This window comes from Rahnella bonaserana (assembly GCF_019049675.1).
Classification (GTDB): domain Bacteria; phylum Pseudomonadota; class Gammaproteobacteria; order Enterobacterales; family Enterobacteriaceae; genus Rahnella; species Rahnella bonaserana.
In genome coordinates, this window is sequence record NZ_JAFMOW010000054.1 from 57,672 (window position 1) to 115,342 (window position 57,671).

Consider the following 57,671-nt stretch of genomic DNA (forward strand, 5'->3'; position numbering starts at 1 on the left):
TTCGCGTTTGAAATCACAGCGTTGCTGCCGGGTTTCAGAGCCAAACCAGTTTTTGCGCCAGCGGCGAATGGCCACCGGGATAACGCGATCGACGGCCGGATGCCAGCCGGGGATTTGAGTGAAACCTTCTTCCACAACCCAGTCAAAGCGGATCCCGGGAATAGCCTGCATGGCATCCGTTAATGCAGGAAGCGTATGCAGAACGTCGCCCATGGACGAGGTTTTGACGATGAGAACCCGCATTAAAGCTCCTTCCTTGCGCTCAGTAACTGGTTTAATTCCTGATAAACCTGCTCTGGTTGAATATCAATCAGACTCTGGTGATAGCCTTCTTCGGCATCGCCTTTGCGGACTTTATGGTAGCCGGTGATCAGGCGGATAACTTTCGCCTGATGACTCAGTGGCGGGGTGAAGTCAGGACTGCTCGGTCCGTAGAGCGCCACAAGCGGTTTATCCAGCGCAGCAGCGACATGCATCAGACCAGAGTCATTGCTGACCACTGCCTGACAGGCCGCGATCATCACAACAGCCTGATCCAGCGAGGTTTTACCTGCAAGATTCAGGCAGAAAGGTTGAGAGTCTTCGGTCAGTGCCAGGCGGATTTGCTCTCCGGCGGCATTGTCTTTCGCTGAGCCAAACAACACGACCTGATAACCCTCGCAGATCAGTTTTTCAGCCAGTACGGCGTAATGATAATGCGGCCAGCGCTTGGCCGGACCGAATTCAGCGCCCGGACAAAAGCCAATCACCGGACGCGAATTATCGACAGCGAAGGATGTTTTGACGGCCGCGATTTCGGCTTCAGTGACCTGCAGTTTAGGCCACAGAATGGGTTGTGGAAGGTCGGCAGCTGTTTTGATTCTCCCGGCTTCGTAGCCCAGCGCTGCATAGCGCTGAACCATCAGCGGAAATGCTGCTTTATCGAGGACCCGTAAATCATTGAGCAAGCCATAGCGCATTTCGCCACGCCAGCCAGTACGCTGAGGAATGCGCGCAAAGAACGGAACCAGCGCTGATTTAAAGGAGTTAGGCAAGACAAAGGCGCGGTCATAATGCGTATCACGCAACGACACGCCCAGACGACGACGTTCGCCAAGTTCCAGTGCGCCATGCCCCAAAGGCATCGCCAGCGCCTGATTCACTTCCGGCATCCGGTCGAGCAAAGGACGGCACCATGCAGGTGCCATCACGTCAATTTGTGCTTGCGGATGAGCAGCTTTCAGGGTGCGGTAGAGACTTTGAGACATCATCATGTCACCGACCCATGACGGCCCAATTACCAGTATCTTCATACCGTTAATCCATTCCTCAATGTGCAGGGCTTAAACTGTGCGGTTAAGCCAGCTCATGTATTCCGTCACGCCTTCAGCAACCGTTTTGAAAGGTTTGTCATAACCGGCATTACGCAGCGCGGTCATATCGGCCTGAGTGAAGGACTGATAACGGCCTTTCAGTTTTTCCGGGAAAGGAATGTATTCGATATCGCCAGATTTGTGGTACGCCACTACCGCGTCTGCCACAGCCTGGAAGGATTCTGAGCGGCCGGTACCGCAGTTGAAAATACCGGAAACGCCGTTCTGCCAGAACCACAGGTTCACTGCAGCCACATCGCCCACGTAGATGAAATCGCGTTTGAAGCCTTCGCTGCCGGAGAACAATTTCGGGTTCTCACCGGCATTGATCTGGTTGTTGAGGTGGAATGCGACGCTGGCCATGCTGCCTTTATGACCTTCGCGTGGTCCGTAGACGTTGAAGTAACGGAAACCGCAAATCTGAGATTCCGCATGTGGCAGAATTTCGCGGACATACTGGTCAAACAGGAACTTAGAATAGCCGTAGACGTTCAGCGGTTGCTCATATTTACGATCTTCAACAAAGCTGGTGCTCTGGCTGCCGTAAGTGGCGGCGGAAGAGGCGTAAAGGAAAGGAATGCTGCGATCCAGGCAATAATGCAGGATATCTTTAGAGTACTGATAGTTGTTATCCATCATGTATTTGCCGTCCCACTCGGTAGTGGACGAACAGGCGCCTTCGTGGAAAATGGCGTCAATATCACCTAAATCGTCGCCTGCAACGATACTGGCAATGAAATCTTCTTTATCACAATAATCCGCAATATCCAGATCAACCAGATTGACGAATTTGGTGCCGTCTTTCAGGTTATCAACCACCAGAATATCGCGGTATCCCATATCATTGAGCGATTTAATAATATTGCTGCCGATAAAACCAGCGCCGCCAGTGACGATTATCATGGGATCCACCTTTAATCATTTTAAGTACCGCGCACCATGCGCAGCCTGTAATTGGGTAATATCATAACACTTCATTATGAAGCTCACATTGGGAAGGTGTCCGATAACACGCATTCTTGTGTTTCAGACCGTAAGGCGTGAACTATGCTGCAAAACAAAGATATTGTGAGCGGTTCCATCGTTATTTCGTATTCAGATTAGTAAGGTATTCCGTGAATGAGTCATTTCAGGAGAATACTGTATGTCTGTTTCGTTTTATCGGCAGTTGGAAGACCAGCTCGATCAGGCGCGGGTTGAAGGACTGTTTAAAGAAGAACGTATATTAACCACGCCTCAGCAGGCCGAAGTTTCTGTCGCGGGTGGGAAGCCGGTCATCAATTTTTGCGCGAACAACTATCTTGGATTGGCTAACCATCCGGAGTTGATCAGTGCCGCGAAAGAGGGGCTCGACAGTCACGGTTTTGGTATGGCGTCGGTGCGTTTTATCTGCGGTACACAAGATGCCCATAAAGAACTCGAACACCGTCTGGCCGATTTTCTCGGTATGGACGACGCGATCCTCTATTCCTCCTGTTTTGATGCCAACGGCGGATTATTCGAAACGCTGCTGGGCGAAGAAGACGCCATCATTTCGGATGCGCTGAATCACGCATCAATTATTGATGGGGTACGGTTGTGCAAAGCGAAACGTTACCGCTATGCCAACAATAATATGGATGAACTCGAAGCACGCTTACAGCAGGCGAAAGACGACGGTGCCCGGCATATTCTGGTCGCTACCGACGGCGTATTTTCCATGGATGGTGTGATTGCTAACCTGAAAGGTGTGTGCGATCTGGCGGAACGATTTGATGCACTGGTGATGGTCGATGATTCCCATGCTGTCGGTTTTGTCGGTGCCGAAGGGCGTGGTACTCACGAATATTGTGACGTGATGGGACGGGTAGACATTATCACGGGCACGCTTGGCAAAGCGCTGGGCGGGGCTTCCGGTGGGTATACCGCAGCACGTCAGGAAGTTATTGACTGGTTACGTCAGCGTTCACGTCCTTATCTTTTCTCCAATTCACTGGCACCGTCGATTGTTTCCGCCTCGCTGAAAGTGCTCTCCATGCTGGAAGAAGGCAGCGAACTGCGTGAGCGGTTGCATAGCAATTCAAAAATGTTCCGTGAAAAAATGACCGCTGCAGGTTTCACGCTGGCGGGGGCCGATCACGCCATCATTCCTGTGATGCTGGGCGAAGCCCGTTTAGCGCAAGAGTTTGCCGCGCTTTTGCAGCAGGAAGGCATTTATGTCACCGGTTTCTTTTATCCGGTAGTGCCGCAAGGCCAGGCGCGTATCCGTACCCAGATGTCTGCCGCACACAGCTGCGAACAAATCGAAAAGGCGGTTGAAGCCTTTACCCGTATTGGCAAAAAACTTGGCGTGATCGCCTGAGGAGTTTCCATGAAAGCCTTAGCAAAACTCAAACGTGAGGAAGGCATCTGGATGACGGATGCGCCGGTGCCGGAAATGGGCCATAACGATTTGCTGATCAAAATCCGCAAAACAGCCATCTGCGGCACCGATGTGCATATTTATAACTGGGATGCATGGTCGCAAAAAACCATTCCGGTGCCGATGGTGGTTGGCCACGAATACGTCGGCGAAGTCGTCGGGATAGGGCAGGAAGTAAAAGGCTTCAGCATCGGCGACCGTGTTTCCGGTGAAGGTCATATCACCTGCGGGCATTGCCGCAACTGCCGTGGCGGGCGCACGCACTTATGCCGCAATGCGCAGGGCGTCGGGGTAAACCGTCCGGGCGCTTTTGCTGAATATCTTGTTTTACCGGCGTTCAATGCGTTCAAAATCCCGGACAATATTTCTGATGATCTGGCGGCCATTTTTGATCCGCTGGGCAACGCAGTTCATACCGCGCTGTCTTTTGATTTAGTCGGGGAAGATGTATTGATAAGCGGCGCCGGTCCGATTGGTATCATGGCTGCCGCTATCTGCAAACATGTTGGCGCGCGTCATGTGGTGATCACTGACATGAACGAATACCGGCTCGAACTTGCGCGCAAAATGGGTGTGACGCGGGCGGTTAACGTCAGTCAGCAAAGCCTGCCGGAGGTCATGGAAGAACTGGGGATGACGGAAGGGTTTGATGTCGGGCTGGAAATGTCCGGCGCACCTGCCGCATTTCGCAGCATGCTCAGTGCGATGAATCACGGCGGGCGGATTGCCATGCTCGGCATCCCTTCCACAGAAATGGCCATCGACTGGAATCAGGTGATTTTCAAGGGGCTGTTTATTAAAGGGATCTATGGCCGGGAAATGTTTGAAACCTGGTACAAAATGGCGGCGCTCATTCAGTCCGGGTTAGACCTCACGCCGTTGATTACTCATCACTTCCCGATTGATGAATTCCAGAAAGGCTTTGATGCGATGCGTTCCGGTCATTCCGGAAAAGTCATTCTTAACTGGTGAATCTGATTTGTCGCACAGATGAAAAAGCCCGCTGAAACAGCGGGCTTTTTTCTGACCGGAGGGCTATTTTTAGGCGTCTGGCTCTGCCTTTTGTTTCTCAACATCCGTCAGATATCTCACCTTACGGGTGTAATCCTGACCTTTAAACAGCAGCTCATTGTCTGGCGAGGCCAGATATTTTTGCCATTCGCTCAGCGGGAAACCGCCATGTGCGCCAATGACTTCTTTAGGAATAACCGACGGCGTGCCGCCAATCTTTTTCGAGACCGGCCAGTTCATCCAGTCGCCGAGATTGACGGTTTTAATGTCCAAAGTGTCGAGCATGGCCGCCAGCGGTAACTGATCGGTCGGTGGCTGATTATCTGGCAGGATATTCCAGGTATCTCTGAAAAACATAATCCACAACGGGCACAGACGTTCCCAGGTTTTACGTGTTGCAGCCAGGAAAGCGCCGTTGACGTGGTCAACGATATAAGGGCGCACGCTGTCTTTGTAATACGCCGGGATGATCTGCGGATCACAACCGTCGAGTTTGGCAATCATTTTGCCCTGACGGAAACTTGAATAGATGTGATTTTCATGCAGCTGGATTTCCGGCATTTTCAGCAGATTCAGATCAGAATCGATCATCAAAATACCGTCAGTTTTGGCCTGTAAAGGCGCCAGCAGTTTAATCAGGCGGCTGAGGTAAATTTGTTTGTAACGATAATCGCCGGATTTAGTGTCGGGATTGAGTGTCACGATGCGGACTTTTTCAGGCAGAGACCGGAACAGGCTGGCATCCTGATCGGTCACAATGACAATTTCCTGCAATGGTGTCGCGAATTTGTCAGCAAATTCCGCGCATAAACAGGCTTCTTCAATATAATCAGCACCCGCGGAAGGAATGACGACAGAGGTGATATTATTCTTTGGCGCACTTGCTACGACGGTTCCGGCATAAGGCAGATTGTGGCGTGAAAGAATATGACGATATTTAGAATTTAGAAATTTGAACATGTTCAGCCTTGTTTCTTTTTAACGCTGCCTAAAACGGTTTCTACACCAGAGACATATTTTTCAATCGCAAATTTTTCGCGGACAGTGAGATTTGCCTGCGTAGCGATTTCACTTCGCAAATGCGCATTGAGATACAGCGTTTTCATATGATTGAAGAGCATCTCAATATCGCCATACTCAAACAGCATTCCGGTTTCTGCATTTTTAATCAGTTCGGCAGTGCCCGTGACATTGGATCCAATCACCGGTGTTTTCAATAACATGGATTCCAGAACGACACGCGGCAACCCCTCACTTTTTGACCCTAAGATAAAGGCATCAAAAGCCGCCAGATATTCCAGAGGATTGCTTTGAAAACCGGTGAAGATGACTTTATCCATTATATTCAGTGCTGCAGCCTGCTGGATCAGACGTCGTAAATTTGGGCCTTCACCGACAAAGACCATTTTCCATTTTGCTTCCGGGAAAGCACGATTAAATTTATCGAGTGCCAGCAGGGTGAAGTGGTGAGCTTTACGATTAATCAGAGAACCGATACTGCCGAAGATGAAGGTATCTTCCGTTGCACCGAGTTCTTCACGGATCCTGATGCCATCCGGTAATGGCTGATTGATATCAATGCCGTTAAAGACAGTAAAACACAGCTCTTTGCGCACGCCGCGTTTAAGCAATTGTTCCTGAACGCCCAGAGAAACAGAAATAATGCTATGGCAAAAACGGTTAACAATACCCACGACGTCTTTGTTCAGAACGGGTTCGATGCGGCAGTGTTGCACGATTTCTGTCGGTAAGCCTGCGGTCGAATAATAGCCTTCCACGTTAGAGCTTGGCTGATTATTCATATATAAAATATCAAACTGACCGAGCTCAAGCAGGGAATGGATTTTGCGGATGTTGGGATTTATACGCCAGATTTTATCGACGGAATAAATCGCTTTCTGGCGTAAATTACCACTGAAGAAAAACAGCGTTCGCAGGACTTCTTTGGTGATTTTTGCCCAGGTGGGTTGTCTGACCTGAGGAATGAAAAATACCGGCACATTAAGCGCGTTCAATATCTGACTGATTGTTTCCCCGTTATCACGGGCATAATCATTGTAAAAGCAGCAACTGATTTCAAACTTTTCACGATCGATTCTTTTCAGCAGCTCCAACATACTGTTGGTGCCACCTCCCCATTCCTTGCCGCTGTCGAGCAGCAGAATTTTAGATCGATCTAGTCCCATCGGTTAGCGCCCTTGCTCAGCCCGGTTAAAAAAATATGCTACTCATTATAAGAGGCAAATTCTATAAGCTCTACTTATTTGATTCTGACGCTAAAATCATTCATATCAATATGTTGTATGAATATTTCAAATCCATTTTTTCGAAAGTGGCAACCTGGCGCCAGTCAATGTCCGTGAATCCTATTTTTTAGAAAATGGGGTCCACGTTAAATACTGGCGTTCAACAAATTGTATTGCCGGCAGTGCAGACAGGCTTTCGCCCAGCACTTTAAACATGCTGTCGGCATACACTTGCGGAACCGGTTGTTTCACACGGCAGATGCTGATGCCTTTACGTGATGGTTTCGACGGCGTGATACCGTTCGCTTTCCCTGCCGGGGCGCTGCGCTGCGGTTCGTTAAGCAGGTCACTTGGCCGTACCAGAACAATATCGGAAGGCAAATTCGGTAGCATCTGTTGCAACACTTTTACCGTGGTCGGGTGGGGATGACCGATGGCGATGGCATAACCGTTCTTGCGGGCGAGCTGAATAGCCCGTTCAAACTGATGGCGGATTTCCGCTTCGTTCTGCACATCATCTAAAAAGACGTTGCGCTTAATGACTTTCACCCGGGTTCCCTGAGCCGCTTTAACCGACTGAGTGTTGCCGATTGTCATGCTGTCGAGGAAGAATAAGTTGTGGGCATTCATGGCTTGCATGACATTTTCCATGCCGGTCAGGCTGGAGGTCATGGCGCTGCCCATATGATTGTTGATACCAATCGCGAACGGGATATTGCTGATAGCCTGATCGACAATACGTTTCACTTCTGCGGCACTCATAGAAGGTGTCAGCGTATCTTTTTCCAGCGGTTGTTTGCTGAGCGGTGCCATCGGCAGGTGGATTAATATTTCACGGCCCTGCTGATGTGCCTTGTTCATCATCATCTGCGAATCTGGCGCATTAGGGAAAATCGCAACGGATACCGCTTTTGGCATCTGAAGTACCTGGTTTTCCTCATGCTGGCGATAACCAAAGTCATCAATCAGGATGGATAATTTCGCTGCCTGAACCTGGCAAACGAAAAACGCAGTACCACAAAGGGCAGCTAAAACGGACTTTTTATATCGCAATGCTATCTTCCCAACCACGGTTGTGGATTTACTGCCTGGCCCTGACGACGAATTTCAAAATACAGCGATGGCTGGCCCTGTCCGCCGCTGTTCCCAACTTTAGCAATGGCCTGACCGGTTCTGACCTGATCGCCAACGCTAACCAGTGCATCCTGGTTGTAACCGTACAGACTCATATCGCCCTTGCCGTGATCGATAACCACAACCAGCCCGTAGCCCTGCAACCAGTCCGCCAGAATGACACGTCCGTCAGCGATGGCCCTGACATCACTGCCTGCACGTGCTGAAATGACCATGCCTTTCCAGCGTAGTTCACCCTGTAGCTGTTCGCCGAAACGATGTATCAACGAACCGTTAACCGGCCACATATTTTGCCCCGAAGGCCGTCCCAGACCGCCGGTACGGGCCATCAGTGACTGTTCACTTTGGGTCGGTTTGTAGGTTGAACCGGATTTTTTCGCTTGCTGTTCTTTCGCTCTGACGGCGGCGGCTTCACGTGCTTCTTTTTCCGCACGGGCTTTGGCTGCACGTTCAGCGGCGGCAATTTTGTTTTGCAGACTGGATTCGTTGGCGCGCAGTTCCGTCAGGCTCTGCTCATCTTTTTGCAATGAGGATTCAAGTGCCGTGAGCGTTTGCTTGCGGGCGGCACGCGCCTGTTCGAGTTTTTGTTGCTGAGATTGCTGTTCACTCAGCAGGCTCTTTTGTTGTGTTTGCTTTGATTGCAAAGAAACACGCTGTTCAGCCAGCGTGGTGCGGGTCTGTTTCAGCTCTTCGATGGTTTTTTGCCGTTCGGTATTCAGATAGCCGAAATACGCCAGGATCCGCTCATTACGTTCGCTCTCTTCGCCGCTGAGCAGCAACTGCAAGCCTTTATGCTGGCCTATACGGAATGCCGCATCCAGCTGTTTTGCAAGGATATCTTCCTGATTTTTTTGCTGTTTTTGTAACTTATCAATAGAGGCATTCAGCCCGGCAATGTCTTTGCTGAGTGTGGCGAGCGTTGACTGAGTTCCGCGCAGCTGGCTGCTGGCGGAGGCAATGGTTTTTTCCTGCGCCTGCAATTGCTGCAATAAAGTGCCGCGCTGTTGTTTCTGCTGTTTTACGCTTTTTTCTTTTTCCGCGATGTTTTGCTGAATGGTTTTTAGCTGATCTTTATTGTCGTCAGCATGCACACTCACGGAAAGAGAGAGTAAAGAAGCACAAAGCAATAAGGCTGAAGATGGGAAGGCAGATACGGCCTTGTCCTGAGCGGAAAGGCGGGTTCTCATCAGGCTGAAATGAATGAATTTGCTCAAACTTTTTTCCGCTTGTCGACCGTGGATGATAGACAATATGGCTGTCCCTTTTCGTATCGTAACACTAATCAACCGGCTGATGCACAAACAAAAAAGGCGTACCAACGGGTGTCGGTACGCCTTTTTAACAGAGCTTTAAGGGAAATTAGCGCGCGATAAACAGCGGTTTGCCACTCATTTCTGCCGGGATCTCCATGCCCATCAGTGAAAGCATCGTTGGTGCGATATCAGACAATTTACCGCCTTCAACGGCTTCTGCGTTTCCGCCAATATAAATTAAGGGCACCGGCAGACTGGTGTGCGCGGTGTGTGCCTGACCGGTCGCCGGATCGCGCATTTGTTCTGCGTTACCGTGGTCGGCGGTGATCAGCAACTGACCACCAACGGCTTTCACGGCATCCACAACCTGAGCCACGCAATTATCGAGTGCTTCAACGGCGCTCACCGCCGCATCGTAAACGCCGGTATGACCGACCATATCGCCATTCGGATAGTTACAAATGATGGTGTCATATTTACCGCTGGCAATTGCGCTGAGCAGTTTTTCCGTCAGTTCAGCAGAACTCATTTCCGGTTGCAGGTCATACGTCGCCACGTTCGGGGATTTCACCAGAATGCGATCTTCGCCTTCAAACGAATCTTCCATGCCACCGTTAAAGAAGAAGGTGACGTGTGCATATTTCTCAGTTTCGGAAATACGCAGCTGCGTTTTGCCGTGCGCCATCAGCCATTCGCCGAGGGTGTTTTTCAGTGATGCCGGCGGATAGGCGCAGGCAGCTTTGATGTCCGCGGCGTATTCGGTAAGCATGATGAAATCGCCGAAGTTAATGACTTTTTCGCGGATAAAACCGTCAAAGTCCGGACTGATAAAGGCGCGGGTGATTTCGCGGGCACGGTCAGCGCGGAAGTTCATGAAGATCAGTGCATCGCCGTCATTGATGGCCGCTGCTTCTTCGCCTGCTGCCTGCAATACGGTTGGCTTCACGAATTCATCGTTTTCATCGCGGCCATAAGCGGCCTGCAAGCCAGCCACAGCGTTTTCGGCCGTGAACGCGCCTTTTGCCTGTGACATCAAATCGTATGCGAGCTGTACGCGATCCCAGCGGTTATCGCGATCCATAGCGTAATAACGGCCAACAATAGAGGCAATGCGGCCGGTGCCAATTTGTGCGAATTTCTCAGAGAAGCGTTTCAGTGCAGCTTCTGCGCTGCGCGGCGGGGTATCACGCCCATCAAGGAAGGCGTGCAGATAAATCGCTTTCGCGCCACGACGGTGCGCCAGTTCCACCATCGCCATAATGTGGTCTTCGTGGCTGTGAACGCCGCCCGCTGACAGCAGGCCCATAATATGGACCGCTTTGCCTGCGGCGATGGCGCGATCAACCGCACCGGTCAGTACGCTATTATTAAAGAAGTCGCCTTCTTTGATTTCTTTGTCCAGACGGGTGAGGTCCTGATACACGATGCGGCCCGCACCTAAATTGACATGGCCGACTTCGGAGTTGCCCATCTGACCGTCGGGCAGACCGACGTCCAGTCCTGAGGCAGCGATAAGCGTGTGAGGATGGGTGGCCCACAGATTATCCATCACCGGCGTTTTGGCGTTCAGAATCGCGTTATCTTGTTGCTCTTCGCGATGTCCGTAGCCGTCCAGAATCACCAGAACCATCGGTTTTTTGTTGCTCGACATGTCAATTGACCTCAGTTTAAAAGATGAAATGCTCAATAGGCTCGCCCGCTGAAACGGGGGGAAACAGGCGCGGCTAAAGGCATTTAAGCCGGTTGATTTTACCCCAGTGCGGGAAGTGAATAGCCGGAGGAGATCAAAGTTGAGGTGAGGTGAGGGTTAACTTTCAGCATAAAGGCGTGTTAATTTTCCGAGACGTGCCGCAGATTGTGGCATTCGCCCGCGCTTACTGGCTGTATTTGCTCCGGCGCGCAGGTATACTCTGAAGCCTTGAATTTTCCCCCAACTGACGGGAGTTGCTACACCCCATGCAAGATATTATGCCGTTCATCAGTGCGCATCCGGTTCTCAGCCTGGCGTGGGTTGCGTTACTGATTGCAGTAATTGTGACCACCTTTAAAACACGTTTCTCTAAAGTGAAAGAGATCACCCGTGGCGAAGCAACACGCCTGATTAATAAAGAAGATGCCATCGTTGTCGATGTTCGCGCGCGTGAAGAATTCCGCAAAGGCCACATCGCTGAATCACAGAATGTGTTGTCTGCTGACATCAAAAACAACAATCTGGGTGAACTGACCAAACATAAAGCACAGCCAGTGATCGTGGTATGTGCCACCGGACAAACGTCCCGTACTGCGGCTGAAGGCCTGATTGCTGCTGGTTTTGAGCGCGTGTTCACACTCAAAGAAGGCATCAGCGGCTGGAGCGGTGAAAACCTGCCTTTAGTTCGCGGTAAATGATTTGCGGTAAATAAGACATTCAGATAACCGCTACGGCATTAAATTCTACGACTCTGAGGTGGAACCCATGGCTAAAATTGAAATCTATACCAAGGCAACCTGCCCTTACTGCCATCGCGCGAAAGCCCTGCTCAACAGCAAAGGCGTTTCATTCGATGAAATCGCTATCGATGGTGACGCAGATAAGCGTGAAAAAATGATCGCCCGCAGCGGTCGTTCAACCGTTCCTCAGATTTTTATCGACGGACAGCACGTTGGCGGTTGTGATGATTTACATGCGCTTGATGCACGCGGTGGCCTTGACCCAATGCTGGGTTAATCAAGGCGGCGGTGGTTTTTCATTAAGTGTTTAAAAGGACTATTAACTTAAGGGTACTACTCACATGTCAGAACAAAATAACACCGAGATGGCTTTCCAGATCCAACGTATTTATACCAAAGACATCTCTTTTGAAGCGCCAAATGCGCCTCAGGTTTTCCAGCAAGACTGGCAGCCAGAAGTTAAACTGGATCTTGATACCGCTTCCAGCCAGCTGGCCGAAGGCGTATATGAAGTTGTCTTGCGTGTGACCGTAACGTCTTCCCTGGGCGACGAAACTGCGTTCCTGTGTGAAGTTCAGCAAGGTGGTATCTTCACTATCTCCGGTATCGATGGCAACCAGATGGCGCATTGCCTGGGTGCATATTGCCCGAACATTCTGTTCCCGTATGCCCGTGAGTGCATTACCAGCCTGGTTTCCCGCGGTACTTTCCCGCAACTGAATCTGGCACCTGTTAACTTTGACGCTCTGTTCATGAACTATCTGCAACAGCAAGCTGAAGGCGAAGGTGCTGAACCGCATCAGGATGCCTGATGAAAACCGTCAATGCGTCAATGACAGTGATCGGTGCCGGCTCGTACGGCACCGCTTTAGCGATTACTCTCGCCAGAAATGGCCATCCCGTTGTGCTGTGGGGACATAACCCCGAGCACATCAACGCCTTACAACGTGCCCGTTGTAATCAGGAATTTCTTCCTGATGTTCCGTTCCCTGATAATCTCTTGCTCGAAACCAATCTGTCTGTCGCGTTAGCGGCCAGCCGTAATGTGCTGGTTGTGGTACCCAGCCATGTATTTGGTGACGTTTTGCGTCAGCTTAAACCTCATTTGCGCGCTGATGCACGTGTGGTATGGGCGACGAAAGGGCTGGAAGCGGAGACCGGACGTCTTCTGCAAGATGTCGCGCGCGAAGAACTCGGCGATGCCATTCCATTAGCTGTGGTTTCCGGGCCGACGTTCGCCAAAGAACTCGCGGCAGGCATGCCGACGGCAATCTCTCTGGCAGCAACCGATGCGACTTTTGCCGATGATTTGCAGCAATTACTGCACTGTGGCAAAAGCTTCCGTGTTTACAGCAACCCCGATTTCATCGGCGTTCAGCTGGGCGGTGCGATTAAAAACGTCATCGCCATTGGTGCCGGAATGTCGGATGGAATCGGCTTTGGGGCTAATGCCCGAACCGCGCTGATTACCCGCGGACTGGCTGAAATGACACGTCTGGGAGCCGCTTTAGGGGCTGACCCTGCGACATTTATGGGCATGGCAGGGCTGGGTGATTTGGTGTTAACCTGCACAGACAACCAGTCCCGCAACCGCCGCTTCGGCATTATGCTGGGACAAGGCAAGGATGTTCAGACCGCTCAGGACACCATCGGCCAGGTTGTAGAAGGCTATCGCAATACGAAAGAAGTACGGGCTCTGGCGCAGCGTAATAACGTTGAAATGCCAATCACAGAACAGATTTACCAGGTGTTGTACTGCGGTAAAGATGCGCGTGAAGCAGCGATCAGTTTGCTTGCCCGTGCGAGCAAGGACGAAAAACACAGCCACTGAAAGGCGTATAAAGTATAGCCACCTTGTTGGTGTTCCCGACAGGGCGGCTTTTTATTACCCGAACTTGCAAAGTCGTAAGGAAAAGTGATGTCGCTAGAAGAATTAGAGCTGGTCTGGAATAACATTAAATCAGAAGCGAGAGCACTGGCTGAGTGTGAACCGATGCTGGCAAGTTTTTTCCATGCGACGTTGCTTAAACATGAAACGCTGGGCGGTGCGCTAAGCTACATTCTGGCCAACAAGCTGGGTAATCCGATTATGCCAGCGATGGCTATTCGTGAAGTGGTCGAAGAAGCCTATCGTAACGACGAACAAATGATCTTGTCTGCTGCCCGCGACATTCTTGCTGTACATCAGCGCGATGCGGCGGTCGATAAATATTCGACTCCGCTGCTTTATCTTAAAGGTTTCCACGCGCTTCAGGCTTACCGCATCGGTAACTGGCTGTGGAAGCAGGATCGTAAAGCGCTGGCGATATATTTTCAGAATCAGATTTCAGTTTCATTCGGCGTAGATATTCATCCGGCAGCGCGCATTGGTTGCGGCATCATGTTTGACCATGCGACCGGTATTGTCATCGGTGAAACAGCTGTCGTTGAGAATGACGTTTCGATTTTGCAATCAGTCACGCTGGGCGGTACCGGCAAAACCTGCGGCGACCGCCACCCTAAAATCCGTGAAGGCGTCATGATTGGGGCGGGTGCGAAAATCCTCGGCAATATCGAGGTGGGCGCGGGTGCGAAAATCGGGGCGGGCTCGGTCGTGTTGCAATCCGTTCCTCCGCACACTACGGCGGCGGGGGTTCCGGCACGTATTGTCGGGCGTCCGGAAAGCGAACGTCCTTCCATGGATATGGATCAGCATTTCAACGGTATTGCGCAGGGTTTTGAATTCGGCGACGGTATCTGACAGACGTTTCAGATGGCATGAATCTGCATGCCATCTTTCAGTTTCATCAAATAGTTACAGCAAACCTATTCTTTCAGCAGTGCGCCCGGATATCCCAACTGGCGCCAGGCTTCGTACACCACCACCGAAACGGCATTCGACAAGTTCATGCTGCGGCTTTCTGCGAGCATCGGAATACGGATTTTGTGCTGCGCGGACAGATTATCCAGAATAGAAGCTGGCAGACCGCGGGTTTCAGGACCAAACAACAGAAAATCATTATCCTGATAACTGACGGCGCTGTGCGCTGGCGTGCCTTTGGTCGTCAGTGCAAAAAGACGTTGCGGATTTTCGCTACTGAGGAACGCGTCATAGTTGGCGTGATGCTTAATATGGGCGAATTCATGGTAATCGAGTCCGGCGCGGCGCAGACGTTTGTCGTCCCAGCCGAAACCTAAAGGTTCGATGAGGTGAAGCTGACATCCGGTGTTGGCACACAGGCGGATAATATTGCCGGTATTTGGCGGGATTTCTGGTTCAAATAAAACGATGTTAAGCATGCGTCCCCCTGATAGAGGGACGCAGAATAGCAGAAACTTAACGCTGGTGCAGCGGCAGCCAGATAATCAAACGAAGGCCGCCCAGCGGGCTGTCCTCGGCTTTGACTTTGCCTCTGTGTTGCTGAACCGCAGTATCCACGATAGCCAGCCCAAGGCCGGTACCGCCGGATTCGCGGTCACGCGCTTCATCAGTCCGGTAGAACGGACGGAAAATCTGTTCACGATCTTCTTCACTCACGCCAGGACCATCATCGTCCACGGTGATGGTGATCCCTTCGCTGTCATGGGCGAAGTTCAGCGCAATATGATGATGTGAATAACGCAGGGCGTTACGCACGATATTTTCCAGCGCGCTGTCGAGGGCCGCGGCATTCCCGATCAGTTTCCATGGGCCCGGAGGCGATGTGACCTCAAGGGTTTTGCCCATCTGTTCGGCTTCAAACTGCGCATCGTCAATGACACCTTCCCACAATTCATTGGCTTTCAGGGTTTCGCGCGACAGCTCATTTTTGTGCTGGCTGCGTGATAACACCAGTAAGTCATTGATCATGCCATCAAGACGTTGCGCTTCATTTTCAATGCGTTGCAGCTCTTTGCCTTCGCCATGACGACGGCGCATCAGCGCGGTAGCCAGTTGCAGGCGCGTCAGCGGGGTTCGCAGTTCATGTGAGATATCAGATATGAGTCGTTGTTGCGCCGTCACCATTCGTTCCAGTGCGCTGACCATCTGGTTGAAACTGGCACCGGTCGCGAGGAACTCCTGCGGGCCGGCTTCGAGTTCCGGATGTTGCTTGAGATTGCCGCGTGCAACGTCATCTGCGGCGTTTTTCAACTTACGCGCAGGTTTCGCCAGGCTCCACGCCAGCCAGAGCAACAGCGGGGCGCTGATGAGCATGGTGACGATAAGCAGAAGCAGAGGGCGGTCAAACATCAGGTTGATAAAATCAGACTGAGAACTGCTGGCAGGGCGCATCAGGTAAAGCTGATAATTGTCTTCGCCGTCACGAACAGAGAAGGGCCCGACCATTTCCACACGGCCATATTTTTTCTTTTTCGGACGATCTGAGTTATCAGACTGGCCGATAAAGTTACGCACAATCTGCATTTCATTGCGCTGAGCGCCAATTACGCGCCCTTCGCTGGTGACCAGCAATAAACGCTGACCCGGCGGTGCCCATTTGTCGATAGCGCGGAACAGCCTGCGCCACCACATCAGATCATTGGCAGGATCGGTCGCCAGCTCAGCTTCGACGTGCTGTTCAATCATCAGGCCCTGCCGTTGTTCGTTATCGAGCAACGGCGTAATTTGGCGTGAATCGAGTTTCGGCACCATCAATACCAGCATTAGCACCAGGGCTAACGTAAACCAGAAAATGGCAAAAATACGTGCCGTAAGGCTGTTTATCATGAAGCAGAAACCATCAGATAGCCGCGTCCGCGCAGGGTTTTAAACCACGGATGTCCATCCTGACGATCGGGCAATTTACGGCGTAAATTAGAGATATGCATATCTATCGCACGGTCAAACGGCGTCAGGCGTTTACCCAAGACTTCCTGGCTCAGATGTTCGCGGGAAACGACCTGTCCGAGGTGTTTTGCCAGTAGATACAGCAGGGTAAATTCTGTACCGGTCAAATCCAGCGCTTCGCCATCAAAGCTGGCTTCCTGGCGGCCCGGATTCAGCTGTAAGCCATCGACTTCAAGCGTCGGTGAACCATTGTTTTCATTGGTTTGCTGCTGCTCGCTCCAGTTGGAACGGCGCAACATGGCCCGGATGCGGGCAACCAGTTCGCGGTCATTAAACGGTTTTGGCAGATAGTCATCGGCACCCAGTTCAAGGCCAAGAACACGGTCCAATTCACTGCCGCGGGCAGTTAACATAATCACTGGCGTCTGGTGGCGCTGGCGTAATTCTTTAAGGGTTTCAATGCCGTTTTTCTTCGGCATCATCACGTCAAGTAACAGAAGATCGATGGTATTATCGATTTTCTCTAATGCCTGCTCACCGTCGTAAGCCACCACAACATTAAAGCCTTCCATTTCGAGCAATTCTTTCAAAAGTGAAGTCAGTTCACGGTCGTCATCAACTAACAAAATTTTATTCATTGTATTTACCTCTAGACGCAAAATACGTCATCAATTGCCGCTATTCCATGACTTTACGTACTTTTACAAGCACTGACGCTTGTTTGCAGCAGCAGGTTTAGACTGCTTTTCAATGATTCGCGATTAAGCGATAAAGACTTTAGGAGTATGTGATGTTTAAGGCAGCTTCATTCGGTTTGGCCACGCTTCTGACGCTGAGTTCAGGTGTCGTTTTAGCAGATGGCGCAAAACCAGTGTCGGCGATGCCAGCAGAACATGATAGCACGATGTTGGATAAGCCTCAGGAACGCAACACCATGTTTGATGGTGTAAATCTCACTGAGCAGCAGCGCCAGCAAATGCGTGACCTGATGCACCAGGCCCGTAAAGATCTGCCTCATGTAAATGTAGAACAGATAGAAACGATGCACAGGTTGGTTACCGCCGAAAAGTTTGATCAGGCCGCAGTCCGGTCACAAGCCGAATTAATGGCTCAGGAACAGGTGGATCGCCAGGTCGAAATGGCCCGCATCCGCAACCAGATGTTTAATCTGCTGACCCCTGAGCAAAAAGACGTATTGAACCAGAAACACGAGCAACGTATGCAACAGATGCGTATGCAGTTATCTGGATTACAGCCCTCTTCTGCCCAGAAGACGAGTAGTACCAGCACGACCGAGTAAGATCCCTGTTTTTCCTTGCCATAGACACCATCCCTGTCTTCCCCCGCCGAAAGGTGGGGTTTTTTTTGCCTGAAATCTGCGATGGGTTCACAGAAGCGGAAATTAACAAGGTGGAAATCTGCGCGTAACGAACTGGAAATATCTTGTAAAAGCCGTATGAATCAGTAAATTGCGAAGTACAGAGCAGTGTATGCGTATTCTTGCTGACTTGAATCAATTCAGCACCGGTGTTTTGTTATACTATAGGCTCAAACGCTAGTAAGCCCTTTTGGCTGCACAAGAAAAATTCGCCCAACAGGCTGGCTCAAGATTCTTAAGAAATTGCATCTACAAGTTCAGAGGTAGTCATGATCAAAAAAATTGGTGTACTGACAAGTGGTGGCGATGCCCCAGGCATGAATGCTGCGATCCGTGGCGTTGTCCGCTCCGCTTTATCTGCAGATTTGGAAGTCTACGGTATTGAAGATGGCTACCTCGGCATGTACGAAAACCGCATGCGTAAACTGGATCGCTACAGCGTTTCAGACATGATTAACCGCGGCGGTACTTTCCTGGGTTCAGCTCGTTTCCCGGAATTCCGTGACCCGGAAATGCGTAAAGTGGCGCTGCAGAATATGAAAGACCGCGGTATTGATGGCCTGGTGGTTATCGGTGGTGACGGTTCTTATGCAGGCGCAGACTTGCTGACCAAAGAAGGTGGCATCCGTTGTATCGGCCTGCCAGGCACAATCGATAACGACGTTGCCGGTACTGACTACACCATCGGTTTCTTCACTGCGCTGGGCACGGTGGTAGAAGCGATTGACCGTCTGCGTGATACCTCCTCTTCACACCAGCGTATTTCAATCGTTGAAGTGATGGGCCGTTATTGCGGTGATCTGACTCTGGCAGCTGCAATTGCCGGTGGTTGCGAATTTATCGCCATCCCGGAAGTTGAATTCAAACGTGATGATCTGGTTGCTGAAATTAAAGCAGGCATCGCGAAAGGTAAAAAGCACGCGATCGTTGCCATCACTGAGAAGTTAGATAACATCGAAGAGCTGGCCAAATACATTGAGAAAGAAACCTGCCGCGAAACGCGTGGCACCGTATTAGGTCACATTCAGCGCGGTGGTGCGCCCGTCGCTTACGACCGCATCTTAGCCTCCCGCATGGGCGCTTATGCTGTAGACCTGCTGCTGGAAGAAGGCCGCGACTATTCTCAGGGCGGTTTCTGTGTCGGTGTAGAAAACGAGAAAATGGTTCACGAGTTAATCTCGGTTTGTATCGCACCAGAGAATAAGAAAAGTAAATTCAAAGAAGACTGGTACGACACTGCGAAAAAACTTTTCTGATACAGTGGATTACGCAATTGAAAGAACCTCCTTTACGGGAGGTTTTTTTTGGCCTGTGTTTTTGTTATTCCAGAAAGTAATAGAAAAAAACCTTTTATTCTTTATGCGTTTCATTTTTATCTGGCACGCTCTCCTTAATGAACAAATAAATGAAATCCATAGAAACTATCTCGGGAGAGTGCGATGCGTAAATGGGCTGTAGGTTTGGGATTACTGTTGGTGGCAACCGGAGCAATTGCCAAAGATATTCAGATTCTGAACGTGTCATACGATCCAACCCGTGAGTTCTATGAACAATACAACAAAGCGTTCAGCAAGTACTGGCAGGCTAAAACTGGCGATACCGTGACTGTGCGACAGTCGCATGGCGGTTCGGGCAAGCAGGCCACATCAGTTATTAACGGCATTGAAGCTGATGTAGTCACACTGGCGCTGGCTTATGACGTTGATGCCATTGCCGAGCGCGGCCGTATTGATAAAAACTGGATCACCCGTCTGCCGGACAACTCTGCACCTTACACGTCCACCATTGTTTTCCTGGTGCGCAAAGGCAATCCGAAACAAATTCACGACTGGAATGATTTGATCAAGCCGGGCGTGTCGGTTATCACGCCGAACCCTAAAACGTCTGGCGGTGCCCGCTGGAACTATCTGGCAGCCTGGGGTTATGCCCTGCATCACAATAACAATGATAAAGCGAAGGCTCAGGATTTCGTGAAAGCATTGTATAAAAACGTGGAAGTGCTGGATTCCGGCGCACGTGGCGCAACCAATACCTTCGTTGAGCGCGGCATCGGTGATGTGCTGATCGCATGGGAAAACGAAGCGTTGCTGGCAACTAAAGAAGTCGGCAAAGACAAGTTTGAAATCGTGACGCCAAGCGAATCGATTCTGGCGGAGCCAACAGTTTCTGTGGTCGATAAAGTCGTGGATAAGCGTGATACCCGTACTGTGGCAGATGCCTACCTGAAGTACCTGTATTCACTGGAAGGACAGACTATCGCGGCAGAAAACTATTACCGCCCGCGTGATCCGCAAGTCGAAAAGAAATTCGCTTCTGAATTCCCGAAACTGAAACTGTTCACCATTGATCAGGTTGCAGGTACCTGGGCACAGGCGCAAAAAGATCATTTCGCGACAGACGGTATTTTTGACCAAATCTCTAAGCGTTAACGACGTTTTACAGACAGGTCTTCCGCAAACAGCTCTCTTTGCGACCAAAAAGAAAACCCCGGCATCCCGGGGTTTTTTATGCGCAGAAGAAACAGACTTACGCTTGTTTGGCTTCTGCAGCCGCTTTCACGATCACAGCGAAAGCATCAGCTTTCAGTGATGCGCCGCCAACCAGTGCGCCATCGATGTCTGGCTGGGTGAACAGCTCAGCAGCGTTAGCCGCGTTAACGGAACCGCCGTACTGGATGATCACTTGTTCAGCAACCGCAGCATCTTGTTTCGCGATATGGTCACGGATGAATTTATGAACTGCCTGAGCTTGTGCAGGAGTTGCAGATTTGCCGGTACCGATCGCCCAAACTGGTTCGTAAGCGATGACAGCGCCTTCGAATGCTTTCGCACCCAGAGTGTTCAGAACCGCGTCCAGTTGCTTAGCGCAAACGGCTTCAGTTTTGCCTGCTTCGTTTTCTGCTTCGGTTTCACCGATGCACAGAACAGGGATCAGACCTGCTTCTTTCAGCACGCCGAATTTCTTCGCGATGAACTCATCGCTTTCTTTGTGGTAAGTGCGGCGTTCAGAGTGACCGATGATGATGTATTTTGCACCGATGTCTTTCAGCATGTCGGCAGAGATTTCACCGGTGAATGCGCCGGACAGGTTAGCATCAACGTTCTGAGCACCCAGCGCGATACGGCTGCCAGCCAGCGCGTGTTTAGCCTGTGACAGGTAAACTTCTGGTGGAGCAATCGCAACGTCACAACCTACAACTGTGCTCAGTTCAGTACGCAGAGCAGCAATCAGTTCGTTAACCATGTGGGTACTGCCGTTAAGCTTCCAGTTACCCATCACTAATGGATGTCGCATGTTTTTTCCTCCAAAAGGGGACGCGAGTGTCGATTAAAATTTCTGCCAAATAAGCAGATTACCTGTGCAACAGTATAGAGATCATTGGACGTAAAGGCTTTGCTTTTTGTCATTAAAAGCCGTCATCTCACGGCTCGGCCAGCGCAAGCTTGACCGGTTCCACGGCGAATGTCAGACCTTTTTCGCCATTGTCTGAAATCACAAAACGCACCGCGCCCACTTCCTGCTTATAAAACTGCTGACCTTTGCCTTTCTCAATCATAGATGTCACTTTCGCCACGCTTTGTGGCACAGAAAGTGTGGCATCAAACTGACGCATGAGGTTCGCCATGTAGCTTATCGCCAGCGTGCGGGCCGCTTTCTCTTCGGCTCCCTGAATCGGCAGATAGGTGATTTGCAGCGTTTTGATTTTGCCCGTGCCTTTTTCCAGCGCCGTCGAGGCATACAGATTTTCGTTAATCTTGCTGGCGGCGCGGGTCAGGGGATTGTTCGGAGATTTATCGCTGATGGAACGGAATTCGCCAATCTGCTGAGTCGGATTGGCTTCATTGTATTTGGCGCGAAAATTAATCAGCGTTGTTTCAAACGTCGGCGCGCCTGCCAGCAGATAAGGTGCCTTTGGCATCTCTTCTGCGCTGGAATGATCGGTTGGCGGATCGGCAAGCGCGATATTCTGACCTGCCAGTATCAGTAATGCGGGCAGCGCCAGGCGTAATAAAGAGTGAGCAACAGTCATAGGGCGTTTCTTATTTTGTTTCAACAGACCGATTAAAGCGGGGAACGGGGGGTAATGTCAAAAGGAGAGCGTAAAGATTCTCGCCGCCGCTGTCCGTGGGTTACACTCCGCCTGATTTAACAATTTACTCCCATTGTACTTTACGGAACGGACTGTCAATGACGTTACAGCATGCACTGTTTTCTTTTAACGGCCGCCTGGGGCGCCGCGATTTCTGGCTCTGGATGGTCAGCTGGCTGATTCTGATGGTGGCTGATTTCTTTTTTGCCGCACAGGAATGGATTACCTATCAGACCGCCGGCTTTGCGCTGGTTGTGTTACTGTGGCCGACCGCGGCGGTGCTGGTCAAAAGATTGCATGATCGCAATAAATCCGCCTGGTGGGCCCTGTTGTTTGTGCTGGCGTGGATGCTGGTTGCCGGTAACTGGGCAGCGGCAATGCCGCAAACATGGAGCTGGGTATTAGGCCGTCTGGCGCCATCAGTGATCTTCATCATGCTGATTATCGACTGCGGTGCGTTTGTCGGTACGCCGGGCACAAATCGTTTTGGCCCGGAACCGGATGACGTTAAATTCCGCTAGTTTTGCAGGAGCAGGCTTACCAGTAATGCTCGCTGGTCATATGGCCCGGCTTGCGTTTGAGATGCTTGCGCATACCCCGCGTGTCTTTCAGGATTTGCTGGGTATCGCGCACCATCTGAGGGTTTCCGCACAGCATAACGTGGCTGTCTTCTGCCAGCATCTTCAGGCCGACAGCCGTTTCAAGTGCGCCGCTTTCAATCAGTGCGGGTACGCGACCGGTCAGTGAACCGGCAATCTCTTCGCGGCTGACCACGGTCAGAATATGTAATTTGCCTTCATAACGGCGCTGAAGCTGTTGCATCAGTGGCAGATAACTCAGGTCAGCTGAGAAGCGTGCGGCGTGAACCAGAACAATATTTTTGAACCGCTCCAGCCCTTGCCCTTCCTGCAAAATCGACAGATACGGCCCGATAGCTGTACCGGTTGCCAGCATCCACAACGTGTCACACTCCGGCACTTCTTCAATGACGAAAAAACCTGCGGCTTCTTTGGTGATATTGATTTCGTCACCCGGCTGCATAACATGCAGGCGCGGGCTGAGCTTTCCTTCCGGCACATTGACCAGATAGAACTCCAGCTCGTTGCTGGAAGGCGGATTAACGTACGAATAGGCCCGCTGGACCCGCTCGCCATCAATATCAAGAGAGAGTTTGGCAAACTGGCCTGCGGTAAAAGAATCGACCGGTGCGTTGACCGTGATGCTGAACAAATTGTCTGTCCAGTGCTCAACTTTTTTGACTTTTCCCGTCACCCAATCAGCCATAAAAACTCCCGTTGTTCCTGATTTACTCATGAATACCGAAATTGAGGTCTGATTTTATTTCAAATTTTTCGGATCCCTTATCGGTTAAATGTTATCAGCCTGATCGGCTCTGGTTAGTCAGTATCGATTTTCGTACACCCAGCGTTACACCGCTGGCTTGTCCTGCTGCCAGTCGGAGGACGGGATAGTTCACCGCAACACTCGCTTATTCATCCTAATTTGTTAACTTATGCGCCGCAGCATGTCCGGCTGTTTTACTGGTTATTTGTTCTGCACTTTTCCAACACTGTCTGATAATGAACTGAAAAATGAAAAAACTGGAAAACATTCACCTGCTTGTAATGCTGATTTTGCTGGTCGCTGTTGGCCAGATGGCACAAACCATTTATGTGCCAAATATCGCGGATATGGCAACCAGTCTGGCGGTAAAACCCGGTGCCGTGCAGCGTGTGATGGCAGCCTATCTGCTGACGTACGGCGGCTCACAGCTGGTTTACGGACCGCTCTCCGATAACATCGGGCGCAGACCGGTGATCCTGACGGGGCTGATGATTTTCCTGATTGGCGCGGCTGGCGCGATGATGTCGACCAGTCTGAATATGCTCATCCTGGCCAGTGCAGTTCAGGGGCTGGGTACCGGCGTGGCGGGCGTGATGGCGCGAACCATGCCCCGTGATTTGTACAGCGGCGGTGCATTGCGTCATGCCAATAGCCTGCTGAATATGGGGATTCTGGTGAGTCCGCTGCTGGCGCCAGTCATCGGCGGAGCATTGTCTGCGTGGCTGGGCTGGCGTGCCAGTTTTGGTTTCCTGCTGATCCTGTGCGCGGGCGTGGCATTTTCTATGTACCGCTGGCTGCCGGAAACCCGTCCGGAGTTCACGGCTGATAATCCACCGCGTAAAATGTTCGGCAGCCTGCGTTTATTGCTGGGCGATGCAAACTTCAGCCGCTATCTGGTGATGCTGGTGGGGGCGCTGGCCGGTGTGGCGGTCTTCGAAGCCAGCTGTGGCGTGCTGATGGGTGGCGTTCTCGGCCTGAGTGGTGTGATGGTCAGCATCCTGTTTATCCTGCCGATTCCGGCCGCTTTCTTTGGTGCCTGGTATGCCGGGCGTACCGAGAAAAGTTTTCAGCAGCTGATGTGGCATTCGGTCATCAGTTGTCTGCTGGCCGGGCTGGCAATGTGGATCCCGGGCTGGCTGGGCATCATGAATATCTGGACGCTCATCGTTCCGGCTTCGCTGTTCTTCTTCGGCGCTGGCATGTTGTTCCCGCTGGCGACTACCGGCGCAATGGAACCTTTCCCTTATCTGGCAGGGGCTGCGGGGGCGCTGGTCGGTGGTCTGCAAAATATGGGCTCAGGGCTGGTGGCGTGGATGTCCGCCATGTTGCCGCAAACCGGTCAGTTCAGTCTGGGTTTGCTGATGTTTGCGATGGCGGTGCTGATCTTGCTGTGCTGGTGGCCGATGTCGAACCATCAGCAGGAGCAGGGCCACACGGTCTGATACTGAGTCTTCCCCATAAAAAAAGCAGAGCCTGAGCTCTGCTTTTTGTCTTTCCGGCGTCCGGTCAGATAATAAATTCGTGCAGCGCGGCGTCTTTACGGTCGAGATAATGCGTCGAGCGGATGCGGCGGATAGTGCGGGATTTACCGCGGATCAGCAGCGTTTCGGTGGTCGCCATATTTCCTTTACGGCTGATACCTTCCAGCAGATCGCCTTTGGTAATGCCGGTTGCGGAGAAAATCACGTTATCGTTACGCGCCATATCATCGAGCAGCAGCACTTTACCCGCCTCAATCCCCATCGCCTGACAACGCGCCAGCTCATCTTCGCCCATGCGGCGGTTTTCCGGCGTATCGCCTTTCACGTCATGCCGCGCCAGCAGGCGGCCTTGCATGTCGCCATCCAGCGCGCGGATCACCGCAGCGGAAATCACACCTTCAGGGGCGCCGCCGATGCCGTATAACACGTCCACTTCGCTTTCCGGCATACAGGTCAGAATGGTTGCCGCCACGTCGCCGTCCGGGAATGCGAACACACGCACGCCCGAGGCCAGCATTTCGCGAATAGCATCGTCGTGGCGGGGTTTCGCCAAAACAGCCACGGTCAGTTCGGTCAGCGGTTTATCCAGCGCTCTGGCGATATTTGCCAGATTCTCTGCCAGCGTCAGGTTCAGATCGATAGCGCCTTTGGCCCCCGGCCCGACGGCGATTTTTTCCATGTACATGTCCGGCGCATTGAGGAAAGACCCTTTGTCGCCCACCGCCAGCACGGCCAGCGCATTGGATTGTCCCATCGCGGTCATACGCGTGCCTTCAATCGGGTCGACCGCGATATCTACCGCATCGCCGTTACCGGTACCGACCTTTTCGCCGATATACAGCATCGGCGCTTCATCGATTTCCCCTTCGCCAATGACGATAGTGCCGTCGATATCGACTTTGTTGAGCATGATGCGCATGGACTGAACGGCAGCATTGTCGGCGAGGTTTTTATCACCCCGGCCCAGCCATTTATAACCGGCGAGCGCGGCAGCTTCTGTCACGCGGGAGAACTCGATTGCTAATTCACGTTTCATTGGAAAGCCTGTAGAAAGAAAAAAAGAGGTCGGTGAGGCAGGGCTCATCTGTGCAGCGATTTTAGCACAACGGGGAATCGGCATAAAAAAACTCCCCATGCGGGGAGTTTCAGAAGGGGTGTTGGCGGTAAATTCTGACGATTATTCGTCGTGATCTTCCCACGAACGAACGCGTGCCACCGCTTTTTGCCAGCCTTTATAGCGGACATTACGTTCCGTCGTTTCAATGCTTGGGCGGAATTCACGTTCGATAGTGGCTTTGCTGCGCACTTCTTCCAGATCGTTCCAGAAGCCGACGGCCAGACCTGCGAGGAAAGCAGAACCCAGCGCGGTGACTTCCAGCACTTCAGGACGCTCAACGCGGGTGCCCAGAATGTCTGACTGGAATTGCATCAGGAAGTTGTTGGCCACCGCACCGCCGTCCACACGCAGGGCTTGCAGACGTGTGCCTGAATCAGCCTGCATCGCATCCAGCACGTCGCGGGTCTGGTAGGCGATAGATTCCAGCGTTGCGCGAATGATGTGATTGCTGTTGGCACCACGGCTCAGACCGAAGATGGCACCACGGGCATATGGGTCCCAGTAAGGCGCACCGAGGCCAGTGAACGCAGGCACGACGTAAACGCCGTTGGTATCTTTCACTTTAGACGCGAAGTATTCGGAGTCTGTTGCGTCGCTGATCAGTTTCAGTTCGTCGCGCAGCCATTGAATCGAAGCCCCGCCAACAAACACCGCACCTTCCAGTGCGTAGTTCACTTCGCCGCGCGGACCGCAGGCGATGGTGGTCAGCAGACCGTTTTTAGAAGCGACCGCTTCAGTACCAGTGTTCATCAGCAGGAAGCAGCCGGTGCCGTAGGTATTTTTCGCCATACCCGGTTGCACGCAAAGCTGGCCGTACAGCGCCGCCTGCTGGTCACCGGCGATACCGGCGATAGGAATACGCGTACCGCCTTTACCACCAATGTTGGTCTGGCCGTAAATCTCAGAAGAAGGACGCACTTCCGGCAACATTTCACGCGGAATATCCAGCGCTTCCAGCATACGGTCGTCCCACTTCAGGTCGTGGATGTTAAACAGCATGGTACGTGAGGCGTTGGTGTAATCCGTCACGTGAACGCGTCCCTGAGTCATTTTCCAGACTAACCAGGTGTCCACGGTACCGAACAGCAATTCGCCAGCTTTTGCACGCTCGCGGGAGCCTTCAACGTTATCGAGGATCCATTTCAGTTTGGTGCCGGAGAAATACGGGTCAACCACCAGGCCGGTGTTGTGACGGATGTATTCTTCCATACCGTCTTTTTTCAGCTTTTCACAGATGTCAGCAGTACGGCGGCATTGCCACACAATCGCGTTATAGATTGGCTTGCCGGTTTCTTTTTCCCACACGATGGTGGTTTCACGCTGGTTGGTAATACCGATACCGGCGATCTGATCAGAGTTGATGTCGGCTTTCGCCAGCACTTCCACCAGCACCGAGCTTTGCGACGACCAGATTTCCATTGGGTCATGCTCAACCCAGCCAGATTTAGGATAGATTTGAGTGAATTCGCGCTGTGAAACGCTGACGATGTTGGCATCGTGATCCAGAACTACGGCGCGTGAACTGGTCGTACCCTGGTCGAGTGCGACAATGTATTTTTTTTCGTGAGTCGTATCTGCTGACATAATGTTCATCCTGCGAATAAGAAAGCTGTGGAACAGTTTAGCCGATCAGGCTTTACGCTGTTTGGCTGGCTGCGGCGCTTTGTCTTCAACCGGCACATTAATCTGATGTGGCAGATGACGACTAATCAACGCTTTATAACCGGCGGCACCCAGGGCAGCACCCACCAGCGGACCGAAAATTGGCACCAGGAAATAAGGAATATCGCGTGCACCGGTGAAGGCGACTTTGCCCCAGCCAGCGAAATAGGCGAAAAGTTTAGGGCCGAAGTCACGCGCCGGGTTCAGGGCGAATCCGGTCAGCGGACCCATTGATGCACCGATAACTGCAATCAGAATACCGATCAGCAGCGGGGCCAGCGGGCCACGGGGCAGGCCGTTACCGTCGTCAGTCAGGCCGAGGATCAGCGCCATCAGAACTGCAGTAATCACGGTTTCAACGAAGAATGCCTGCAATACGCTGATGTGCGGATTTGGATAGGTAGAGAAAATACCGGCCAGATCCAGACTTTCGACGCTGCCGCGCACCATGTTGTGGCTTTGCTCGAAATCGAAGAACAGGTTGTAATAAAGGCCATAGACCAGTGCGGCGGCACAGAAGGCGCCTGCAACCTGTGCGATGATGTAAGGCAGAACTTTGCGTCCTTCAAAGTTCGCGAACAAACATAAGGCGACGGTTACAGCCGGGTTCAGGTGTGCGCCTGAAATCGCGGCAGTCAGGTAGATGGCCATTGCCACACCAAATCCCCAGACGATACTGATTTCCCACTGGCCAAAGGATGCTCCGGCAAGTTTCAGCGCAGCAACACAGCCTGCACCGAAGAAAATGATAAGCCCGGTACCCAGAAACTCAGCGATGCACTGACCTTTTAATGTGGAACTTATGGTTTGGCTCATAGTTTGATCCTGCTAAGGATGATGTTAATGGTTAGTTATAGTTTTTCTGTCATGCGTACGTGAACGTAATCGGATTTTGTCGTTCATCATTAAATGAGAACGTAATGTGAATTTATCGTTAACGAGCATAAACGAGAAATAGCGAAATCAAATTTTGTGTGTCGTGTCATAAAAATGAGCGATTTCGCGTATTGGCTTAACTTGATGTAGAGCAAAAAGCCCAGGATTTAGCATTTTACGCCGGCGTTTGAGCCAAACGAGCTTCCCGGCGTATGGCACTACGGCGGCTAAGGTTATTCGGTCTTAAGGAGGATTTCTGGTGAGTGACACCGCTTTTTAAGCATTTCCTGATACCCCGCCCTGTAAAATTGCAACAGACTGCGTGGATAAAGGGGTTCTTGGTAGACAGGGCAAAGCTGGCTACATACAATCACCCGTTAAGACACCCGCCGGTTTTGCGCAATTCTCTGATGAATTCGTTATAGAAATCGACGGCGTGCAGGAATTTTTGAGCCGTGTCCGGACGATGCGGCAGAACATAAGATGTGCGCCTTGCGAACATAAGGGGACCGAAAAATGTCATTTGAAGTATTTGAGAAATTAGAAGCTAAAGTTCAGCAAGCGATTGATACCATCACTCTGTTGCAGATGGAAATCGAAGAACTGAAAGAGCAGAACAACACCCTGTCTCAGGAAGTTCAGCAGGCCAGCGGCAACCATGAGTCTCTGGTGCGTGAAAATGCGCAGCTGAAAGAAGAACAACACGTCTGGCAGGATCGTCTGCGTGCGCTGTTGGGAAAAATGGAAGAAGTCTGAGTACTTCTGCCGTTAAATGAAAAAGGACGCCCTGGCGTCCTTTTTTGTGGCTGAAAGTAGCGGTTTATTCGATATCGAGCGGATCTTCTGATAACACGATGCCGGTATTATCGGCATACAGATGATCGCCGGAGAAGAAGGTCACGCCGCCAAAATTGACACGAATGTCGCTTTCACCGATCCCTTCACTGCCTGCGCCCGCAGGAATGGCTGCCATCGCCTGAATGCCGATGTCGAGCTCTTCCAGATCGTCTACCTGACGGACAGCACCATAGATCACAATGCCTTCCCATTCGTTTTGAAATGCCTGGCGTGCCAGTCCGGCATCCAGCAATGCGCGACGAACAGATCCGCCGCCATCGACCACTAACACGCGGCCACGGCCATTTTCTTCCAGCAGGTCATAAAGCAAGCCATTATCTTCAAAGCATTTCACTGTTGTGATTTGCCCGCCAAATGAAGTACGGCCGCCAAAGTTGGAGAACAGGGGTTCGACGACATTCACTTCTTCATGGTAGATGTCGCAAAGTTCGGAAGTATCGTATTTCATAGGATTTCATCTGGTTGCTGCATGAGTGTTCAGTATATCCCTTTCCGGCAGATGTTGGCAAAATCATCAATTGTTAAATGTGAAAAGTAGCCCGATAAACGCACATCAGGCCAACTTTACTCAGTTCAGCAACAGACCCAATGCAAACAAGACGTTAGTCAGTAACGCCGCTTTCACCATATGTTCCAGCAGGGGACGTACCTCGGTGGATGTTTTAGCGCGCATGACACGCATAACGTGTTTTGCCAGCATCGGAATAGCCAGAATAAACAACCAGCCAGTCCAGTGATACAAATGCACGGCAGAGAATATTGCCAGACACACGACAGCGGCCGTCAGAATGGTTGCATGATAGCGACGCGCATTTACCGGGCCCAGACGTACCGCCAGCGTGTTCTTGCCATTCGCGCTGTCAGTTTCGATATCGCGCAAATTATTGATATTGAGTACCGCAGTTGAGAGCAAACCGGTGGCCGTCGCCGGTAACATGACAATCCAGTCGAAATATCCCGCCTGTAAATAGAATGTCCCTGCGACGCTTATCCAGCCAAAGAAAATCAGCACGGAGATATCGCCCAGCCCCATATAGCCGTAAGGGCGCGTACCGACGGTATAGGTGATGGCGGCGCCAATCGAAAGCAGACCGAGGATCAGGAAACCTGCCACGTCGCTCGGTTTGTGACAGGCAACGGCGATCAGTGCAATGCCGCAAACGATCGTCAGCGCGATAGTCAGAATGATGGCGCGCTTCATTTGCGCAGCCGTAATCAGGCCTTTTTGCATCCCGCGCAAAGGCCCGACGCGATCGGGCGTATCGCTGCCTTTTTCTGCGTCGCCGTAGTCATTCGCCAAATTCGACAGAATTTGCAGACATCCGGCAGTCAGGAGCGCCAGAAGCGCGATAAGCGGATGAAAAACGCCTTGCAGGCTGGCAATGGCAGAACCCATGACGATAGAGGCAAAAGCCAGGGGCAACGTTTTTGGACGCAGGCTTTCGAGCCACGCGCGGGCAGGCGTTGTCGGGGTGCAGGGAGTCATTGTGCTCATAGGTGATTTCGCTCAGGTGAAGAATCAGTCCGAAATCTAAAAAAAATCAGGGAGGCAAACGCCTCCCTGAAGATCACTTTCGGAACGTATGAGCAAATTATAAGATAAAACGGCTCAGATCTTCATCAGCTACCAGCTGGTCAAGGTGGCTTCTAACATAATCTGCATCAATGTTTATAGAGATACCGTTACTTTCGCTGGCGTCATAAGAGATATCTTCCATCAGACGCTCCAGAACGGTATGCAGACGACGCGCACCAATGTTCTCGGTGGTTTCGTTTACCTGCCATGCCGCTTCAGCAATACGACGGATGCCGTCAGCCGTGAAATCAATCGTCACGCCTTCGGTTGCCATCAATGCTTTGTACTGATGAGTCAGCGAAGCACTCGGTTCGGTCAGGATGCGCTCGAAGTCTTCTGTCGACAGCGCCTGCAGCTCCACGCGAATCGGCAGACGACCCTGCAATTCAGGGATCAGGTCTGACGGGCTGGCAGTCTGGAAAGCACCGGAGGCGATAAACAGGATGTGATCCGTTTTCACCATGCCGTGCTTGGTCGAAACCGTACAACCTTCCACCAGTGGCAGCAGGTCGCGCTGAACACCTTCACGGGAAACGTCAGGACCGGAGCTCTGGCCGCCGCGTTTACAGATTTTGTCGATCTCATCGATAAACACGATACCGTGCTGTTCAACGGCTTCGATTGCCTGTTCTTTCAGCTCTTCCGGGTTCACCAGTTTTGCCGCTTCTTCTTCAACCAACAGCTTATACGCTTCTTTGATTTTCAGTTTACGCGGTTTCTGTTTCTGACCGGCCATGTTCTGGAACATGGACTGCAACTGGTTGGTCATTTCTTCCATGCCCGGAGGGGACATGATTTCAACACCCATTGGCGCAGCAGCCAGATTGATTTCGATTTCTTTATCGTCGAGCTGACCTTCGCGCAGTTTCTTGCGGAAGTTCTGGCGTGCGGCAGAAGGTTCCTGCGCTTCGTCGGCCTGTCCCCAGTTGTTTTTCGCTGGTGGGATCAGAACGTCGAGAATGCGGTCTTCGGCCATTTCTTCGGCGCGGTAACGGTTTTTCTCAATCGATTGCAGGCGTACCATTTTCACGGCGGAATCGGTCAGATCGCGGATAATAGAGTCCACTTCTTTACCGACATAACCCACTTCGGTGAATTTGGTCGCTTCAACTTTGATGAACGGCGCATTAGCCAGTTTAGCCAGACGACGCGCGATTTCGGTTTTACCGACACCGGTCGGGCCGATCATCAGAATATTTTTCGGGGTGACTTCATGGCGCAGCGCTTCATCGAGCTGCATACGGCGCCAGCGGTTACGCAAAGCAATGGCCACAGCGCGTTTCGCTTTATCCTGGCCAATGATGTAGCTGTCTAACTCGCTGACAATCTCGCGCGGGGTCATCTCAGACATAATTTTCGATCCTTACGCTTTAGAAGACAATTCTTCGATAGTTTGGAAATGGTTGGTGTAGATGCAGATATCACCCGCGATGCTCAACGATTTTTCCACGATATCACGTGCGCCAAGCTCTGAGTTTTCCAGCAATGCCCGGGCTGCCGCTTGCGCGTACGGGCCACCGGAACCAATCGCGATCAGATCGTTTTCAGGCTGGATAACGTCACCGTTACCGCTGATGATAAGCGATGCATTTTCATCAGCCACGGCCAGAAGGGCTTCCAGACGGCGTAACATGCGGTCGGTACGCCAGTCTTTTGCCAGTTCAACGGCGGCTTTCACCAGATGACCCTGGTGCATTTCCAGTTTGCGTTCGAACAGCTCAAACAGCGTGAAGGCATCAGCCGTACCGCCAGCAAAACCGGCGATCACTTTGTCGTTATACAGGCGACGTACTTTTTTGACGTTGCCTTTCATGACGGTATTTCCCAATGTGGCCTGGCCATCACCACCAATAACGACCTTGCCGTTGCGGCGTACACTTACAATTGTTGTCACGAGCGGTTCCTCGTTGCAGACGGAAAAGATCCCCGCAGGTTTGTGGGACACATTAGGTGTCTCACAAACTTACGGGGCATATTGAAAGTATAGATTGGGGAAGGATTACGGGTTTTCAACCCCCGGTTGCGACGGGAATGCAACCGGAGATGCCAGCGCCTTTGAGGCGCGATAGTGTGCTGTCAGCACCAGAGCGGCTGTTGTAAGGGCCGATGACGACGCGACTCCAGCCACCGCCGGTGGTGATCCGGCCTTCAAAACCTTCGAATGCCAGCTTGGCCCGCTGGGATTCCGCCTGCTCAGACCCTTTGAACGAACCACACTGAACCACAAAGTGCTGGGTTTTTTCCTGCGCTTTCGGTTTCTCTGGCGCGACCTGCGTAATTGCTGCCGGTTGTTGTGGTTTGGCCACTTCTTTCGGCACCTCTTTCACCGGTTCTTTGACCTGCGGTTTCGGTTTTGGCTGAACGGCCTGTGTTTGCGCCTGAGCCTGCGGCGCACGTACCGGCTGAGTCTGCGGCGTATAGGTCGCTTGTGGCTGAACCTGACGCGGCTGAGTCTGTACCGGTTGCTGCTGCGCATACGTCGGCTGTTGTTGCTGAACCTGACGCTGTGCTGGCGCTGTACGCGTTTGTGTCGCCTGATTCGGGTCGTTATACGGCACTTCCGACAGTTGTGTCGGGGTCTGGCGCATATCGGCCTGCATCTGCTCAAGCAACTGGCGCTGTTCAGGCGTCAGTTGTGTCTTGGATTCAATCTGGCCACCGGCCGTCGGCTCGGTTGGCGTGGTCACGCCCATCTGGCGGTTTTCCAGCTCTTTGATGTAGCGCCAGCGCTCTTCTGGTTTAGGTGGCAATCCATTACCCGGACGGACAGGATGCGTCGGCAATACCACCGCTTCTTCATGTTTATTGTGCGCAATAAAATAGAGGCCACCGACAAACACCACCAGCACCGCAACGGCTAACACCACCATGGTTTTGGAGATCGTTGGGGAACTGCGTTTTTTACTCCGGCTGGTACTTTTCCGCCGCGCTCCTGAGCGCCCACGGCTTACATAGTCTCTTTGTGCCACTATCGTTTCGCTGTGTCGTGATGAATGAAGAAGTGCGTCATGTTACTCAACCCTGAACATTTACTGAAATTAAAATCACTGAACAGCAATCAAAACTGACTTACGCTTTGGGGGCTGCGGTGCTTTCACGCACGATCAGTTCGCTGTCGAGCAGTAATGAACCGCTTTGTACCTGATTTCCCTGTAACTGCTCAAGCAATAATAACATGGCCTGACGACCAAGCTGGAATCTTGGCTGCGCGACGGTGGTCAGCGGAGGGTCGGTATACTGGCTGGCCTTAATGTCATCGAAGCCGACAACCGACAGATCCTCCGGGATGCGCAGACCCATTTTTTTCGCCTGGAACATTGCACCAATCGCCATAATATCGTTATGACAGAAAATCGCCGTAGGCGGCACTGGCAGTGACATCAGTTCGGTAACTGCCTGTGCCCCGGATTCATAGCTAAAATCGCCGTCGACGGTCAGCTGTTTTTCGACGCTGAGCCCGTTACGGCGCAGTGCCTGCACATAGCCTTGTGAACGATACTGGCACAGCGGCATATGTTTCGGCCCGGCGATGCAGGCAATGCGCTGATGTCCCAGCTTGAGAAGATAATGTACGGCTTCAAATGCGGCGGTCAGGTTATCAATGTGTACCGTTGGCAGTTCCAGTTCTGGCGCAAATTCGTTAGCCATCACCATCGGTGGCAAATTGCGCTGTTCTTCCTTGCTGGCGTCAAAAGGTAAATCGGAGCCGAGCAGCAGCATGCCGTCAATTTGCTTGGTGATAATCAGATTGATAAAGGTTTTTTCTTGCTGATTCTGTTGGGCGCAATCACCGATGAGCACCAGATAACCGCTTTCAGCCGCCGTGCGTTCGATCCCCTGGATCAGGTCGGAAAAAAATGGATCGCAGATGTCCGGGACGATCACTAAAATCGTACGCGATTCGTTACGTTTCAGGTTGCGGGACAGGGCGTGAGGAGAATAACCCACAGCCATGACGGCCTGATCAACCTTCTGACGGGTTGAGGCGGAGACTTTCTCCGGATTCATTAACGCGCGGGATACCGTTGCTGTTGAAACGCCTGCCTGTTCAGCCACATCTTTCATTGTCGCGGCGGGTAATTCTTTCTTGTGCTCCAACGTCTCTCTCCTTGCAACAGCATCAAACTGACACAACAACATCAACATTCCTCACCTGGCTACCGATGATGTGTAGCACATCACATTCTAAACAGAATGTGAGTAGGATTTGTTACCTAATTTGCATTAAAAGTGTGATGCAGATGCTTTTTTCGATCCATCACGCAAAAATTCTGACTAATTATGCGGATTTCCTTCAGGGATCAGCTGTCAATCGGGTCCACATCCAGCGTCCATTTCACTTTTTTTGCCTGCGGCAGGCTGGCAATTAATGGCTGGGAACTTTTGATCAGATGTTGCAATACGCGCCGCGAAGGATGCTGTAGCAGCAACTGCCAGCGAAAACGGCCGCTGCGTTTGGCCTGTAAGGCAGGAACAGGCCCTAAAATCCACAGTGAATCATCTTTCAACGGGCTCGATTCGAGCAGATTACGTAACTGCTGGAGAAACAGCGCTGATTGCTGATTATCGTGATCTTCCGAGCGGATCATGATGTGACTGGTATAAGGAGGGAGAAAAACACTTTTGCGCTCCGCCAGCGTCTGTCTGGCGAATTCGTCGTAGCCTTGCTGCAGCAGCACCTGCAACAACGGATGTTCGGGATGATGCGTCTGCAACACCACTTCACCCTGTTTGCCTGCTCGTCCGGCACGACCGGAAACCTGAGTATAAAGCTGGGCAAAGCGCTCGGCAGAACGGAAATCGGCTGAGAACAACGCGCCGTCTACATCCAGCAATGACACCAGCGTGACATCAGGGAAGTGATGTCCTTTTGCCAGCATTTGCGTGCCGATAAGAATGCGCGCACCGCCGCGATGGACTTCACTCAGATGCTGTTCCAGTGAGCCTTTGCGGCTGGTGGTGTCGCGGTCTATGCGCGTGATCGGGGTTTCAGGGAACAACGGTGCCAGTTCATTTTCCAGTTGTTCGGTACCGACGCCGACGGAAACCAGTTGCGTCGATCCGCAGTGCGGACACTGATGGGGTACGGCACGCTGGCTGTCGCAATGGTGGCAGCGCAGCTGGCGCTGATTCTGGTGCAGTGTGTAATAGTGGTCGCAGCGCTGACATTCGGCTATCCAGCCGCATTCGTGGCAAAGCAGGGCAGGCGCATAACCCCGGCGATTCAGGAACAACATCACCTGATTATCGGCTTTCAGATGTTCCTGCATTTTCTGGATCAGCGGCTGAGACAGCCCGACTTTCAGCTGCAACCCTTTTAAATCCAGCAGGTTTTGCCGGGCAAGTTTGGCATTCCCGGCGCGCTTGGTCAGTTTGAGCTGGCGATATTTCCCCAGTTCCACGTTGTGCAGGGTTTCCAGCGCCGGGGTTGCCGAGCCCATAATGATCGGGATATTTTCAGCATGAGCGCGGTATACCGCCAGGTCACGCGCGTGATAGCGCCAGCCTTCCTGCTGCTTATAGGAGCTGTCGTGTTCTTCATCGATAATAATGACGCCCAGGCGGGCGAACGGCGTAAAGAGCGACGAGCGCGTACCGATGACAATGCCCGCTTCTCCATTACGCGCCCGCAGCCAGACGGCGAGACGTTCACTGTCGTTCAGGCCGGAATGCAGCACATCTACCGGCGCACTGAAACGTTCGCGAAAACGCGCGATAGTTTGTGGCGTCAGGCCAATTTCCGGCACCATCACCAGTGCCTGACGGCCCTGCGCCAGAATGTTTTCCAGTACGCTCAGATAAACTTCGGTTTTACCTGAACCGGTCACACCGGCCAGCAGCCAGGCGGAAAACTGCTGATCTTCACTGCGGATCGCGCCAACGGCGGTGGCCTGTTCGGTATTGAGCCGTAAACGCTCACCGACCACCGAGAAATCTTTGCGCCAGTCGAGCGTGGCGGGCGCGATGCTGCGTAAATCCGTCAGACCTTTGGCGCGTAACGCCTGCAACGCCGTATCTGTGAGATCAAGATCGGCGACCTGATGGCGGTAAAGCGGTTTTTGCATCAGCGCAGCCATCGCCTGTTGTTGCTTAGGCGCACGTTTGAGGCTGTCGAGCGGCGTGGCGCGGCCCTGTTCGGTGGCGAACCATTGCCACAGCGGGGTGAGTTCGGCGGGTTTCCCCTGACGCAGTAACACCGGCAGCGCATGGAACAGCACTTCACCAATAGGATAATGATAATAGTCAGCCGCCCAAAACAGGATGCGCCACAAATCAGGGGTAAAGAGGCTGGAACTGTCGAGCACTTCGCGTACGGGTTTCAGCTTATCCAGGCCAAAATCACTGGACTCACTGACATTCACGACAATGCCGATCGCGTCACGTTTACCGAAAGGCACACTGACCCGGCAACCCTTTGAAACCGGCATGTCCGGCGGCAACAGATAGTCGAAAGTACGGGCAAGCGGGACAGGTAAAGCAACGTGGGCAACAGGCATTGTGGATCCAGACTATAAAAAAATGACGAGATAGTGTACACTGTGTCCTTCGAAATGCATGAACATCATTGCGCGGTTCTCAGAGATTCTGTATGATTCGCCGCCTTTGGTGCATTTCGTACTCAAAGCCTATCATCCACTACGCGTGGTGTCTGACAGAACAGGGTTGGATAGCGACGCGGCCTTAAGAAGAGGTTTTCCATGAAAAAAGGTATTCACCCTAAATACGTAGAAGTTACTGCAAACTGCTCATGCGGTAACGTTATCAAAACTCACTCAACTGTGGGTCACGATCTGAACCTGGACGTTTGTGGCGAATGTCACCCGTTCTACACTGGTAAGCAACGTGAAGTGGCTACCGGTGGCCGCGTTGACCGCTTCAACAAGCGTTTCAGCGTTCCAAGCAGCAAATAAGCTACGCTTGAGAGCAAGAAAAGGCGCCCTGGGCGCCTTTTTTGTTGCCTGTCGTTTCCCTTCCCGCCAGACAAATCTCCTTTTCTCACAAAGACACTGAAAAAACGCGCGACGGGTCGCACGATCTTTCAGGTCGTCTCTGCGTTATTGCGATCAGTATTCCCAGGTATCAGGATCCACACCCAGTTCACGCATCAGGATCTTCGCCGCTTCCGGGATTTCGTCACTGCGTTCTTTACGCAGGTCTTCGTCATTCGGCAAAGGCTGACCGGTGAAGGCATGAAGGAAAGCTTCGCACAATAATTCACTGTTGGTCGCATGACGCAGGTTGTTCACCTGGCGACGGGTGCGCTCATCAGTCAGAATTTTGAGGACTTTCAGCGGAATGGATACCGTAATTTTCTTAACTTGTTCGCTTTTCTTACCGTGTTCAGCGTAAGGGCTGACATATTCGCCGTTCCACTCAGCCATGGGACACCTTAAATTTATCAAAAAATAAAATTCTGAAAACCGCGTGATTATGCCCGATTTTCACTGTTCTCACTAAATAAATGTCGGAATTTGACAGGGATATCTCACGATTTCTCCTGCGGCATTGTTCGTTTTGTCACCCTGCGCTCAACAACCTCGGCGCGACAGATCTGCCTGACATCTTCATTAACGCCATAATTTTAGCGGGTATTGCTCTGTTGCTCAATCTATACGCAAAGAAGTTTAGATGTCCAGATGTATTGACGTCTATAACTCCGGGCGTTACTCTTGATACCCTCATCCTCCGCATTTTGTCAGGAAGAAACGATTATGACGCGCAAGCAAGCCACCATTGCCGTGGGCAGTGGCCTGAACAATGATCAGCAATATGGCTGTGTAGTTCCGCCAATCTACCTTTCCAGTACCTACAACTTTGAAGATTTTAATCAGCCAAGAGCGCACGACTATTCACGTCGCGGTAATCCGTCACGTGATGTTGTCCAGCGTGCGCTGGCTGATCTGGAAGGTGGTGCCGGCGCGGTTCTGACCAGCAGCGGTATGTCTGCTATTCATCTGGTGTGTACGGTCTTTCTGAAACCTGGCGATTTACTGGTGGCGCCGCACGATTGCTACGGCGGCAGCTACCGTCTGTTCGACAGCCTGAGCAAGCGCGGCGCGTATCGCGTGCTGTTTGTCGATCAGGGCGACCCGCAGGCGCTGGCCGAAGCACTGAAAGAGCAGCCGAAACTTGTGCTGATTGAAACCCCGAGCAACCCGCTGCTGCGCGTAGTGGATATTCAGGCGATTTGTGACGCCTCCCGCGCCGCCGGTGCGCTGACCGTGGTGGATAACACCTTCCTCAGCCCGGCGTTGCAAAATCCGTTGCAGCTTGGCGCGGATCTGGTCGTTCATTCGTGTACGAAATATCTTAACGGGCATTCTGATGTGGTCGCCGGTACGGTAATATCTAAGACCGCAGAACACGCGACAGAACTGGCGTGGTGGGCGAACAACATTGGTGTGACCGCTGCGGCCTTTGACAGCTATCTGTTATTGCGTGGTCTGCGCACGCTGACAGTTCGCGTGAAACAGCAGCAGGAAAATGCACTGGCAATTGTTGCTTATTTACAGAAACAATCGCAGGTCAAAAAGCTGTATCATCCGTCGCTGCCGGAAAACCAGGGGCACGACATTGCCCGCCGTCAGCAACGTGGCTTTGGTGCCATGATCAGTTTTGAATTTAACGGAGATGAAGCTCAGCTGCGCCATTTCCTGAAAGAATTGAAGTTATTTACCCTCGCAGAATCACTGGGGGGCGTCGAAAGCCTGATTTCTCACACCGCGACGATGACGCACGCTGGCATGGCGCCGGAAGCGCGCAAAGCCGCCGGGATTTCTGACAGCTTGCTCCGTATTTCTGTAGGTCTTGAAGACAGCGAAGATTTGATTGCTGATCTGGAACACGCATTCCAGTCAGTGGCAACGAGGTAAGTATGAATGCAATAGCGGTTGCAGCGCCGGCGGGAAGCCGTCAGTTGCACAAATTTGGTGGTAGCAGTCTGGCCGACGTGAAATGTTATCTGCGCGTCGCCGGAATTATGGCCGAGTATGCCAAGCCGGGTGACATGATGGTGGTGTCGGCAGCGGGCAGCACAACCAACCAGCTGATCAGCTGGCTGAAGCTCAGCCAGACAGACAGAATTGCCGCGCATCAGGTTCAGCAGGCTTTGCGCCGTTATCAGAGTGATTTGATAACCGGCCTGTTGCCGCCGGAAATGGCCGAACCGCTTATTGCTTTGTTTATTCATGATCTCGAACGTCTGGCTGTTTTGCTTGATGGCAAAATGACCGATGCGATTTACGCCGAAGTCGTCGGGCATGGCGAAGTCTGGTCTGCACGCCTGATGTCTGCGGTGTTATGCAAACTGGAATTACCGGCCGCCTGGCTGGATGCCCGTGAATTCCTGCGTGCCGAACGTGCCGCTCAGCCTCAGGTAGATGAAGGCCGTTCGTATCCGCTGCTGCAACAACTTCTCGCGCAACATCCTCAGCAATATCTTGTGGTAACGGGCTTTATCGCCCGCAGCGAAGCGGGTGAAACCGTGCTGCTTGGCCGTAACGGCAGTGACTATTCCGCCACTCAGATTGGCGCACTGGCCGACGCCAGCCGCGTGACGATCTGGAGTGATGTGGCCGGTGTTTACAGCGCCGACCCGCGTAAAGTGAAAGATGCCTGTCTGTTGCCGTTGCTGCGTCTCGATGAAGCCAGCGAACTGGCGCGTCTGGCGGCCCCGGTGCTGCACACCCGCACGCTTCAGCCGGTTTCCGGCAGCGATATCGATTTACAGCTGCGTTGCAGCTATCAGCCGGAGCAGGGCTCAACGCGTATTGAGCGTGTGCTGGCTTCCGGGACCGGTGCAAAAATTGTCACCAGTCACGATGATATTTGCCTGATCGAAATGGTTATTCCATCCGGCCACGATTTTGGCCTGGCGCAAAAAGATGTCGAGCTGCTGCTAAAACGCGCGCAGATCAAACCGCTGTGTACCGGCATTCACCCGGACCGTAATTTGCTGCAACTTTGTTACACCTCCGAAGTGGCGGGCAGCGTATTGCAGGTTCTCGAAGAGGCGGCACTTCCGGCGCGTCTGACGCTGCGTGAAGGGCTGGCACTGGTGGCGCTGGTCGGTGCGGGCGTGTGCAAGAATCCGCTTCACAGCCACCGTTTCTATCAGGAAATGAAAGATCAGCCGGTAGAGTTTATCTGGCAGGCGGAAGACGGTATCAGTCTGGTCGCCGTGCTGCGTATCGGCCCGACAGCGCACCTGATTCAGGGGCTGCACAAAACGCTGTTCCGTGCTGAAAAGCAAATTGGTCTGATGCTGTTTGGTAAAGGTAATATCGGGTCACGCTGGCTGGAACTGTTTGCCCGCGAGCAAAAGAACATTTCTGCCCGCAGCGGTTTTGAGTTTGTGCTGGCCGGTGTGGTCGACAGCAAGCGCAGTTTGCTCAATTACGAGGGACTGGATGCCAGCCGTGCTCTGGCCTTCTTTGATGATGAATCGCAGGCGCACGACGAAGAATCGCTGTTCCTGTGGATGCGTGCGCATCCCTATGACGATTTAGTGGTGCTGGACGTCACCGCCAGCGCCGAACTGGCCGATCAGTATCTGGATTTCGCCAGCTACGGTTTCCATGTGATCAGCGCCAACAAACAGGCGGGCGCGTCGGATACCCATAAATACCGTCAGATCCGCGACGCGTTTTCCAAAACCGACAGCCACTGGCTATATAACGCTACGGTCGGCGCCGGTTTACCGGTTAACCATACGGTGCGTGATTTACGCGAAAGCGGCGACAGTATTCTGGCCATCAGCGGGATTTTCTCCGGTACCTTATCATGGCTGTTCCTGCAATTTGACGGCACGCTGCCGTTCACCGAACTGGTCGATTTGGCGTGGCAGCAGGGGCTGACCGAGCCGGATCCGCGTGATGATTTATCCGGTCAGGATGTGATGCGCAAGCTGGTGATTCTGGCGCGTGAAGCCGGTTATGACATCGAGCCTACGCAGGTTCGTGTGGAATCGCTGGTGCCGGAAAGTTGCGCGAACGGTTCTGTCGATCAGTTTTTTGAAGACGGCGAGGCGCTGAACCAGCAAATGCTGCAACGTCTGGAAGCTGCCCGTGAAATGGGACTGGTGCTGCGCTACGTGGCGCGTTTCGATGCAAACGGCAAAGCGCGCGTGGGTGTTGAAGCGGTACGTGAGGATCATCCTCTGGCTTCCCTGTTGCCATGCGATAACGTGTTTGCCATCGAAAGCCGCTGGTATCGCGATAACCCGCTGGTGATCCGCGGACCAGGTGCAGGACGTGATGTCACCGCAGGTGCATTGCAGTCGGACCTTAATCGCCTGACGCAACTTCTCTGATCCCTGCTCCTTACCTCTCAGGAGGATGGTGTGCTGGTTTAACTGTGTCAGAACAGGGTGCAGCGTGGTCTGCTAAACCCCCTCCCAGCCTTCCCCCTTCGCAGGGGGAGGAGCTTAACCCCCGTAGCAAAACCTTCCCAAAGTGAAATTCTTTCAGATTGCGTGAAGATTAATCATCCCTTGCCCTCATTTTAACGTTGACACTTTGCCTGCTTTCCGTCATTTTCTATCTATACGTTTAGACGTCCAAACGTCCATCATGACGAACCATAATAAAACGCAGTGATCCATGAGGTAGTGTTTATGAGCTTTTTCCACGCAAACCAGCGCGAAGCGTTGAACCAGAATCTGGCCGAGTTACAGGGGCAGATTAACGTTTCTTTCGAATTTTTCCCGCCGCGTACCAGCGAAATGGAAGACACGTTGTGGAGCTCTATTGACCGTCTCAGCAGCCTCAAGCCTAAGTTTGTTTCCGTCACCTACGGCGCAAACTCCGGCGAGCGTGACCGCACGCACAGCATCATCAAAGGCATTAAAGAACGTACCGGTCTGGAAGCGGCTCCGCATCTGACCTGTATTGATGCCAGCCGTGATGAACTGCGTCAGATTGCACAGGATTACTGGAACAGTGGCATTCGCCACATTGTGGCTCTGCGCGGCGATTTACCGGCAGGGGGCGGTAAGCCGGAAATGTATGCCACCGATCTGGTGCAGTTGCTGAAAGAAGTGGGCGACTTTGATATTTCGGTTGCGGCTTATCCGGAAGTGCATCCTGAAGCCAAAAGCGCGCAGGCTGACCTGATTAACCTGAAGCGTAAAATTGATGCCGGTGCCAACCGCGCCATCACGCAGTTCTTCTTCGATGTGGAAAGCTATCTGCGCTTTCGCGATCGTTGCGCCGGTCAGGGGATTGATGTGGAAATCGTGCCGGGCATTCTGCCGGTCTCCAACTTCAAACAGCTGACGCGTTTTGCCACCATGACTAACGTGCGTGTGCCGAAATGGATGAACAGCCAGTTTGAAGGGCTGGACGACGATGCGGAAACCCGCAAAATGGTCGGTGCTAATATCGCGATGGACATGGTGAAAATCCTCAGCCGTGAAGGCGTGAAGGACTTCCACTTCTACACCCTGAACCGTGCAGAAATGAGTTACGCAATTTGCCATACGCTGGGTGTGCGTCCTGAAACCGCCGTACCGGTTCGCGCTTAATCTTCTTTGCTCAAATGCTGAATACAAAAAACCCGCGAATTCGCGGGTTTTTCTTTGGCTGCTTTTCAGTGGGAACTAGCCGGTATTGCGCATACCTGCTGCCACGCCAGCGATCGTCACCATCAGCGCCTGTTCGACGTTGGCATCCTGCTTACCGTCTTTTTCCAGCTCGCGGGAACGGTGCAGCAGTTCAGCCTGCAACACGTTCAGCGGGTCGGTGTAGACGTTACGCAGTGCGATAGATTCTGCAATCCACGGCAAATCTTCCATCAGGTGATCGTCGTTAGAAATCGCCAGAATCACTTTGATGTCGCTCGCCAGCTGGTCACGCAACTGCTGACCGAGCGGCCACAGTTCTTTCCCAACCAGACGGTGATCGTAGTATTCCGCCAGCCAAAGGTCAGCTTTTGCAAACACCATTTCCAGCATACCGATACGGGTAGAGAAGAATGGCCAGTCGCGGCACATGGTTTCCAGCTCGTCACGTTTACCGCCATCCACCACAGACTGCAAACCGGCACCGGCACCCAGCCAGGCTGGCAGCATCAGACGGTTTTGTGTCCAGGCGAAAATCCACGGGATCGCACGCAGGCTTTCAACGCCTCCGCTGGCTTTACGTTTCGCCGGGCGTGAACCCAGTGGCAGTTTTGCCAGTTCCTGCTCCGGCGTTGCTGCTCGGAAGTAAGGCACGAAGTCTTTATTCTCGCGCACGTAACCGCGGTACATTTTGCACGACACATCGGAAAGCTGTTCCATGATGTCCACCCAGGCTTGTTTCGGCTCAGGCGGTGGCAACAGGTTGGCTTCCAGAATTGCAGAGGTGTAAAGCGCCAGACTGCTGATGGTGACTTCCGGCAGACCGAATTTGAAGCGGATCATCTCGCCCTGTTCGGTAACGCGCAGGCCACCTTTCAGGCTGCCCGGAGGCTGAGACAACAACGCTGCCTGCGCCGGTGCGCCGCCGCGGCCGATAGAACCGCCGCGTCCGTGGAACAGTGTCAGGGCAATACCGGCTTTTTCGCAGGTTTTGATCAGGGCATCCTGCGCGCGATATTGCGCCCACGATGCCGCCATCACGCCCGCATCTTTCGCGGAGTCGGAATAGCCAATCATCACCATCTGTTTGCCCTGAATGAAACCGCGATACCAGTCGATGCTCAGCAACTGCTTCATTACATCGTCGGCATTGTTCAGGTCGTCGAGGGTTTCGAACAGCGGCGCGACAGGCATCGGGAACGGGCAACCGGCTTCTTTCAGCAGCAGATGCACGGCCAGCACGTCAGACGGCGTGCGCGCCATTGAAATGACATACGCGGCAATCGAGCCTTCCGGCGCTTCGGCAATCACCTGACAGGTGTCGAGCACTTCTTTGGTGTCAGCGCTCGGTTCCCAGTGACGTGGCACCAGCGGACGTTTTGAGTTCAGTTCGCGGATCAGGAAAGCCTGTTTGTCGGATTCTGACCAGCTTTCGTAATCGCCCAGACCGAGGTAACGGGTGATTTCAGCAATCGCGTCGGTATGACGGGTGCTTTCCTGACGCACGTCGATGCGAACCAGCGGCACGCCGAAGCAGCGCACACGACGCAGCGTATCCAGCAACTGACCGTTGGCGATAATGCCCATATTGCAGGCCTGCAACGACTGATAACAGGCATAAAGCGGTGCCCACAACTGATCATTTTTCACCAGCAAATCGTGAGGACGCGCAACGCGCTCGCCTTTCAGACGGGCTTCCAGATACACCTGAGTATTGGTCAGCTGCGAACGCAGCTGTTTCATGATTTCGCGGTAAGGTTCGAGGATGTCCGCGCCACCGGCCAGCTCACGCAACTCCGGCGTACATTCGGTCATCGACAATTCTGACACCAGCACGGCGATATCGCGCAGGAACAGGTCAGTTGCTTTCCAGCGGCTCAGCAACAGTACGTGACGGGTGATATCGGCGGTTACATTCGGATTACCGTCGCGGTCACCGCCCATCCAGGAGGTGAAACGCACCGGCACGGCTTCCACTGGCATTTTATAATCCAGTGAGGTTTCCAGCTGTTCATTCAGTTCACGCAGGAAAGCAGGCACGCCTTCCCACAGGCTGTTTTCAACCACCGCAAAGCCCCATTTGGCTTCGTCCACCGGAGAAGGGCGGTTTTTGCGGATTTCATCGGTATGCCATGACTGTGCGATCAACTGACGCAGACGGCGCATGATTTGCTTGCGCTCGTAATCGGCCAGATCGTTATGGTCGAGCTGCTTGAGGCAGTTATTCACTTCCACCAGTTTGTGGATCAGCGTACGGCGGGCAATTTCTGTCGGGTGTGCGGTCAGCACCAGTTCGATAGAAAGCTGGTCAACGGCATCACGTAATTGCTGTTCAGAGAGATTTTTGGATTTCAGACGATCGAACAATTGCGCCAGCGCTTCAGGATTGCTGGCCGCTTCGCCGTGCGGCGAAATGCTGTGATATTGTTCCGCCACGTTGGCTAAATTCAGAAACTGGCTAAAAGCACGGGCAACAGGCAGCAACTCATCATTTGAGAGATTTTGCAGCGTTGACAGCAATTCCTGTCGATCCGCGTCGTTTCCGGCACGGGAGGATTTCGACAGCTTACGGATTTTCTCAACACGATCCAGGATATGCTCTCCCAACGTATCTTTGATCGTGTCGCCTAGCAATTTACCTAAGGTACTGACATTACTTCGCATTGCGGAATATTGTTCGTTCATATTACCTCTGACCCGTTCTCTCGTTTAATTTTTATATTCTGTAAATAACTTTCACCCGTCAGGCATTCTTGCCCCGTTCACCCTGCCAACCTGGCCACACTTTTTAAAAGCCACATCTGTTTTAACCCAAAAAGCCCCGATCACTCACGTGAAAAATGGTCTTTTTGGCGATGTCGCTGAAATTTAATTACATCAGCGACGATATCAGTTTGGCTAATCAACGTTTTGTACAGTATCAAAGGGCGCCCGTGAGCGCCCTGATTGTTTCTTCATCAATCTGTCATTCAGTATCAGTGATAACAGAAATGATGAACAACCTGAGAAATCAGCTCGCGAGTTGGTTTAATGAACGCGGTATCTATATATTCGTCTGGCTGGTGCGCCTGATCGATAGAACCCGGTCCGAGAACCAGCGTCGGGCACAGTTCCTGAATAAATGGCGCCTCGGTGCAGTAGTTAACGATTTCCGTTTCCACCCCCAGCAGTTTCTCAACAACCTGCACCAGCGGATGATCCGGCGGACATTCATAACCGGGGATCGGCGGATGCAGTTCTTCAATCACGATACGTCCCGGCCAGCGTTCGCTTACCGGTGCCAGTGCCTCATTCAGCAGACCATCAATGTCGGTCAGCGTCAGACCCGGCAGCGGGCGGATATCCATATGCATTTCGCAGCAGGCACAAATACGGTTTGGCGCGTCGCCGCCGTTAATGTAGCCAAAGTTCATGGTCGGGTACGGGATGACGAAACCACTGTGGTTGTAACGGCTTTTCAGCGTATTGCGCAGCGTCATTAAATGGGTAATCGATTCATGCATCAGTTCAATGGCATTTACGCCACGCGAAGGATCGCTGGAATGGCCGGACTGACCGGTAATACGGATAGCATTCGACAGATGGCCTTTATGCGCACGAACCGGCTTCAGGGAAGTCGGTTCGCCGATGATCGCGCAGTCAGGGCGAATTTTGGCGTTTTTGGAAAAATAGCTGGCACCGGCCATGGTGGTTTCTTCATCAGCGGTCGCCAAAATATACAGGGGTTTAGTCAGTTTGGTCAGATCGACATCGCGCAGTGAATCGAGGATAAATGCGAAGAAACCTTTCATGTCGGCGGTACCCAAACCATAGAGCTTATTTTCATGCTCGGTCAGGGTGAAAGGATCACGTGTCCAGCGGCCGTCGTCAAACGGAACGGTGTCGGTATGTCCCGCCAGCAGCAAGCCGCCTGCACCTTCGCCAGTACTGGCTAACATATTGAATTTGTGGCGCGTTCCTGGAACGGGTTGCACTTCGACTTTGAAGCCTAAATCACCGAACCAGCCTGCCAGTAAATTGATTAACGTCTCATTGCTCTGGTCCAAAGCCGCGTCGGTTGCGCTGATGGAAGGGGTTGCGATTAACGCCCGGTAGAGCTCAATAAAAGGAGGTAATTTCATCTTCACTGTTGACAGCCTTTAGTTAGGGTAGTATTCATATTCATGCAATAATTGTGAATAAAAATACAATAAGCCAGCGCGTAAGGAAACCGGAAAAAAATTCATCCGGCCCCTACCCAAAAATTGAGAAGGTGAACAAGCCCTATGTTGAATACGCTGATTGTTGGTGCCACAGGTTATGCCGGAGCCGAACTCGCGGCTTACCTGAATCGCCACCCACATATGAACATAACCGGTTTAACGGTTTCAGCGCAAAGTGCAGATGCAGGAAAATTGCTTTCTGATTTGCATCCTCAATTAAAAGGCATCGTCGATTTGCCTGTTCTGCCACTGACTGACGTGGCGGAAGCCGCGAAAGGTGTCGATGTGGTCTTTCTGGCTACCGCGCATGAAGTCAGCCATGACCTCGCGCCCCAGTTTCTGGCGGCGGGCTGTGTGGTGTTTGATCTCTCCGGGGCCTTCCGCGTCAGCAAACCTGAGTTTTACACCGAATTCTACGGCTTCGAGCATCAGCATCTCGATTTGCTCGACAAAGCTGTGTACGGCCTGGCCGAATGGCAGGCTGACAAATTAAAAGACGCGCAACTGATCGCGGTGCCGGGGTGCTACCCGACCGCGTCACAACTGGCGCTCAAACCGCTTATCGAGAATGGTCTGCTTAATGACAGCCAGTGGCCGGTCATCAACGCCACCAGCGGCGTCAGCGGCGCAGGCCGTAAAGCCACGCTCGGCAACAGCTTCTGCGAAGTCAGCCTTCAGCCCTACAAACTCTTCAGCCACCGTCATCAGCCGGAAATTGCTGAACACCTTGGCGTGCCGGTGATTTTCACTCCGCATCTGGGCAACTTCCCGCGCGGTATTCTGGCGACCATCACCTGCCGTCTTAACGCGGGTGTGACGGAGCAGGATGTGGCGGAAGCCTTCCATAATGCCTACCACGATAAACCCCTGGTGCGTTTGTACACCAAAGGTGTTCCGGCGCTGAAAGACGTGGTCGGCCTGCCGTTCTGTGACATTGGTTTTGCGGTGAAAGGCGAACATCTGATTGTCGTCGCGACAGAAGACAACGTGCTGAAAGGCGCGTCCGCACAGGCGGTTCAGTGCATGAATATCCGCTTTGGCTTCCCTGAAACGCAATCTCTGCTTTAACAATCTGTCCGATTGTCAGCAGACAGAAAACAACCGTCCCTGAGCGTTTATTCAGACGCGCAGGGATGCTAGATTAAATGAAACCTATTGTTATTAATTAACATTATCAACCGGTCGGGGCGCGAACAGCTATGAATCCGTTAGTCATCAAATTAGGTGGTGTGTTGCTGGACAATGAAGAAGCGCTTGAGCGCCTGTTCATGGCGGTAGTGGCTTATCGTCAGGAATATCAACGCCCGCTGGTCATTGTTCACGGTGGCGGCTGCCTGGTTGATGAGCTGATGAAAAAGCTGAATCTGCCTGTGGTGAAAAAGGCCGGTCTGCGTGTCACTCCGGCTGACCAGATTGATATCATCACCGGCGCGCTCGCGGGCAGCGCCAACAAAACCCTGCTGGCGTGGGCGGTTAAAAATCACATCAACGCGGTTGGCCTGTCTCTGGCAGACGGCGGCACGGTCAGCGTGACACAGCTGGATGAATCCCTGGGCTTCGTCGGTAAAGCCGAAGCGGGCAATCCGGCACTGATCAACACACTGACTGGCGCAGGTTATCTGCCGATTGTCAGCTCTATCGGCATCACTGCCGCGGGCGAGCTGATGAACGTTAACGCTGACCAGGCGGCGACGGCTCTGGCGGCCACGCTGGGCGCAGATCTGATCCTGCTCTCGGATGTCAGCGGTATTCTCGATGGCAAAGGCCAGCGCATTCCCGAAATGAGCGCAGAGAAAGCTGAACAGCTTATCGATCAGGGCATTATCACTGACGGTATGATCGTCAAGGTTCACGCCGCGCTGGACGCCGCACGTTCTCTCGGACGTCCGGTGGATATCGCCAGCTGGCGCCACGCCGAGCAATTGCCGGCACTGTTTAACGGTGTCGCGATCGGCACACGCATTCTGGCGTAATTCATCGCCGGCGCATTCGGTATACGCTTTTCAAGGGCGCAGCATAGTGCGCCCTTTTGCATAAAAAATTCAGGAGCAGGAAAATGGCACTTTGGGGCGGACGTTTTACTCAGGCAGCGGATCAGCGGTTTAAAGAACTCAATGATTCACTGCGTTTCGATTACCGGCTGGCAGAGCAGGACATCGTAGGTTCCGTGGCCTGGTCCAAAGCGCTGGTGACCGTGAACGTTTTAACAGCCGACGAGCAAATTCAGCTGGAAGAAGCCCTGACCGTACTGCTGGAAGAAGTCCGTGCCAATCCCCGCGCTATTTTAGCCAGCGACGCTGAAGACATTCACAGCTGGGTCGAAGGTAAGCTTATCGACAAAGTGGGCAATCTCGGCAAAAAACTGCACACCGGCCGCAGCCGTAACGATCAGGTCGCAACCGACATCAAACTGTGGTGTAAAGCGCAGGTAGTTGAACTGGGCGAGGCATTGCATCACTTGCAGCAGGCGCTGGTCGCGACCGCTGAAGCCAATCAGGATGCGGTAATGCCGGGTTATACCCACCTGCAACGCGCTCAGCCGGTGACCTTTGCGCACTGGTGCATGGCGTATGTCGAAATGCTGGCGCGTGATGAAAGCCGCCTGAAAGATACACTGACACGTCTGGACGTCAGCCCGCTGGGTTGTGGCGCCCTGGCCGGTACTGCGTATCCGATGGATCGCGAGCAACTGGCTGGCTGGTTAGGTTTTGCTTCTGCGACCCGTAACAGCCTCGACAGCGTATCTGACCGTGACCACGTGCTTGAACTGCTGTCCAACGCAGCCATCAGCATGGTCCACCTTTCCCGTTTTGCCGAAGACCTGATCTTCTTCAACACCGGCGAAGCCGCGTTTATCGATTTGTCCGACCGCGTGACTTCCGGTTCTTCCCTGATGCCTCAGAAGAAAAACCCGGATGCGCTGGAGCTGATCCGCGGCAAATGTGGTCGTGTGCAGGGCGCACTGACTGGCATGATGATGACCATGAAAGGCCTGCCGCTGGCGTATAACAAAGACATGCAGGAAGACAAAGAAGGGTTGTTCGACGCGCTCGATACCTGGATGGACTGCCTGAACATGGCTTCCCTGGTGCTGGATGGTATTCAGGTGAAACGCCCGCGTGCGAAAGAAGCCGCGCAGCAAGGCTACGCCAACTCCACCGAGCTGGCCGATTATCTGGTCGCCAAAGGCGTGCCGTTCCGTGAAGCGCATCATATTGTCGGTGAAGCGGTGGTCGAAGCCATTAACCAGGGCAAAGCGCTGGAAGAATTGCCGCTGGCGGATTTGCAGAAATTCAGCAGCGTGATTGGCGATGATGTTTACGCCATTCTCGAACTGCAATCCTGTCTCGACAAACGTGCCGCGAAAGGCGGTGTTTCTCCGCAACAGGTCGCGCAGGCGATTGCTGATGCGAAAGCACGTTTAGGTTTTTAAGACCTTCCAGCGTCTCCCCCTGCGAAGGGGGAGAATCACCTCATAAACAGATATCTGCCCACGCCCGCGGGCTGTGCGTCAGCACTTCGACACCCCTCTCTGTCACCAGCACATCGTCTTCAATTCTCACACCACCCAGACCCTGAACATAAATTCCCGGCTCGATAGTGATCACCATTCCCGGTTCCAGCGGCTGCGTATTTTGCGGGCTGAGTGCCGGTGTTTCGTGAACATCCAGCCCCAGACCGTGCCCGAGATTGTGACTGAAATATTCGCCGTACCCTGCCGCCGTAATAATATCGCGTGCAACGGCGTCAAGATCCTGACAGCGGATCCCCGGTCTGGCGGCATCGCGGGCCGCTTGTTGTGCGATAAACACGGTGTCGTATAAGGCCTTCAGCTCTGCGCTAACATTACCCAGCGCGAAAGTGCGCGTCATATCCGAACAGTAATGCTGATACACCGCGCCGAAATCTATCGTCACCAGTTCTCCGCTCCTCAGCTTTTTACCGGTCGGACGCCCGTGCGGCAACGCGCCACGAGCGCCTGAAACCACCACGGTATCAAAGGACGTTTTACTGCCGCCTGCCTGCCGGACGGCCATTTCGATATGATCCGCCAGCGCTTTTTCGCTGATACCGGGCCGGATCAGCGGTATGACCGTTTCCAGCGCGCGGTCAGCAATAGCCGCAGCCTCACGGATTTTGGCTATTTCATCGGGATATTTATGCACGCGCAAAAACGACATATCCCGGTGTTGCAGCGTCACGTTGCACTGTTTTTCCAGTGCCTGCCACGCGAGATGTGATAACTGGCTGGCATCGGCAAACAGTGGTTGGCCAGGGATCAGCCGTTTAATAATCTCACCGGGCGGGTTTTCGGCGGTGAGCGTCAGCACGTCAACGTCCGGGTTATTCTGCTGGCATTCGGCGCTGTAGCGGCCATCGACCAAAATCCACAGGCCGTCTGGCGTGACCAGTACATAACCCGATGCGCTGTACAGATCAGCCACCGTGTACTTGCTGAACCTGTCGGTCAGAAGCACAGCGGGTATGTGCTGTTCATGCATAAGCTGGCGCAGAATGCCCAGACGTTGCTGACGACTCATTTTTTTCTCCGGATTCAGGCGACTTCGAGAAGGCCTTTTTTGATTAAACGGTTACGGTAGAACACGCATGTCACCGCGATAAACAGTGAACCGCCGAGCAGACCAATCAGATAAGCCGGAATGTTGGTGATAAGCGGCCATGCCCAGATGGCGGACTCCGGGAACCATTGCACTGCACCCAGCGAAACCCCGAGCAACGCGCCGATAATCGCGCCAATCACGTAGACCGGAATGACAAACCCCGGACGTTCGAGCGCGAACGGAATCGACCCTTCTGAAATCCCCATAAACCCGAGGAAAATCGCGGTGCGGCCAATCTGATTGAACTGGCGATCGTAAACCCGGCGGCCGACCAGCCATTTATCAATAACGGTGGAAAGCCCCAGCCCGAAGGAAGGAATGACGATGGCCAGACAGCGCGCGGTGATCGGCAGCACTTTTTCGGTGGTGAAACCGAGTGCCACAAATCCGGCGGCTTTGTTCACGGGACCGCCGAGATCGAACGCCGTCGCCGCTGCCAGCAAGGTGGCGTAAAAATAAGTCCCCGCCGAACCAGCGGCCTGTAACGCTTCTTTGATTAGCGTATTCAGCCAGCCGCCAATTGGCGTAATCAGGAACACCATCAGCAACATCGCCACGATGGCGGATATCAGCGGAATGAAGAAGTTGGTTTTGAACGCCAGCCAGGTATGCGGCAGCCTGATGGTGTTATTCATCCAGCGGACGAAATAACCGACCACAAACGCAATCACAATAGCGCCGAGGAACCCGGAAGCGACCGGTGCCACCGCCGCCCATTGCCCGCTGACCAGTGCCGGAACCGCCACGGGTTTGATCGCCACATAACCGCCAATAAAACCGGCTGCCAGCGCCGTTTTGCCGCCAATAGAGTTGGCGGTAAATGCCGCGAACATCGGGATAGCGAAGCCAAACAGCGTGAAACCGAAGCTTTCCATGATGCTGGCGATTTGCAGCATCCATACTGAACTGCCGGTATAACGTCCGCTGTTGAGCGCCGCCATAATGGATTCATCAGGCGACATTCCCAGAAAAACATACGGAATGATTTGCGACAGCGCGCCTATCAGACCGCCCATAATCAGCACCGGGATCATGTAGGAAATGCCGGTCATGATGTGTTTACTGAACTCTTTCCAGGCATGGCTCTGGCCTTTGCCTGCAGGACCTGCGGGTGTGGCCGGGGTATCGGAGGACTGACTGTGACCGGTATTGATGACTCTTATTCTTATCGCCACGGGAAACTCCTTGCGCTTAACAAAGCAAAAGTGGAATTACTGACCCTGATCTTCTTCGATTTCGTCGATCAGTCCGCCGGCATTTTTCACCGCGTCTTTCAGCTCGACTTCATACACTTCAACGCCGTTAAACCGTTCGATGTTTTGCGGTGTGATGCCGGTTGCGTGGATAATCACTGTGGCCTGCGCGATATCTTCCGCCGTCAGTTCGTTCTGGATGCCGTCGGCGCCTTGTGTTTCAATTTTTACGTCATAACCTCGTGCGCGGGCGGCAACCTCGATGGCTTCCGCCGCCATAAAGGTATGGGCCAGGCCCATCGGACACGCGCACAGAGCAATCAGTTTCTTCGCAGACATAATCAGTTACCTCGTTTTTCACTGGTTGCGGCGGGCAGATTTGCCAGCCGGTAAAGGGCTTCGGCGTAGATGCCGATGGCACTGATGAAGCGGCTTAAGCTGCCGTATTCATCTGCGCTGTGGGTATTACCTGAAGAACCGTCGGGAAATTCGCAGCCAAAAATCACCGCATTTTGCATCGCGCTGGCGTAACTGCCCGCACCGGTGGTGCGTGAAGGGTGGTGTGTATCGCCGGTATGGCGGGTGTAAATCTCGTGCAGCGTCCGCACCAGCGGGCTGTCTGGCGGATAAAGACTCGGTGGTTTGACCGGCTGAATTTCAAGGCGGCTGTCGGGCCAGTCGTGATTCCATTGCTCCAGCCTTTGGGTGATCGTTTCTGCGCTGAGATTTTCGGGATACCGCACGTTAAGCGTCAGGGTCATCAGCCCGTTTTTGATGTTCAGCACCGTGGGTACCAGCAGGATTTTCCCGCATTCACCTGCCGTATCCAGCGCAAAACGCACGCCGCTCTGGCCGGCTTTCGCCTCAGTGATTTCGGCCAGTTGTTGTGTCCAGGGGGCGTTAAAGCGCTGATGAAGTAACTGCGCCGTAGCAGCAACCGGATTCAGACAGGCTTCCGGTTTTGATGAGTGACCGCCGCGACCATACAACCGCCAGTGATCGGCACATTCCGGTTCCGCCAGCAGTGTAAAACCGTCTTCCAGTGTCCAGCTGCCGGAATACAGCGAAAGGCCACGCAGATGCGCGACATCAGGAATCGAATTCACCACTTCGCCGCAGCAAACTGACAAATCAGGCTGTTCCACGGGAGAAATCAGCGTAACCAGCAACGAGCCTTTTTCGCCGTAAATCACCGGGAATTTGCCATCGGGAGTGAAAGCGAAAGCCGGTTGCGGCTGTGATTCAAAATAACGGCGGATGCAGCGAAAGCCGGTTTCTTCATTACCGCCCGCGACCAGACGAATGCGGCGTGCCAGCGGAAGTTTCAGTTCGCGCAGAATATCCAGTGCCAGCCACGCGGCGATCATCGGGCCTTTATCATCAACCACGCCACGACCCATCAGCTTATCGCCCAGCCGCGTCAGCTGATACGGCGGGAAATGCCAGCCATCACCGGCCGGAATGACATCGGCATGACCAAAGACATACACAATTTCGTCACCGCTGCCGTATTCGATATGCACTGCGTGGTTATCGACATTGAGCGTGTTAAGCCCGGCGTCGTCACCGAGCGTTTGCCACCAGCCCAGCGCATCGGCAACGCCCCGACCGAAAGGGGCGTCCGGCTGGCAGCTTTCGCTGTCGAAGGGCGAGGGAATGGCCACCCATTGCGCGAGTAATGTTAGAAAATGATTTGCCCTGTCCCGGGCGAGTTCGGCGAAGTCGATCATTGACCCTGACCCTTTGGAAACCATGACCGTAAGCATCATGGCTGACGGAAAAAGCGTCAAAAGGCAGAGGGCAGGAATGATAAATAAAACGGGTAAAATTTTTCGCCGTTTTTTTTAACCTGCTCAGGACGCAGGAGAAAGGAGTATCAGAGGAAGACCGGAGTGAGGGTGAGTCGCGGATCTCCGGGTAATAAGGATCCTTCGTCAGTCTGGCGTTGCAGGCATTCCAGCGTGCGAATAGCGATCGCGTTTTGAGTGACGGCAATCAGCGGCAGTTGCAGTTTTAATGACTGCTGACATTCCCCGAAGCCGGTCAGCGCAATGCGCCGTGAAAAAAGCCGCCATTTGTTGGCCTGTAACCGGTTGAGCAGCGCGTGATGCACAGCCTGCAAAACCGTCGGGTTATCGCACAGGATTGCCGAGACTTTGGGATTGTGTTTGAACACCTGCACGACAGCCAGTGACGCATCATCAAATGTAGCGGCGCAGGGAAAACTGAGCGACGGCGAAAATGCCCTGCCCGCTTTGCCCAGCGCCACGGAAAGTCCGCCAAGTCGTTCTGCACGGATCAGGGAATGATTTTCGCCGCCGAGGTATGCAATATGATGATGCTGCTGCTCCAGCAAGGCGTCCGCGGCCATATGTGCGGCCAGTGCATTATCGGGTTGGACAGCGGCAACCGGCCCCGGATGATGATGTGCACAGATGCCTGTGAGCGCGACGTGACGGGCTGTCGTTCTGGCATTCAGCGCCTGCAAAGTTTCCGGAGGGATGTTCAGTAGTTTCCCGCAGACAATAATCCCGCGTGCATCCTGCGCAAGAAGCGCTTCGGTCTGAGCGAGCACTTCAGAGGGAGACTGCGTGGAATAGGAAAGCGCGACGGCGAAACCGGCCTGTTGCAGCACCTTCGACAGTTCCGGCAGCAGAGCTGCTGAAAAGGCACAGTCATACGGCAGTAAAACGCCGATACGGGGTAGCATGACGGACGGGGAAATCGTAGCCCGGCGATAACCCAGCTGATCAATCGCCTGATAAATTCTTTCCACCCCTTGTGGCGAAATGCGGCCTTTACCGCCGAGCACCAGCGAAACCGCCGCAACGGAAACGCCTGCCACACGGGCGACATCCTGCTGCGTGATTTTATTGCGAGGTTTTTTCGCCGTCATCGTTTTGCCATTCGCCATAAAGGAACCGCAAAGTGTCGCAGGAGCGTGGTTGAAAAACAGGGTCGGTGATCTCAGAAGGGAACAGTGAAACAAAAAAAGGCGGATCAGAGATCCGCCGAAAGTTCACGTAGTCTAACTTTGCTTTTTTGTTGGTAATGCAGGGACTTCTTGTCTTATTTCTTACAGCAGTTTCTTATCGAAGATTATTGTGCGACTTCACACAGGTCTTCTGTTTCTGAATGGAGGTAAACCTCCAGGTCGTCACTTCCCCCGATGTGGCGTCCACCGATAAAGACTTGCGGCACTGTTGCCCGGCCCGTCACGGCGCGCAGACTGACAGTCGTTGCATCTTTACCTAATACAATTTCTTCGTACTGAATGCCGCGTTCCTGCAACATTTGTTTGGCTTTGGCGCAGAACGGACATCCCGGTTTGGTGAACACTGACACGGATTCCTGCACTTTGAATTCAGGTGCAAGGTATTTCAGCATGGTGTCGGCATCAGACACTTCAAACGGGTCGCCCGGTTTGTTTGGCTCGACGAACATTTTTTCCACTACGCCGTTACGCACCAGCATGGAATAACGCCATGAGCGCGGGCCGAAACCTAAATCGGCTTTCTCGACCAGCATGTCCATCCCTTTGGTGAACTCACCGTTGCCGTCCGGGATGAAAGTGATGTTGGACGCGTTCTGTTCAGCTTTCCACGCGTTCATCACGAAGGTGTCATTCACGGAAACGCACATAATGCTGTCAACGCCGTGGCTTTTAAACACCGGTGCCAGTTCGTTGTAACGTGGCAGATGGCTGGAAGAACACGTCGGGGTAAAGGCGCCCGGCAGTGAAAAAACAATCACTGTTTTATTTTTAAACAGCTCGTCGCTGCTGAGATCTACCCACTGGTCGCCCTGGCGGGTGTGAAAAGTAACGTGCGGTACGTGTTTCCCTTCCTGGCTTGCAAACATGAATAACCTCTTAATTAATCAATAAAATAGAAAGTATTTTCGGCATTGCCGTTTCGTTGGAAGGCATTATTCACGATAAAGGTTGATAGATATAATCGTTGATTGCTATCTTATCTATCGTTACCGGCTATCGCATTGCCTTTTAGGGACTGGAGGAAAAAATGAACATTCGTGATTTAGAATATCTGGTGGCACTGGCAGAGTTCCGCCATTTTCGTCGTGCCGCAGACTCATGCCATGTCAGCCAGCCAACCTTAAGCGGACAGATCCGCAAACTT

The 57,671-nt window shown here is 52.8% G+C and carries 54 protein-coding genes (2 of these 54 cut by a window edge); 21 read left to right on the forward strand and 33 right to left on the reverse strand.

Features of this window, described 5'->3' with window-relative positions; translation table 11 throughout:
* The 3 genes in view from rfaC to rfaD are tightly spaced (at most 30 nt apart) and all read right to left on the reverse strand, a layout consistent with a single transcriptional unit that may run on beyond the window.
* Positions 1–243: the beginning of a lipopolysaccharide heptosyltransferase RfaC gene (rfaC, locus tag J1778_RS05100; RefSeq protein WP_217172267.1), read on the reverse strand. 741 nt of this gene lie to the left of the window's left edge; only the first 243 of its 984 coding nucleotides appear in the window; the start codon lies at positions 241–243; its stop codon lies beyond the left edge, outside the window.
* Positions 243–1,292 (reverse strand): ADP-heptose--LPS heptosyltransferase RfaF, encoded by a 1,050-nt coding sequence (gene rfaF / locus J1778_RS05105; RefSeq protein WP_217172268.1) that lies wholly within the window; start codon positions 1,290–1,292, stop codon positions 243–245. Before rfaF ends, rfaC begins: the two co-directional genes overlap by 1 nt.
* A gap of 30 nt (positions 1,293–1,322) precedes the next feature.
* Positions 1,323–2,255 (reverse strand): ADP-glyceromanno-heptose 6-epimerase, encoded by a 933-nt coding sequence (gene rfaD, locus J1778_RS05110; protein WP_112289323.1) that lies wholly within the window; start codon positions 2,253–2,255, stop codon positions 1,323–1,325.
* Between the two features lie 241 nt (positions 2,256–2,496).
* On the opposite strand from rfaD, the gene kbl reads away from it, so the two are divergent.
* Complete coding sequence (gene kbl / locus J1778_RS05115) at positions 2,497–3,693, forward strand: glycine C-acetyltransferase (RefSeq protein WP_217172269.1); 1,197 nt, start codon at positions 2,497–2,499, stop codon at positions 3,691–3,693.
* A 9-nt stretch (positions 3,694–3,702) separates the two neighbouring features.
* The gene (gene tdh, locus J1778_RS05120; RefSeq protein WP_217172270.1) at positions 3,703–4,725 is read left to right on the forward strand and encodes an L-threonine 3-dehydrogenase; all 1,023 of its coding nucleotides are present in this window, start codon (positions 3,703–3,705) and stop codon (positions 4,723–4,725) included.
* A gap of 69 nt (positions 4,726–4,794) precedes the next feature.
* On the opposite strand, the gene J1778_RS05125 is transcribed toward tdh, so the two are convergent.
* The 5 genes from J1778_RS05125 to gpmM form a co-directional block, all read right to left on the reverse strand.
* The gene (locus J1778_RS05125) at positions 4,795–5,724 is read right to left on the reverse strand and encodes a hypothetical protein (RefSeq protein ID WP_217172271.1); all 930 of its coding nucleotides are present in this window, start codon (positions 5,722–5,724) and stop codon (positions 4,795–4,797) included.
* 2 nt (positions 5,725–5,726) lie between these two features.
* A complete protein-coding gene (locus J1778_RS05130) occupies positions 5,727–6,950 on the reverse strand; it encodes a glycosyltransferase (RefSeq protein ID WP_217172272.1) in 1,224 nt (407 codons plus the stop codon).
* 180 nt (positions 6,951–7,130) lie between these two features.
* Positions 7,131–8,063, reverse strand: coding sequence for a divergent polysaccharide deacetylase family protein (locus J1778_RS05135; RefSeq protein WP_217172273.1), 933 nt, complete (start codon positions 8,061–8,063; stop codon positions 7,131–7,133).
* Between the two features lie 2 nt (positions 8,064–8,065).
* Positions 8,066–9,331 (reverse strand): murein hydrolase activator EnvC, encoded by a 1,266-nt coding sequence (gene envC / locus J1778_RS05140; RefSeq protein ID WP_238484577.1) that lies wholly within the window; start codon positions 9,329–9,331, stop codon positions 8,066–8,068.
* A gap of 172 nt (positions 9,332–9,503) precedes the next feature.
* Complete coding sequence (gene gpmM / locus J1778_RS05145) at positions 9,504–11,048, reverse strand: 2,3-bisphosphoglycerate-independent phosphoglycerate mutase (protein WP_217172275.1); 1,545 nt, start codon at positions 11,046–11,048, stop codon at positions 9,504–9,506.
* 305 nt (positions 11,049–11,353) lie between these two features.
* Here gpmM and J1778_RS05150 point away from each other — a divergent pair, with 305 nt between their 5' ends.
* The 5 genes from J1778_RS05150 to cysE all read left to right on the forward strand — a co-directional run bounded on the left by J1778_RS05150 (position 11,354) and on the right by cysE (position 14,567).
* Positions 11,354–11,785 (forward strand): rhodanese-like domain-containing protein, encoded by a 432-nt coding sequence (locus J1778_RS05150; protein WP_015699203.1) that lies wholly within the window; start codon positions 11,354–11,356, stop codon positions 11,783–11,785.
* 67 nt (positions 11,786–11,852) lie between these two features.
* A complete protein-coding gene (gene grxC / locus J1778_RS05155; RefSeq protein WP_217172276.1) occupies positions 11,853–12,104 on the forward strand; it encodes a glutaredoxin 3 in 252 nt (83 codons plus the stop codon).
* 64 nt (positions 12,105–12,168) lie between these two features.
* The gene (secB, locus tag J1778_RS05160) at positions 12,169–12,639 is read left to right on the forward strand and encodes a protein-export chaperone SecB (RefSeq protein ID WP_013577602.1); all 471 of its coding nucleotides are present in this window, start codon (positions 12,169–12,171) and stop codon (positions 12,637–12,639) included.
* Positions 12,639–13,658, forward strand: a complete 1,020-nt coding sequence (gene gpsA / locus J1778_RS05165; RefSeq protein WP_217172277.1) for an NAD(P)H-dependent glycerol-3-phosphate dehydrogenase — start codon at positions 12,639–12,641, stop codon at positions 13,656–13,658. The genes secB and gpsA overlap by 1 nt, the downstream gene beginning before the upstream one ends.
* An 87-nt stretch (positions 13,659–13,745) precedes the next feature.
* Positions 13,746–14,567 carry a serine O-acetyltransferase gene (gene cysE / locus J1778_RS05170; RefSeq protein ID WP_013577600.1) on the forward strand — a complete coding sequence of 274 codons (822 nt, stop codon included), beginning with the start codon at positions 13,746–13,748 and terminating at the stop codon, positions 14,565–14,567.
* Between the two features lie 65 nt (positions 14,568–14,632).
* Here cysE and trmL read toward each other — a convergent pair whose 3' ends face one another.
* The 3 genes from trmL to cpxR are packed head-to-tail and all read right to left on the reverse strand — an operon-like array spanning position 14,633 to position 17,212.
* A complete protein-coding gene (trmL, locus tag J1778_RS05175; RefSeq protein ID WP_217172278.1) occupies positions 14,633–15,106 on the reverse strand; it encodes a tRNA (uridine(34)/cytosine(34)/5-carboxymethylaminomethyluridine(34)-2'-O)-methyltransferase TrmL in 474 nt (157 codons plus the stop codon).
* A 37-nt stretch (positions 15,107–15,143) separates the two neighbouring features.
* Positions 15,144–16,514: an envelope stress sensor histidine kinase CpxA gene (gene cpxA, locus J1778_RS05180; protein WP_120509356.1), complete on the reverse strand. Its 1,371-nt coding sequence runs from the start codon at positions 16,512–16,514 to the stop codon at positions 15,144–15,146.
* Positions 16,511–17,212: an envelope stress response regulator transcription factor CpxR gene (cpxR, locus tag J1778_RS05185; RefSeq protein WP_217172279.1), complete on the reverse strand. Its 702-nt coding sequence runs from the start codon at positions 17,210–17,212 to the stop codon at positions 16,511–16,513. The genes cpxA and cpxR overlap by 4 nt, the downstream gene beginning before the upstream one ends.
* A gap of 152 nt (positions 17,213–17,364) precedes the next feature.
* On the opposite strand from cpxR, the gene cpxP reads away from it, so the two are divergent.
* The 3 genes from cpxP to J1778_RS05200 all read left to right on the forward strand — a co-directional run bounded on the left by cpxP (position 17,365) and on the right by J1778_RS05200 (position 20,381).
* Entirely contained in the window at positions 17,365–17,874 is a 510-nt protein-coding gene (gene cpxP / locus J1778_RS05190) for a cell-envelope stress modulator CpxP (RefSeq protein WP_217172280.1), read from the forward strand.
* Between the two features lie 347 nt (positions 17,875–18,221).
* Positions 18,222–19,208, forward strand: coding sequence for a 6-phosphofructokinase (gene pfkA / locus J1778_RS05195; protein ID WP_112289334.1), 987 nt, complete (start codon positions 18,222–18,224; stop codon positions 19,206–19,208).
* A 183-nt stretch (positions 19,209–19,391) separates the two neighbouring features.
* Positions 19,392–20,381, forward strand: coding sequence for a sulfate ABC transporter substrate-binding protein (locus J1778_RS05200; protein ID WP_217172281.1), 990 nt, complete (start codon positions 19,392–19,394; stop codon positions 20,379–20,381).
* 97 nt (positions 20,382–20,478) lie between these two features.
* Here the strand turns inward: J1778_RS05200 and tpiA are convergent, their stop codons facing one another.
* Both tpiA and J1778_RS05210 read right to left on the reverse strand, forming a co-directional pair.
* Positions 20,479–21,246 (reverse strand): triose-phosphate isomerase, encoded by a 768-nt coding sequence (gene tpiA, locus J1778_RS05205; RefSeq protein WP_217172282.1) that lies wholly within the window; start codon positions 21,244–21,246, stop codon positions 20,479–20,481.
* 127 nt (positions 21,247–21,373) lie between these two features.
* Positions 21,374–21,982: a DUF1454 family protein gene (locus J1778_RS05210; RefSeq protein WP_217172283.1), complete on the reverse strand. Its 609-nt coding sequence runs from the start codon at positions 21,980–21,982 to the stop codon at positions 21,374–21,376.
* Positions 21,983–22,140: 158 nt separating this feature from the next.
* Here J1778_RS05210 and J1778_RS05215 point away from each other — a divergent pair, with 158 nt between their 5' ends.
* Positions 22,141–22,563, forward strand: coding sequence for a DUF805 domain-containing protein (locus tag J1778_RS05215; protein ID WP_113877620.1), 423 nt, complete (start codon positions 22,141–22,143; stop codon positions 22,561–22,563).
* 16 nt (positions 22,564–22,579) lie between these two features.
* Here the strand turns inward: J1778_RS05215 and fpr are convergent, their stop codons facing one another.
* Entirely contained in the window at positions 22,580–23,326 is a 747-nt protein-coding gene (gene fpr, locus J1778_RS05220; protein WP_217172284.1) for a ferredoxin--NADP(+) reductase, read from the reverse strand.
* Between the two features lie 308 nt (positions 23,327–23,634).
* On the opposite strand from fpr, the gene emrD reads away from it, so the two are divergent.
* The gene (gene emrD / locus J1778_RS05225) at positions 23,635–24,828 is read left to right on the forward strand and encodes a multidrug efflux MFS transporter EmrD (protein WP_217172285.1); all 1,194 of its coding nucleotides are present in this window, start codon (positions 23,635–23,637) and stop codon (positions 24,826–24,828) included.
* 64 nt (positions 24,829–24,892) lie between these two features.
* On the opposite strand, the gene glpX is transcribed toward emrD, so the two are convergent.
* From glpX to J1778_RS05240, 3 genes are all read right to left on the reverse strand, one after another.
* Complete coding sequence (gene glpX / locus J1778_RS05230; protein WP_217172286.1) at positions 24,893–25,903, reverse strand: class II fructose-bisphosphatase; 1,011 nt, start codon at positions 25,901–25,903, stop codon at positions 24,893–24,895.
* A gap of 141 nt (positions 25,904–26,044) precedes the next feature.
* Entirely contained in the window at positions 26,045–27,568 is a 1,524-nt protein-coding gene (gene glpK, locus J1778_RS05235; RefSeq protein WP_217172287.1) for a glycerol kinase GlpK, read from the reverse strand.
* Positions 27,569–27,613: 45 nt separating this feature from the next.
* On the reverse strand, positions 27,614–28,462 hold the full coding sequence (locus J1778_RS05240; protein WP_217172288.1) for an MIP/aquaporin family protein: 849 nt from the start codon (positions 28,460–28,462) through the stop codon (positions 27,614–27,616).
* A 576-nt stretch (positions 28,463–29,038) separates the two neighbouring features.
* Between J1778_RS05240 and zapB the strand changes: the two genes are divergently transcribed.
* Complete coding sequence (gene zapB / locus J1778_RS05245) at positions 29,039–29,278, forward strand: septal ring assembly protein ZapB (RefSeq protein WP_013577585.1); 240 nt, start codon at positions 29,039–29,041, stop codon at positions 29,276–29,278.
* 64 nt (positions 29,279–29,342) lie between these two features.
* Here the strand turns inward: zapB and rraA are convergent, their stop codons facing one another.
* From rraA to priA, 7 genes are all read right to left on the reverse strand, one after another.
* Positions 29,343–29,828 (reverse strand): ribonuclease E activity regulator RraA, encoded by a 486-nt coding sequence (gene rraA, locus J1778_RS05250; RefSeq protein ID WP_217172289.1) that lies wholly within the window; start codon positions 29,826–29,828, stop codon positions 29,343–29,345.
* 120 nt (positions 29,829–29,948) lie between these two features.
* A complete protein-coding gene (locus J1778_RS05255) occupies positions 29,949–30,875 on the reverse strand; it encodes a 1,4-dihydroxy-2-naphthoate polyprenyltransferase (protein ID WP_217172290.1) in 927 nt (308 codons plus the stop codon).
* Positions 30,876–30,972: 97 nt separating this feature from the next.
* Positions 30,973–32,307, reverse strand: a complete 1,335-nt coding sequence (gene hslU, locus J1778_RS05260) for an HslU--HslV peptidase ATPase subunit (RefSeq protein ID WP_217172291.1) — start codon at positions 32,305–32,307, stop codon at positions 30,973–30,975.
* A 12-nt stretch (positions 32,308–32,319) separates the two neighbouring features.
* The gene (gene hslV, locus J1778_RS05265; RefSeq protein ID WP_217172292.1) at positions 32,320–32,850 is read right to left on the reverse strand and encodes an ATP-dependent protease subunit HslV; all 531 of its coding nucleotides are present in this window, start codon (positions 32,848–32,850) and stop codon (positions 32,320–32,322) included.
* 115 nt (positions 32,851–32,965) lie between these two features.
* On the reverse strand, positions 32,966–33,925 hold the full coding sequence (gene ftsN / locus J1778_RS05270) for a cell division protein FtsN (RefSeq protein ID WP_217172293.1): 960 nt from the start codon (positions 33,923–33,925) through the stop codon (positions 32,966–32,968).
* A gap of 100 nt (positions 33,926–34,025) precedes the next feature.
* Entirely contained in the window at positions 34,026–35,054 is a 1,029-nt protein-coding gene (gene cytR, locus J1778_RS05275; RefSeq protein ID WP_217172294.1) for a DNA-binding transcriptional regulator CytR, read from the reverse strand.
* Between the two features lie 203 nt (positions 35,055–35,257).
* Complete coding sequence (priA, locus tag J1778_RS05280) at positions 35,258–37,453, reverse strand: primosomal protein N' (RefSeq protein WP_217172295.1); 2,196 nt, start codon at positions 37,451–37,453, stop codon at positions 35,258–35,260.
* A 201-nt stretch (positions 37,454–37,654) separates the two neighbouring features.
* On the opposite strand from priA, the gene rpmE reads away from it, so the two are divergent.
* Positions 37,655–37,867, forward strand: a complete 213-nt coding sequence (gene rpmE, locus J1778_RS05285; RefSeq protein ID WP_112289349.1) for a 50S ribosomal protein L31 — start codon at positions 37,655–37,657, stop codon at positions 37,865–37,867.
* A 153-nt stretch (positions 37,868–38,020) separates the two neighbouring features.
* Here rpmE and metJ read toward each other — a convergent pair whose 3' ends face one another.
* Positions 38,021–38,338, reverse strand: a complete 318-nt coding sequence (gene metJ, locus J1778_RS05290; protein ID WP_004392248.1) for a met regulon transcriptional regulator MetJ — start codon at positions 38,336–38,338, stop codon at positions 38,021–38,023.
* A 330-nt stretch (positions 38,339–38,668) separates the two neighbouring features.
* Here metJ and metB point away from each other — a divergent pair, with 330 nt between their 5' ends.
* The 3 genes from metB to metF all read left to right on the forward strand — a co-directional run bounded on the left by metB (position 38,669) and on the right by metF (position 43,479).
* Positions 38,669–39,829, forward strand: a complete 1,161-nt coding sequence (gene metB / locus J1778_RS05295) for a cystathionine gamma-synthase (protein ID WP_217172296.1) — start codon at positions 38,669–38,671, stop codon at positions 39,827–39,829.
* A 2-nt stretch (positions 39,830–39,831) separates the two neighbouring features.
* Positions 39,832–42,267, forward strand: a complete 2,436-nt coding sequence (locus J1778_RS05300; RefSeq protein WP_217172297.1) for a bifunctional aspartate kinase/homoserine dehydrogenase II — start codon at positions 39,832–39,834, stop codon at positions 42,265–42,267.
* A gap of 303 nt (positions 42,268–42,570) precedes the next feature.
* A complete protein-coding gene (gene metF / locus J1778_RS05305; RefSeq protein ID WP_217172298.1) occupies positions 42,571–43,479 on the forward strand; it encodes a methylenetetrahydrofolate reductase in 909 nt (302 codons plus the stop codon).
* Between the two features lie 75 nt (positions 43,480–43,554).
* Here metF and ppc read toward each other — a convergent pair whose 3' ends face one another.
* On the reverse strand, positions 43,555–46,200 hold the full coding sequence (gene ppc / locus J1778_RS05310; RefSeq protein WP_217172299.1) for a phosphoenolpyruvate carboxylase: 2,646 nt from the start codon (positions 46,198–46,200) through the stop codon (positions 43,555–43,557).
* A gap of 290 nt (positions 46,201–46,490) precedes the next feature.
* Entirely contained in the window at positions 46,491–47,642 is a 1,152-nt protein-coding gene (gene argE, locus J1778_RS05315) for an acetylornithine deacetylase (protein ID WP_041673179.1), read from the reverse strand.
* Positions 47,643–47,780: 138 nt separating this feature from the next.
* On the opposite strand from argE, the gene argC reads away from it, so the two are divergent.
* The 3 genes from argC (at position 47,781) to argH (ending at position 51,150) form a co-directional block, all read left to right on the forward strand.
* Positions 47,781–48,785, forward strand: a complete 1,005-nt coding sequence (argC, locus tag J1778_RS05320) for an N-acetyl-gamma-glutamyl-phosphate reductase (protein WP_047608610.1) — start codon at positions 47,781–47,783, stop codon at positions 48,783–48,785.
* A 131-nt stretch (positions 48,786–48,916) separates the two neighbouring features.
* Entirely contained in the window at positions 48,917–49,690 is a 774-nt protein-coding gene (gene argB / locus J1778_RS05325; protein ID WP_217172300.1) for an acetylglutamate kinase, read from the forward strand.
* Between the two features lie 83 nt (positions 49,691–49,773).
* On the forward strand, positions 49,774–51,150 hold the full coding sequence (gene argH, locus J1778_RS05330) for an argininosuccinate lyase (protein WP_217172301.1): 1,377 nt from the start codon (positions 49,774–49,776) through the stop codon (positions 51,148–51,150).
* 40 nt (positions 51,151–51,190) lie between these two features.
* Here the strand turns inward: argH and J1778_RS05335 are convergent, their stop codons facing one another.
* The 6 genes from J1778_RS05335 to J1778_RS05360 form a co-directional block, all read right to left on the reverse strand.
* Positions 51,191–52,258 (reverse strand): aminopeptidase P family protein, encoded by a 1,068-nt coding sequence (locus J1778_RS05335; protein ID WP_217172302.1) that lies wholly within the window; start codon positions 52,256–52,258, stop codon positions 51,191–51,193.
* Between the two features lie 14 nt (positions 52,259–52,272).
* Complete coding sequence (locus J1778_RS05340) at positions 52,273–53,514, reverse strand: PTS fructose transporter subunit IIC (protein ID WP_217172303.1); 1,242 nt, start codon at positions 53,512–53,514, stop codon at positions 52,273–52,275.
* Between the two features lie 36 nt (positions 53,515–53,550).
* Positions 53,551–53,871: a PTS fructose transporter subunit IIB gene (locus J1778_RS05345; protein ID WP_217148917.1), complete on the reverse strand. Its 321-nt coding sequence runs from the start codon at positions 53,869–53,871 to the stop codon at positions 53,551–53,553.
* Positions 53,872–53,873: 2 nt separating this feature from the next.
* Positions 53,874–55,262: a Sapep family Mn(2+)-dependent dipeptidase gene (locus tag J1778_RS05350; RefSeq protein ID WP_217172304.1), complete on the reverse strand. Its 1,389-nt coding sequence runs from the start codon at positions 55,260–55,262 to the stop codon at positions 53,874–53,876.
* 146 nt (positions 55,263–55,408) lie between these two features.
* Positions 55,409–56,446, reverse strand: a complete 1,038-nt coding sequence (locus J1778_RS05355; protein ID WP_217172305.1) for a LacI family DNA-binding transcriptional regulator — start codon at positions 56,444–56,446, stop codon at positions 55,409–55,411.
* Between the two features lie 185 nt (positions 56,447–56,631).
* On the reverse strand, positions 56,632–57,393 hold the full coding sequence (locus tag J1778_RS05360) for a glutathione peroxidase (protein ID WP_217172306.1): 762 nt from the start codon (positions 57,391–57,393) through the stop codon (positions 56,632–56,634).
* Positions 57,394–57,554: 161 nt separating this feature from the next.
* Between J1778_RS05360 and oxyR the strand changes: the two genes are divergently transcribed.
* On the forward strand, positions 57,555–57,671 hold the beginning of the coding sequence (oxyR, locus tag J1778_RS05365) for a DNA-binding transcriptional regulator OxyR (RefSeq protein ID WP_112289359.1). The gene runs 807 nt beyond the window's last position; 117 of the gene's 924 nt are visible here — the first part of the coding sequence; it begins with the start codon at positions 57,555–57,557; its stop codon lies off the right edge, out of view.

Bases quoted from the DNA above. Each gene is read 5' to 3' on its own strand.
- rfaF (WP_217172268.1), bottom strand. From the start codon at position 1,292: ATGAAGATACTGGTAATTGGGCCGTCATGGGTCGGTGACATGATGATG.
- rfaD (WP_112289323.1), bottom strand. From the start codon at position 2,255: ATGATAATCGTCACTGGCGGCGCTGGTTTTATCGGCAGCAATATTATT.
- kbl (WP_217172269.1), top strand. From the start codon at position 2,497: ATGTCTGTTTCGTTTTATCGGCAGTTGGAAGACCAGCTCGATCAGGCG.
- tdh (WP_217172270.1), top strand. From the start codon at position 3,703: ATGAAAGCCTTAGCAAAACTCAAACGTGAGGAAGGCATCTGGATGACG.
- J1778_RS05125 (WP_217172271.1), bottom strand. From the start codon at position 5,724: ATGTTCAAATTTCTAAATTCTAAATATCGTCATATTCTTTCACGCCAC.
- J1778_RS05130 (WP_217172272.1), bottom strand. From the start codon at position 6,950: ATGGGACTAGATCGATCTAAAATTCTGCTGCTCGACAGCGGCAAGGAA.
- envC (WP_238484577.1), bottom strand. From the start codon at position 9,331: ATGAGAACCCGCCTTTCCGCTCAGGACAAGGCCGTATCTGCCTTCCCA.
- gpmM (WP_217172275.1), bottom strand. From the start codon at position 11,048: ATGTCGAGCAACAAAAAACCGATGGTTCTGGTGATTCTGGACGGCTAC.
- J1778_RS05150 (WP_015699203.1), top strand. From the start codon at position 11,354: ATGCAAGATATTATGCCGTTCATCAGTGCGCATCCGGTTCTCAGCCTG.
- grxC (WP_217172276.1), top strand. From the start codon at position 11,853: ATGGCTAAAATTGAAATCTATACCAAGGCAACCTGCCCTTACTGCCAT.
- secB (WP_013577602.1), top strand. From the start codon at position 12,169: ATGTCAGAACAAAATAACACCGAGATGGCTTTCCAGATCCAACGTATT.
- gpsA (WP_217172277.1), top strand. From the start codon at position 12,639: ATGAAAACCGTCAATGCGTCAATGACAGTGATCGGTGCCGGCTCGTAC.
- cysE (WP_013577600.1), top strand. From the start codon at position 13,746: ATGTCGCTAGAAGAATTAGAGCTGGTCTGGAATAACATTAAATCAGAA.
- trmL (WP_217172278.1), bottom strand. From the start codon at position 15,106: ATGCTTAACATCGTTTTATTTGAACCAGAAATCCCGCCAAATACCGGC.
- cpxA (WP_120509356.1), bottom strand. From the start codon at position 16,514: ATGATAAACAGCCTTACGGCACGTATTTTTGCCATTTTCTGGTTTACG.
- cpxR (WP_217172279.1), bottom strand. From the start codon at position 17,212: ATGAATAAAATTTTGTTAGTTGATGACGACCGTGAACTGACTTCACTT.
- cpxP (WP_217172280.1), top strand. From the start codon at position 17,365: ATGTTTAAGGCAGCTTCATTCGGTTTGGCCACGCTTCTGACGCTGAGT.
- pfkA (WP_112289334.1), top strand. From the start codon at position 18,222: ATGATCAAAAAAATTGGTGTACTGACAAGTGGTGGCGATGCCCCAGGC.
- J1778_RS05200 (WP_217172281.1), top strand. From the start codon at position 19,392: ATGCGTAAATGGGCTGTAGGTTTGGGATTACTGTTGGTGGCAACCGGA.
- tpiA (WP_217172282.1), bottom strand. From the start codon at position 21,246: ATGCGACATCCATTAGTGATGGGTAACTGGAAGCTTAACGGCAGTACC.
- J1778_RS05210 (WP_217172283.1), bottom strand. From the start codon at position 21,982: ATGACTGTTGCTCACTCTTTATTACGCCTGGCGCTGCCCGCATTACTG.
- J1778_RS05215 (WP_113877620.1), top strand. From the start codon at position 22,141: ATGACGTTACAGCATGCACTGTTTTCTTTTAACGGCCGCCTGGGGCGC.
- fpr (WP_217172284.1), bottom strand. From the start codon at position 23,326: ATGGCTGATTGGGTGACGGGAAAAGTCAAAAAAGTTGAGCACTGGACA.
- emrD (WP_217172285.1), top strand. From the start codon at position 23,635: ATGAAAAAACTGGAAAACATTCACCTGCTTGTAATGCTGATTTTGCTG.
- glpX (WP_217172286.1), bottom strand. From the start codon at position 25,903: ATGAAACGTGAATTAGCAATCGAGTTCTCCCGCGTGACAGAAGCTGCC.
- glpK (WP_217172287.1), bottom strand. From the start codon at position 27,568: ATGTCAGCAGATACGACTCACGAAAAAAAATACATTGTCGCACTCGAC.
- J1778_RS05240 (WP_217172288.1), bottom strand. From the start codon at position 28,462: ATGAGCCAAACCATAAGTTCCACATTAAAAGGTCAGTGCATCGCTGAG.
- zapB (WP_013577585.1), top strand. From the start codon at position 29,039: ATGTCATTTGAAGTATTTGAGAAATTAGAAGCTAAAGTTCAGCAAGCG.
- rraA (WP_217172289.1), bottom strand. From the start codon at position 29,828: ATGAAATACGATACTTCCGAACTTTGCGACATCTACCATGAAGAAGTG.
- J1778_RS05255 (WP_217172290.1), bottom strand. From the start codon at position 30,875: ATGAGCACAATGACTCCCTGCACCCCGACAACGCCTGCCCGCGCGTGG.
- hslU (WP_217172291.1), bottom strand. From the start codon at position 32,307: ATGTCTGAGATGACCCCGCGCGAGATTGTCAGCGAGTTAGACAGCTAC.
- priA (WP_217172295.1), bottom strand. From the start codon at position 37,453: ATGCCTGTTGCCCACGTTGCTTTACCTGTCCCGCTTGCCCGTACTTTC.
- rpmE (WP_112289349.1), top strand. From the start codon at position 37,655: ATGAAAAAAGGTATTCACCCTAAATACGTAGAAGTTACTGCAAACTGC.
- metJ (WP_004392248.1), bottom strand. From the start codon at position 38,338: ATGGCTGAGTGGAACGGCGAATATGTCAGCCCTTACGCTGAACACGGT.
- metB (WP_217172296.1), top strand. From the start codon at position 38,669: ATGACGCGCAAGCAAGCCACCATTGCCGTGGGCAGTGGCCTGAACAAT.
- J1778_RS05300 (WP_217172297.1), top strand. From the start codon at position 39,832: ATGAATGCAATAGCGGTTGCAGCGCCGGCGGGAAGCCGTCAGTTGCAC.
- metF (WP_217172298.1), top strand. From the start codon at position 42,571: ATGAGCTTTTTCCACGCAAACCAGCGCGAAGCGTTGAACCAGAATCTG.
- ppc (WP_217172299.1), bottom strand. From the start codon at position 46,200: ATGAACGAACAATATTCCGCAATGCGAAGTAATGTCAGTACCTTAGGT.
- argC (WP_047608610.1), top strand. From the start codon at position 47,781: ATGTTGAATACGCTGATTGTTGGTGCCACAGGTTATGCCGGAGCCGAA.
- argB (WP_217172300.1), top strand. From the start codon at position 48,917: ATGAATCCGTTAGTCATCAAATTAGGTGGTGTGTTGCTGGACAATGAA.
- argH (WP_217172301.1), top strand. From the start codon at position 49,774: ATGGCACTTTGGGGCGGACGTTTTACTCAGGCAGCGGATCAGCGGTTT.
- J1778_RS05335 (WP_217172302.1), bottom strand. From the start codon at position 52,258: ATGAGTCGTCAGCAACGTCTGGGCATTCTGCGCCAGCTTATGCATGAA.
- J1778_RS05345 (WP_217148917.1), bottom strand. From the start codon at position 53,871: ATGTCTGCGAAGAAACTGATTGCTCTGTGCGCGTGTCCGATGGGCCTG.
- J1778_RS05350 (WP_217172304.1), bottom strand. From the start codon at position 55,262: ATGATCGACTTCGCCGAACTCGCCCGGGACAGGGCAAATCATTTTCTA.
- J1778_RS05355 (WP_217172305.1), bottom strand. From the start codon at position 56,446: ATGGCGAATGGCAAAACGATGACGGCGAAAAAACCTCGCAATAAAATC.
- J1778_RS05360 (WP_217172306.1), bottom strand. From the start codon at position 57,393: ATGTTTGCAAGCCAGGAAGGGAAACACGTACCGCACGTTACTTTTCAC.